Source organism: Herpetosiphon giganteus, assembly GCF_016907925.1.
Taxonomy (GTDB): Bacteria; Chloroflexota; Chloroflexia; order Chloroflexales; family Herpetosiphonaceae; genus Herpetosiphon; species Herpetosiphon giganteus.
This window is the reverse complement of record NZ_JAFBCZ010000041.1, coordinates 1-45,292: the sequence shown is the minus strand read 5'-3', so window position 1 is coordinate 45,292 and position 45,292 is coordinate 1. Positions and strand designations below refer to the sequence as shown.

The following is a 45,292-nucleotide window of genomic DNA, read 5'->3' as shown; positions in this document are numbered from 1 at the left end:
CAAACCGTTGCGTGGCTGCCTAGACCAACACATGTTCGCTTGGTGTGTGCCATCCAAACGACAGACATAGGCATACTATGTCGTTGCTGAGTTTCCAACGGGCCATGCGGCACAACATACACCAAATCAAGCGTGCTCAGCAACGCTTCGTATGGCTCGATCAAGGCCTGCGAAATGGCCTTTAAAATTCGCGGTTGGAGCAAGCGGTGATGCCCACCATGGCCACGAGTGAGGTTCAAAGGATTAAAGCTATGTTGCTGAATAGTCGCATTGGTTGCTGTAATTGCCACGCTATACAAGGCTGGCTCAAGGCTAAAGTGGTGCAAAATTGGCGATTTGCGTTCGGCCAAGGCTGCCAAGAAGCGCAACGATCGACCTAGCACGCCAACCGTAAAGTATTCAACAATCGCTGTGCGTTGATCAAGCTTGGCTTGGATTTCGGCCAAATTGGCACATTGTTGTGAAAGCTCGGCGGCTGAGCTTGCATCGCCTGCTTGCAGCGCATCAAGGAACGCTCGCGAACGAGCACGTTCAATATAATCGACAGCTTGGGCCGCGTCGCCGCGCTCAATGCATAAGACCACCATATGCTCATAGACCTGTTGGGCGGTGCTAATCAGGCCCAATTTGGTATCTTCATCGCGGAACGAAGTGCGCAAATCTTCGATAATCGCAATCGATTCGGCAAAGGCGGCAAAGGCTGCGTCGATCGCGCCGCTGCGTCGTTCTGCATCGCCCCGATGGTTGAGAATTAAGGCTAATTCATGGCGATTATTTTGTTGGCGCGCCAAAGCTTCTGCTTGAGCATAAATTGCCAAGGCTGCTTGATAATCGTGCATGCTACAGTAGAGCAAGCCCAAAAATGCCAACGAATCGCGCAAACTATCGTCATTGGGTACAACACTGGCCCGCGCCGCGTCAATACTAATCTGATAAGCCTGTTCGCTGGCCGCCAAATCGCCTGCCAAATGCTTCAAAAAGCCAATGTGCCAATACAAATTGGCCAAATCGCCAACCGTATCAAGGGTTTCGTAGAGCGCCGCCGAACGGCTGAAATAGCTATCTGCTTCATCCCAACGGCACAAATAGAGCAAATTTGAGCCAACTTCGTAGAGTGCATGGGCTTCGCGGTAGCGATTGCCAGCCCGTTGCAAAGCCTCCAACGCGTGCAAACTTAGTTCAAGCGCCTGTTCTGGGCGTTGCAAATGATTGGCCAAAATGCTCTGATTGAGCAAACTATGGCCTTGATAGAGCCAATTTTGCACCTGCTGGGCGTGTTGCAGCTGCTCAATATAATGTTGAATTGCTTGATCATACGCGCCGCGAAACCATGCCAACGTGCCCAAACTATTGATCACCATCGGCAATAAATCGGCTTCGAGGTGGATGTCGTCGCGCAATTGTTGCAATACACTTTGGGCAAGTGCATACTGGCGTTCAAGCCGCATTTGAATAATGGCCTGGTAGAGCTGCAAAATCTGCTGTTGGCGCGGATTAACTTGCGGAATGCTGGTTGCTTGCTCCAAGACCTTGGCGATGGTTGGCCATTCGCGCCGCGCCGAAAGCAATTCTAAATAGGATTCAAGGTAGTAGAGCCAGCGCTGAAGCTCAAAATTCCATGCCTCTGCGACTAGACGATTGAGTTGTTGCTGGCTATACTCAAAGGCAGCAGCAAAAACTTCGTGCTCGCGGTAGGGAAGGTCATTCAAAGCTGGAGCTTCGTGCAACTCATACCAACCGTGATCATGGTGCTTGAGCATAAATGTGCTTTGGCAAAAACGCTCAATTTGTTCGGATGAATATGGTGTGAGGCTAGCCAACTGAGCAGAATCACACCAACGCAAGAGCCAGATGTAAGATGTAAGTGCCGGTGCAACCGTTGATTCAAAGGCATCATCAAGTAAAACCATACCATCACCCTTGGTGTATGCAACGCCATCTAGCATGCCTAGGTTTGTGAGAGATCAGGCACACCATCTGCGTAATTGAAGCAAAGTTCTAGCGCTACTATACTCGATTTTGATCGGCTTTGCTACCGAAGTAGCCCTTGTTTTGTGACATTGGGGGAATGCGATCATGTCCACACCACACGCCCAAGTTTATTTCAACCGCTACAATCTTTTTAACACAACACCGAACCCAGCCCCAAGCGGCAATACCGATTGGTATACCAATCAGCCAAGTATGCAATTAAGCAATCCCCACTTGGTGCAACGCGTGCCCAGCCAACTTGCCCTGCTTAGCAATTGGGCTTTGCCAACCGCCAATTTGCTGGGCCTGCAAGACCTCAATTGGGCCTTTTGTGTTTATGATCTCCAACAACAGCTCACCGCCAACGCCAACAGCGACGATTTGCCGAATTATCCAACGGCCTATGCCCAAGTTCAAGCAAGCCATAACACAACCCAAACCACGAGCGCAACCAAAGTGTGTTTGTTCAATGTGTTGGTGGCGATCGAATGGGTGCCGAGCGCTGGCGAGCTTAATCAATTGCAATGGGCATTTCGGCGGGCCTCAGATTTCTTGTTTGATGTGAGCAATGGTACGATGGCCTTTGGCCAAGTGGTGTTTGGTGGCGTTGATAAGATGCGCGCCGCCGATATTCAAATTTTGGCTTCCAATCGCTATCATCCCCGCAGTTGGCGCGAAGGGCTGTATACCGATTCCAAGCATATGCCAATTCGTTTAGGCCGTGGTATGTGGGAACGTCAAGGCAGTTTTAGCATTCCTTGGCACGAGCCAGAGGGCTATCGGGTGATTGTGCACGAATGGATGCACTACGCAATTGGCTTGCGCGATCAATATATTAATTCAAATAATGCTGAGCACCCAGATTTGGCTTTGCCCTCGTTCAACCCAACCGCCGAATCGATTATGGCGCACTTGGTTGGGTCGAGCGAAGTGATGCGGATTGACGGTGGCGACGATGTTTGGCAACCATTCCGTGCCCAAACTGGGGCTGGCTTGCCCTACAGCGCCATGGCAACTGCGCCATTTGATCAGCCGCGCATTGGGCCAGAACGCTTGCCCTTGCCCTTGCCCGTGTTTCAGCATGGTTTTGGCAGCAATCCAGTGGCTGAAGTTACCACCCTCACAATTAACGATACGCCAATTGCCAACCTCAATCGTGGCTGGGTCTATTTGTTGCGTGGCAGCCTGAATGCGCCGACCACGCTTATTCCGCAAGGTAGCCTCGATTCGCGGGTGAATTCGCAGGGCTTTAAGTTGCTTGGCGCGAACGCCGATGATTATGTGCTGGTGATTGGCGACCGTGCCAATGGCACAACGGCGGTCTATGTTGCGCAGCTTGAGGGCAATCCGCCTGAACTTAACTGGATTGAATGCACGCCAAGCCAATTTCCTTTGGTGGCGGTAATGCCGTATGGCTCGGTGGTGCAAGGTTCGTATAGTATCAAAGTTGTGACGCAAGCGGGCCTAACGCCGACCGCGATCTACGTGGCGGCGGCTGGCGAGCAAAATGCCTATGCAGTCGATAGCAATGGCGTGGTTAATAATTTGCCGTCGCTTGATGGTACCGCCTTCTTGGTGTTTGAAGGCCAAACTGGCATTCAATTGGCGGTTGTGGCCTATTCCGAGGGTGGCAATCCGCCCAGCCACAATCCAACTGCGCCAATTCCCTTAACTGCTGGCTCCTCGGAAGGCAATTTGATGGTCTTTTTCAACCAAGCTGCCGAAAGTCGGGCCAGCGAACTTAACCATTTGCGGGTGATTACCACGACGATGTATGGCTCGTGTAGCAGCTTTCCCAATACAACGGGCACTGCCCAAAGCCGAGGCTATATTTTTGCCTTGGCCAGCAATGCAGCCTTGCCCAGCGATGTTGGGGCGAGTGTGCCGCTCAAGCCAACCTTGGTGCTCAACTACGATAATGCTGCCTTGCTTAGCCTTGGCACAACCAACGGCATTGCCGGAGTCTTGAAGGTGTATAGCGCCAACGGAACCACACCACAGGCCGAGCTTTCGAAGCATTTTGTTGATCGTGGCTATGTGGCTTTGGCCTTGAATGCCACGAGTGCCAGCGGTTTATTTGCCAGCACGCCAACGCCTGAGTTCTTCCGGCTCTACGGCGAACAATTCTCGATTTAAGCAGGAGCAAGCGCCCATGGTTTTGGCCATGGGCGCTTGGTTATTTGGATGCAGATTGAGCTGAATATTTAGAGTGTGCGGACGCTACGCACTGGCTCATTCGGCCCCAGCAAGCTCATTGGTTGCTGCTGATTATTAGGATTATTGGGCTTGCTGGCGCTGGCCACGGTACGGCGTAAGCGCCATTGCAAGGCCGCAATTTCCTCGGAGATCGCGCGCAAACTCTCAACTTCATCACGTAAATCTTCGACCACTGCCGATGATCCAAACTCAACCCGCTGCGGTTCGCGCAATGGGCGACGAGGCCGCTGGGTCGAAACATCGCCAAGTTGCTCTTGCATCGTGCCCAACAAACTCATCAAATAGGCCCAAGATTCGTTTTCTTGCTGGCTGACTTGCTTCGAATGCTGGCGACGCTCGTTCATCCAGCCATCGAGTTGGCAGTGTAAATTATTCAAGCGATTATCAAGATGCTCGATCAATGGGCGGCTAAAATCGGCGGGCTGGGCTGCCAATTTGGCAACCGTTGCTGGAAACGAAGTGTGCAGCGTTTCGAGCTGGGCTTGTAAATGACCAAGTGACGAGCCAAGTTGGGCTTGGCGACGGGCCACGACCTCTTGCTCACCCAAAACATCGCTCAACAGGGCTTTAAGCTGCTGATTTTCTTGTTTGGCCCGTTGCTCTTGCTGGCCCAACAAATGCGGCACAAACCACAAAAGCAGCACCGCCAAGAGCAAAAGAGCGCCGCTCATCAATAAAAAGACAATCTGCATAACCAACCTCCATTGCAAGTGCGATCAAGCTCCATTATAGAAAAAAGCCCGCTCGCTGAGAGGATGCAGGGGTTACAGCTTGATGACAGCTCACCGAAGGATGAAGAACGAGGGATGAAGGATGAAGCTGAATCTATGCTAAGCAATATTCGATTGGAAATACTGTTTTGCTAGGAATGATCAATTGGTATAGTAAGGCAAGATTGTGCTACGAGGATTGTGTGATGACGCTGCTTGAGCTTGACCGATCGTTAGAACCTGAACCGTTGCTAGAGCCAGAACGGCGCACGTTGGCTCAATTGTTGGCCCAGCATGCGCCGCACGATGGACGGTTTGGCTTTTGTATGCCGCAAATCTATGCTATCCGTGAATCGCAACCGCATCAACGCTCGCTGCCGGCACTCTATCAGCCAAGCGTTTGCCTTGTGGCCCAAGGAGCCAAACAACTGGTGCTTGGCGATCAGACTTACAATTATGATGCAGCGCATCTGTTGGTTGTGGCGGTTGATTTGCCAGTTGCGGCCCAAATTACTCAGGCTAGCGTTGCGCAGCCGTATTTGTGTTTTAAGTTGGAGTTTGATGTGCAGCGGGTGGCCGAATTGGCACTCAAAGTCTATCCCCAAGGGCTGCCAGCGCCAACCGAGCTGCGAGCAATTGCCACCGAGCGCAGCAATCGCCAACTGGTGCAGGCCGCGATTCGCTTGATTGAGCTGATGCAATATCCTGCTGAGGCTGAGCTGTTAGCTCCTTTGGTGATCGACGAGATCATTATTCGTTTGTTGCATAGCTCGTTTGGCAAGCGCTTGGCCCAAATTGGCCAAACCAGCTCGCGAGTTACGCCTGTAGCCCAGGCGATTAGCTGGTTGCGCCACCATTTTGCCCAACCACTGCTGGTTGCGCAGCTGGCCGATTTGGCTAATTTGAGTGTTTCAGCCTTTCATCTGCATTTCAAAGCAGTTACCGCGCTCAGCCCCATTCAGTTTCAAAAAACGTTACGTTTGCACGAAGCGCGGCGCTTGTTGGTTGCAACGACGCTTGAGATTGGCGCAATCGGCCAGCAGGTGGGCTATGCAAGCAGCTCGCAATTTAGCCGTGAATATCGGCGCTATTTTGGTTGTTCGCCAACCGAAGATCTTGCAAGTTTACGGCGAACTTGGCTTGATCAGCCAGATATTGCTCCTCGCTGACGTGTTCTAGCCATTCCACAGCTGCGCCATCAAGCTGCTCTTGGATCGCAATATGGGTCATGGCAGTGGTTGAGCTAGCGCCATGCCAATGTTTCTCACCTGGGGCAAACCAAACTACATCGCCAGACTGAATCACTTCAATCGACCCACCCCAGCGCTGAGCCAAGCCACAACCAGCGGTTACAATTAAAGTTTGACCAAGCGGATGGGTGTGCCATGCGGTGCGCGCGTTTGGCTCGAAAGTGACGCTTGCCCCGCGTACTCGCGCAGGTTCGGGCGCTTGAAACAACGGGTCGATTCGCACCGTGCCGCTAAAATAATCTGCCGAGCCAACCTCCGAGGACTGCGAGCCATTGCGTTTAATTTCCATCAAAAACCTCCATACACAAACCATGTGCTATCAGTATAGCCAATGTTTGCTATGGTTGATTGCCTAGCACAATCCAATGTGGATTAATCAAATTCACTGAGCAATCGAGCGAATGGGGCTAGCGATGGAATAATTGCCTGTTTGAGATAGGCTATAAGTCGCGTTTCGAGCATGTGCAGGGCTGCTACAATTGGTTCAGTTGGCCCAGCATAGGCATTGGTTTCAACGTAATTCCACCCAAGTGGGTTAAGAAAGCGTTGGAGTGTGTCGATTGGAATGATGGGTGACATATCGCGTTTGTTATATTGCAACACCAACGGTAGCTGGCTAAAATTGCGTTGATTTTGCTGCTGCATTCGGGCAACATTTCTGAGTTTGATGATATTTTCTTCCAATTTAACATTCTGTGAATCGGCCACAAACATCACCGCGTCAGCAATGCTAATCAACTCATTGGTGAAAGTATTATCCATGGCTACGCCTTGTTGCCCAAGACAGTGCAGATGTAATTGCCAATTACCAAGCTGCTCTTGGCCAAGCAGACTACAACCAAGAAAATGTGTTGTTTGATCAAAATAGCGTTTAATTAATAGGATGGATCAATCGTTGCTGTTGGGCATAATAACGGGCAATTTGACGAATCGAAGTCGTTTTACCACTCATTGCTGGGCCACAATACATTACATTGCAATGAATTATCTGATTAATTGCATCAAAAAATGCCATTTGCCCTCGTCCAGTTCAAAACTGCCACATTTACGCCTTGTGACAACCATTGTCAACGGGTTGATTATACTTGAGCTATCAACCGCGAGTTTTTAGCCTACAGGAGAATGCTCCCTTGAATAAAGAAACCTATATTAATGAGGCGTTGCAGTTGTCGAGCCAATCGCTGACCTATATGGTGAGTCAGCAATTAGCCGCGCATTACCCGGATCAAGGCATTCTCCAAACTGGAGACTGCGATTTTGATGTGCGTAGCTATGCTGGGGCGGGCTTGTGTGAGGTTCAAACCCATCAACACCCTTACCCACAAATTAACTATACCTGGTTACGGGGTGAGGAAGGTGGTGAGATTGCTCGTTCGTTGGAAAACGCTTGGCAAACCATTAGTTGGCAAGACCAGAGCTTTGATTTGCTGCTGCTTTCGTGGACAGCTTATGGCACAACCTATAGTCTGCAATGGTTGATTGGCGCTTCACAAGCAGCCGTCGAAACGTTTTTCAGTGCAGTCTGCGATTGGAACACCGAAATTCGCGATGAAATTATGGTGTTCGATGAAGGCAGTTGGGAGAAAAGCCAAGAATTATACTATGCGATTAAAAATGCCTCGCTCGATAATTTGATTTTGCCTGGAACGCTCAAACACGATATTTTTCGCGATTTGCAGCGCTTTTTTGAAAGTAAAACCACCTACGAACACTACAATATTGCTTGGAAACGCGGGATCATTTTGGTTGGCCCGCCTGGCAACGGCAAAACCCATATGATCAAAGGGTTGTTGAATGCCTTGGAGTACCCATGTTTGTATGTTAAAAGCTTCGATGCCCAATATTCGACCAATAACGCCAATATTCGGGCGGTGTTTGATCGGGCGCGGCGTAGTGCTCCCTGTATTGTGGTGCTCGAAGATTTAGATTCGTTGATTAACGATACCAATCGAGCCTTCTTTTTGAACGAAGTTGATGGTTTTAATGCAAATCAAGGGGTTGTGTTACTGGCGACGACCAACCATCCTGAGGCGATTGACCCAGCGATTATGAACCGCCCCAGCCGCTTTGATCGTAAATATTACTTTAGTTTGCCTGAATTGGCTGAGCGGATGGCCTACATTCAACAATGGAATACCGCGCTGCATAGCTCAACCCAACTCACTGAGCTAGGAATTCAACAGGCAGCTGAGGCTACCGACGGTTTTTCATTCGCCTATTTGAAGGAATTATTTGTTTCGGCCTTGATGCGTTGGATTGATATCAAAGATCAAACAACGATGGATCTGGTGATTTTGGAGCAAGCCACATTTTTGCGTGAGCAAATGGTGACTGAGCAGCCTGATGAAGAAGAAGACGAAGCCTAATTGTTGCTAGTTATTGGGTCTTTGGCTCAAACAAAGAGCGCATGATCAGGGTTGATCATGCGCTCTTGATTGTCTTGGCTGCTGGAGGTTTTAAGCTTGATTAACTGGTTTTTTGCGAATTAAAAAGCCAATGCTTGCAGCAAAGACTACTAGCGCTGCACCAGCAATCACGGTTGCTGCACTATCAATTTGCACCGATTTGCCTTCGTTGGGCATCAATGCCATTAAACCATTGAAACCAGCAATAATAAAACTCAAGATAACTGCCAACCAGCCCCACACTTTTTTGCCAGTTAATGCCAGAGCGCTCAACAAGAGGCTTAGCCCAACCGAGCCTGCAATGAGCGCATAGAGCACTTTCGCCCCAGATTGCACTAAATCACTCTCTTCTTTGAGCACATCGATGACGCTCACGTTGATGCTGCTGTCGGCGTTGCTCGAAACGTAGGGTAGAAAAAGCCCAACAACCATAATCAAGCTACCAACCAACATCACAATTGCAGCGATTGGCAGGGCTTTGGGTTTGCTAGCGAGGGCTGGGCTTGTTGCGTGTGACATAACGATTGCTCCATCAATAAAACAGTTGATGGAACAATCATAGACCGACCGACTAACATCCGAACCAACATTGGACTAACGTTTAGGCTAACATTTATCTAGTAGTCATAATACACAATTGTTTGGCCATTGGCGATGCAAACGCTACGCTTGCAATTAGCATCGTAGACGTATTGTTCTTGCACATTGTAGCAACTGCAGGTTGATTTGAACTAGTATTTGGGCAGGTGATTGGTTATCGCAATAACTTCTTTGTTGATCGCGAATAAACAGGTTTAGCGTAGGCGTGGCTGCTAACATTTCAGCCAACATCGGCTAACATGATGCCGAACATTTTGCGAGGGTCTCCCCATGGCGAATGCAGGGAAGGTGCATATGGCTGTCGATTCAATCATTACGATAGATGAACTTGAGATTAATTTGACTGAGCAGCGAGTCAAGCGGGCGGGAGTGTATGTGCGGCTTGGGCGCAAAGAGTGGGGTTTGTTGGAGTTGTTGGTGCTCAATCGCAATCATGTGCTGAGCCATCGTCAGCTTTTGCGGCATGTTTGGGGCGATAATTATGAACGTGATAGTAGCTATTTGTTGCATGTAGCGATTGGCCGTTTGCGCGAGAAATTGGGCGATAAACCGCCACGCTATATTCTGGCCGAGGCCGATTTAGGGTATCGTTTTGCGTTGCCAACGCCAAATGTACCAAGTGTGCCAACGCCTGAGCCAACCTCGTTGGTTGTACCACCAATTAGCTATACCAATATTCCTGCGCCGCTGAATGCCTTTATTGGCCGCGAAAACGAGCAACAAACCTTGTGGCAGCTTCTCCGTCAGCCGCATATTCGCTTAATTAGCGTTTTAGGCGTTGGTGGGGTTGGCAAAACCCGTTTAGTGCTCCAAAGTGCCATGCAATGGTTGCCGCTCTTTCATCATGGCGTGCATGTTGTGCATGTAGCTGCTTTGCGCGATCCTGAGCTATTAATACAGACAATTATTCAATCTTTAGCGATTAAAACTAGTAATCAATTACCGTTACTCAAACAGCTCAAAGATTTTCTGTATGATAAACAACTTTTGCTTATTCTCGATAATTTTGAGCAACTACTTGATGCTGCGCCAATTGTGACCGATCTCTTAGCCCATGCACCACAATTAAAGCTAATGACGACCAGCCGCGAAGCGTTGAATGTGTATGCTGAGCAACGTTTTGAATTACTGCCATTTAGCGTTGAACTTTCGCAACAATTCATGTTGAGCCAACAACCAGCAGTTAATCTTTTTCTCGCCCGTGCTCAAGCGCTACAAGCAACGATTGCGTATAACGATGCTGAACTAGCAACGATTGCCCAAATTTGCCAACGGCTTGATGGTTTGGCGTTGGCAATTGAGCTGGCTGCCAGCCGAATCAGCTTGTTTTCATTAACAAATTTACTTGAGCGGTTAAGCCAACGCTTGAGTTTTATCAATAGTGGGCTACGCGATGTACCAGCCCGCCACCAAACCTTGCATGGAGTTATCGAATGGAGCTATGTTTTACTTACACCTCAAGAACAAGCGCTATTTGTCCAATTATCAGTTTTTGTTGGCAGCTTTGATCTGCCAGCAGCTACTGCAATTTGTGCTAGTGCTGAACAATCAGCAATTGAATTATTGTTATTAAGCTTGGTGCAAAAACATCTGCTTCAGCATCAAAAAACTGAACAACGTTTTTATTTCTTGGAAACAATCCGCGAATATGCCCAAGATCAATTAAATCAACGAGCTGATAGCCAACACTACTATACAGCGCATACTGATTATTATCGAATGTTTGTTCAGCATCATGTTCATGAATTAACAGGCTCAGCCCAACAACACTGGATGCAGAAATTTCAAGCTAATTATCCCAATATTCGCGCCGCAATTGGCTATAGCCTTAAATGGGGAACGCTTGCAAGTGCAGCCCATTTAGGCGCTATGCTGTGGAATTTTTGGAATCGAGCGGATATGGCTCAAGAAGGAAGTTATTGGATTCAGCAAATTCTTGCTCACGGAGAAAAGATTACGCCAACCCATCATATTATGATGTTACGTGGGTTAAGCACGTTTATGCGCAATCAAGGCAATTTTCAGCAAGCAGAGCACTATTTAACCCAAGGATTAACAATCGCTCGTCAAGAACAGCATGATGATTTGGCAATGGGTTTATTAAATAGTATTGGTTTGCTGTATAAACGCGAAGGTTTATTTGAACAAGCAGCCCAAGCTTTTACTGAAGCGATTCAGCTGGCTCGCCACTTTGATAAACATCGTGATTTGGCAGCAATATTAAGTAACCTTGGCGAAATCCGCCGTAGCCTTGAGCAATATCAACAATCGCAAAATGATTTAGAAGAATCGTTGGTATTAGCGCGACAAGTAAATGATCATCATATGGCAGCAAATATTCTAAATAGTTTAGGCTTGTTGGCATGTGATACGTGTAACTATCAGCAGGCACACGATTACTATCAACAAGGACTAGATATTCATCAGCAGCTCCAAAATAAACGCGGTATTGCCATGATCTGTACAAATCTTGCAGATAGTTTGACCCAATTAAATCAATGTACTCAAGCAAATGCCTATTATGAGCAAGCCCTAACCAATAGCTATGTTATTGGTGATCCCTATTTTATTTGCCATATTACGATTCAAAAAGCCTGGGCGTTGCGCCAACAAGCAGCATATATCCAGGCCCAATCATTAATTCTTCAAGCAATTAAATTAGCTTTCCAGCACGAATTTATCGCCCATAGCCTGCGTGCTATTTTAGAGTTGACAGAATGTTATCTTGGGCAAAAGCAATGGCAATCGGCAGCATGGCTTGCTGGTTTTATGCAACAAAGAGCAGCAGAAGCTACTAATTTGCTCGATGGTAATGATCGACGGAAACATAAAGCACGTTTAATCGAGTTGCAACAGATCTTAGCTGAATATGATTCTTATTGGCAGCAAGGCTTGCAGAGTAGCCCTGACCAAGTATTGAAGGTGCTTATGATTGAGATTTCGTGATCGCGCACAGAGCCTGCTTCTTACGAAAGCAGAAGTAGGCTCTGTGCTGCTTAATTAAGTGCTCTTTATTTGGTGAGATCGGCGGCAGCTTGGGCCATAATTGGAATAACTGCGCCAAATTGGGCAAAGCGGGCATCCTTGGTTTGGCCGCGTTGATAGCGCGCATAAATTTGGGCCAAAATGACAACCAAACGATATAACCCAAGTACATGATAATAGCGAATATGGCTGACATCGCGGCCTGAGCGCTCAGCATAGCGCGCAATAAGTTCAGCGCGGCTGGCAAAACGCTCGTCGGTTGGCATCATGGCGACTGCTTGCAAGGCTGGCGGATCATCGGGCTGGCTCCAGTAGCAAAGCAACGTGCCCAAATCGGCCAATGGCTCGCCCAACGTACACATATCCCAATCAAAAACAGCAATTAATTGGCTAGGATCGTTTTGGCGAAACATTACATTATCAAGCTTGTAATCGTTGTGAACGAGGGTTGGGCTTGAGGCTGGCGGTTGCTGCTCGCACAGCCAGGCATAAACATTTTCCATTGCTGGCAGATCATCGGACTTGGCGTTGTTCCAACGCTCATACCAACCAACAACTTGACGTAAGATGAAGCCATCGGGCTTGCCGATGTGGCCTAAGCCGATGGCTGCATAATCGACGGCGTGCAAATCGGCCAGCGTATCGACGAGCGCCAAACTGAGCGCCCGTGGAGCCTCGGGCGTATTGAATTGGAGCGGCAATTCGCGCCGCACAACCGTGCCATGGCGACGTTCCATAATAAAAAATGGCGCGCCAATAATTTCAGGTTCGTTGCAGAATAAAAAAGTTTGCGGAGCCTGCGCAAAGGCCGGGTGCAATTGCGATAAGACCCGATATTCGCGGCCCATATCGTGAGCCGACGGGGCAACTGGGCCAAGTGGCGGGCGACGCAGCACATATTCATAATGACCATAATCAAGCAGATAGGTCAAATTCGCAGCGCCGCCACCAAACTGGCGCACGGTTAACGCTTGGCTGGCACCAGGCAACTTATCGTATAAATAATCGGCCAAGGCTGATTCATTGAGCTGTTCATCAGGCCGAACTTGAATCGTATCCATGGGGTTGTACCTCGGAAGACTACAGACTTAGACGTTGCGCTCAGGATAGCCATAGCGTTTTAAGATTTCACGGGCGACAACCATTTTGTGCACTTCATCTGGCCCATCGTAAATGCGCGATGCTCGGCCTTGTCGCCACATAAAGGCCAGCGGCGTATCGTCGGAAACCCCTAAACCGCCATGAACTTGAATCGCCCGATCAAGCACATTCATGAGCATTGCCGCAACGCTAAATTTAATCAGTGAGATGTCAATTCTGGCTGATTTGGCCCCTGCTTGATCAATTTGCCATGCGGCGTGGAGCACACTCAAGCGCGCTGCTTGAATTTCAGCAGCACTTTCGGCAATCCAATGTTGCACTATTTGCTTATCGGCCAACGGCCCGCCAAATGCCACCCGCTTGGTGCTATACTCGCACATCAAATCGAAGGCGCGTTGGGCTTGGCCAAGCCAGCGCATACAATGGTGAATGCGGCCTGGGCCGAGGCGAGTTTGGGCAATTGCAAAGCCCGACCCGCGCTTGCCAAGCAGGTTTTCGGCAGGCACACGCACATTGGTATATTCAATTTCCCAATGGCCGCCGCCAGTCGTATGGCCCATCACCGAGATTGGCCGCACCAAGGTCAAGCCTGGCGTATCGGCAGGCACAATAATTTGGCTATAGCGCAAATGGGTTGGCGCATCGGGATCGGTTTTGGCCATAACGATGCCAAAGCCAGCGCCATTGGCATTGGTGCTATACCATTTGCGCCCGTTGATCACCCAGTGATCATCGATCAGTTCGGCGCTGGTTTCGAGCAAAGTTGGGTCGGCTCCGCTGACCTCAGGCTCGGTCATGCTGAAAAACGAGCGGACTGCTGCTTGCTGCAAGGGCCAGAAAAATTGTTCGTGCTGGGCTGGCGTGCCATAGTGCCAAAGAATTTCGGCATTGCCACTATCGGGGGCGTTCGAGCCAAAAATGCGCGGCGCAAAATACGAGCGCCCGATAATTTCGTTGAGCAGCCCATATTCCATAATCGATAAGCCCATGCCGCCAGCCTCGCGTGGCAGATGGCCCGCCCACAAGCCTAATTCTTTGACCTCTGCTTGCAATTGCCGAATCTCAGGGTGGTCTTCTGAGCAAGCAGGATAGGCTTTTTCGTCGTAATCGAACCATGCTTGCTCGTTGGGATAGACCTTTTCAACCAAAAATTGGCTAATTTGCTCACGCATTGCGGCAATTTGGCTGGGAATCGCAAAATCCATGGGCTTCGTTGCTCCTTGGTGGATGGGCCTTATTTAGCCCATGCCATCCCTGAATCGACATCAAACAGGTCGCGCCGAATATCGACTGGCTGGCCGAGGCTAGGCGTATTGCCTTGAATCGAGAGATCGGCAATCGAAAGGGTTACCTGATCGTTGATCGTGAAAAAGGCCAATTTACTGCCATCAGGCGACCATGTAGCTTGGCGCGAACGGCCAGTGCTGGTGAGTTTAATCGGCGCACTGCTAACTTTGCCAGTCGCATCGGGAGCGGGCACAATAAAAATATCGCTATAGCCATTTTCGCTCTTGGTGAAGGCCAACCATCTGCCATCAGGCGAGAACGCTGGGTCAAGCGCACCTTTAAATGTATCGTCGTTTGGCCCTTGCAGTACGCCGTACTCGTCATTGCCACCTGGGAGATCAAGCACCGCATAGCCAAGTTGAATGTCGGCCACTTCGCAGCCAAAACAACGCTCGGCCTGACTGTAGACAATCATCGAACCATCGGCAGACCAGGTTGGGTGGCTCAAATCGGTATCTGCTTGGACAAAGCGTTGAAAGCTGGCAGTTGGAAAATCGCCACTGCCAATGCGGCGCGTACCATAAATATAGAGCGAAAGCGGATACTCTTGGTACGAATCGCCGCCGACGCTACGTGGAGTTTGGGCCTGCGAGACATAGCTAAGAAACTGGCCATCTGGCGACCAACGCGGGTAGAAGGCCCAGCGAATGCTTTGGACGTGATCCTCGGAACGGGCTGGAATTCCCGCTGGTTCGTTATTGGTTACCTGCTGTTTGTTGGAGCCATTGGCATTCATCACCCAAATATCGGCGAAGCTTTCTTCGCGTTGAATGTAGGCAATTTGGCTGCCATCTGGCGACCAACTTGGCTGATATTTTTTGTGTGATGTGGTGATGCGCCGAGCCTCGGTGCCTTCGTGGACCCAAATATCGCCTGAGCCATTTTCGACCCGCACGAAGAGCAATTTGCCGGGAACATTGCTTTGGTTTTCGACCACAATTTGGGTAGCTTGGGTTTCATCGACTGCTGGTTGAGCTTCAGTGGTGGGGAGGGCCTCCATGGTTGGCAGGGCTGAGCCTGCTTCACTACAGGCGGCCAACAAACAAAGCACGATCAGCAAATAGAACGAACGTCTCACACAGAACCTCATCTACAGGGTTAGTTGATTTCAGTGGTACGCGGTAAAAGCACGCGTAGCGCTTGCGGAACGACCCGAAAGGTCATGGGAGTGGTGCCAATTGCATCACCATCGACTTGAATTGGCAAAGGCTTGGAGCACGCAATCTCGATCTCACGAGCTTGGCGATATTCTAAGCCTTGGATCATCCCATAGCCGCGGAACAAAATTCCCGCAAGCAATTTGGGGGCATCGAGGGCACTATCGCCCATCATCGTACAAACATCAAGCATTCCATCGCGCATGGCTGCCCGATAGGCAATGTTGAGTACGCCGCCATACAGCCGTGAATTGCTAATCAGCACAAACAGCGCATTGCCCTTGAGTGGCTCACCATCAAGGCTGATGCGGGTGCGGGTGCCGCGTAAGCGCCAAAGCACTGGCAAACTTTTGATCACATAGGCCAAGCGGCCTAAGCGTTTTTTATCAGCAGAACGTACTTCGCGGGTAATCGCCGCATCGAGGCCAATCCCAGCCATCAGCAAAAAATAACGCTCATTGGCTTGGCCAACATCAACCAGTTCGACATGGCCATCGGCTAATTGACGGGCTGCATGCAACGGATTGAGCGATTGATGCAATTCGCGCACCCAGACGTTGCCCGTGCCAACTGGCAGCGCTCCCAAAGCGGTATCGGTGCCAACGAGGCCATTCATGACCTCGTTGATCGTTCCATCGCCACCAGCCGCCACAATGAGATCGTTGCGTTTGGCTTCTTCGCGGGCAAATGTGGTTGCATCGCCTGCGCGACGGGTTTCGCGCAGCCGAACTTGCCAACCTTGGTTACTGCGCCATTCGGTGATACCTTTGGCAATTGCACGACGTTGATGGGCATTGCCTGCCATTGGATTAAGAATGACTGTTACTCGTTTCATTCGTCGTCATCATCTGCATTATTAAAATTCAGTGCCTGCGAGCCACGGCGTTCAATGCTTTCCAACAAGGTTGCTGGGGTTTCGATCCAGCCTCGGCGCAGCGCATACAACACCGCTTGCGTTCGATCATTCAACGAAAGCTTGCGCAAAATCGATGAAATATGGTTTTTGACGGTTTGGGTGCTAATTTTGAGCGCATCGGCAATATCTTTGTTGGTTGCGCCGCTGGCAATATGCTCCAAAACCTCAATTTCTCGGTCGCTCAACGGTGAGAATAAGCTAATATCAAGGTCTGGCTCGGCCACAATGCCCGTTTGCAAACCACGGAACTGAGTCAAAATCCGATCAGCAACCCGTGGATCTTCAAACATCACATCGTTAATCACATATTCGCCACGCGCCACTCGTCGCAAGACCGTTGCCAAGGTTTTGGGGCTAATTTCCTTGGAATAATAGGCGGCGGCTCCGGCGCGCAAGGCATTGAAGGCATGCTCATCGCTTTCATAAACGCTCAACATCACCACGCCAATATTCGGGTATTGGCGGCGAATGGTGCGGGTAAATTCCAAGCCATCCATGTTGGGTAAGTTCAAATCGGTTAGCACTACATCTGGCTCATGCTCAGAAATTAAGACCAAGCCTTCTTCGGCACTAGAACCCTCGCCAATGATCTTAATATCGCGTTCGCTTGACAGCGCCCAGCGCACCCCTTGGCGGAACAACGGGTGATCATCGACCATCAGCACTTTGACTGTTGCATACATAGTGGTTCCTTTGCTAATGTAGCACGCCAACGCTGCCATGCTTGCTCAACGCTATAGGGAATTGCAATTCCCGCTTGGCTCAACAAACTGGCGGTCGTTGGAAGCGGTAGCCCAACAACGGTTGTAAAACTGCCTTGAACCTCTTCGACCAGCCGTCCGCCAATGCCTTGGACTCCATAAGCACCAGCTTTATCCATTGGCTCGCCAGTTGCGATGTAGTCCCAAATCTCAGCATCGCTGAGCGGCGCTAAATGTACCTGGGCGACGACCAATTCACATAACGGCTGTTCGGAGGCGGCGGGTAGCACCACAACTCCGGTATAAACAGTATGCCAACGTCCGGCAAGGCGGCGCAGCAATTCATAAGCATGAGCCGGATCACGTGGCTTGCCCAAGATCATCCGATCAATCACCACAATTGTATCAGCTGCAAGAATCACTGCTTGCTGATTCGTTTCGCGGGCGGCTTGGGCTTTACGCCACGCTAACAAGGTTGGGTGACTGGCGAGGCCTAAATCGAAGGCTGGAAGTTGCTCCACAATCGCCGGAGGAACCTGATCTTGGCGCTCTTCCCCATCATTTGCCTCAATTATAAACGACAGGCCCAAACTACTTAACAAATCATGCCGTCGTGGTGAGGCCGAGGCCAGAATTAAGCTATCCACGCTGAATGGTACTCCACAAGCCAAACTCAATTGCTGTTCATCATAACCCAAACAGGTAAAGCTGCAAGTGGCAATTAGGCTTCATCATCATCGTCAAGCGCGCCATCGTCGCTCAATAAGCTTACGCCGTCATTGGCAATCGCCTGTTGGGCAATGTAGCGGTTGGGCGTATTGAGGTTGGTCCAGCCGCCTGCATCGCGTAGAGCTTGCACCGGAATGTTGGTTTGGGCTACGCGGGTCGCCCACGAATGGCGCAAATCATGCGGCGCAAGGTTGTTAATGCCAATTAATTTGCCAAGCTGCACGATGCGTTTGTGAATTGCCCGCTCAGAAATGCCAAACCCAATTTGATTGCCTTTGTGATCAAACGCCGCCAAGAGCGCGGTTTGGGGATTGGCTGGTTGAGCAATTACTTTTTGATATTCGCGCAGGGCTTTGGCGGTATCGCCAATCAGCCGATGTTTTTGCACTTTATCAACTTTTGGTCGATCCACCAGCAAAACTTTGCCTTGGATATGCGCCCACTTGAGCACCACAACTTCACCGCAGCGCATGCCCAAATCGACCAGCAAACAGACGATCAGATAATCGCGCCAGCCAACCTCAGGCGTGCGATTTTGCGGATTGGTGCGGGCAGCCCGTTTGAGTTCGCGAATTTGACTTTGATCTAAGATGTGAGGCGCAGCTTTTTTGGTTGAAAGCCGGGTTGGAGTTTCGGTGGCTTCACGTTGGGCATCGATCCCATCGCCTTCGCGGCGGCGATAACCCTCGACCGTATGGATGCGGCTCCACGCCTCAAGGCTCAAAACCCCAGCTTGATGCGCCAAGCGACAATAGAGCCGCACGGTGCTAAGCCGAATATTAACTGAGCCAAGCGCATAGCCTTCATTCAGCATCCAGGTGCGAAAGGTTGTGACGATGCCAACGCTCATTTCGGCCCAAGCAGCTGGCTCGGTGGCGAGAATTGGCACTTCATGTTCATCAACTGGAATCACAATGCCAATGCTAGCTAGAAAATCGGCAAAAATTTTCAAATCGGTATTGTGGCGGCGAATTGTTTGCGGGCGTTGGCGCAGGCGATATTCGATGAAACTATGCTGCGCCGAAATCTGGTCGGCGACAACACTGCGTTGCTTCATGACGTTGGTGAAATTGGGCGCAAGAGGATTATTGCCCTGCTGTGGAATTAACTCAAATTCATCCATTATCAGCCTCGTTGTAGCGGATGGATGCAGTGTAGCCGATCTCATGACCGCTTGTCAAAGCACGCTTGTTCGTATGTAAACCCTTGGTTTGGCTAGAAAAAACCAAAATCTTCAAGGCTACTGACTTCGCCATCGATAATTTGCAAGAGTTTATCGGTGCGCCAAAACAAATCGCTGGCGGCAACCACAAACAGATAAACATCAAGGATGCTGCTTGGATAGCGGGCTTGATAATCAGGATCAGCAAGCAAAAAAGGTAGTGCATAGCTTAAACTTGCCTCTAGCAAGCTGCGCGTAATTGCGCATTCAAGCGAATTGATGCGGTAGCGGAATGGGAATTGGCTTGGGAAGTGCAGGCCGCGTTAATTCGTTATCCATAATACCTATCTCAGGTGCTTGTTATTTGTTGCCAAGCACAAACACAAATAGCAGCGTTTCATTCTTAGGGTTTGAATAGCGCTCGATGTAGTTGCGAGCTGCCTCCCAACTGTGCTGTGCATCCACGCTGTGGCTTAGGCCAGCATCAATGCTCCAGTTGTCGTAGGTTGGGTCAATCTGGTGGTTGGTTTGACGATAGACATCGCCGCCCAAAATCGGCTTGTGCATTGCCCGAATTAGTTCGATGGCATGCAGCGCATCTGCACGTTGCAGGCCAATCTCATTAATCATCAAAGCAGTTAATGGCGTGCCTTTGGCTTGCAACAAGCTTGCATAAGGATTCAATAATGCAATCGCCAGCCCTGCCAGCAAGAAAAATTGCTGCTTATGGACTTGCCATAACGCATTCCATTCATGCACTTGCTGCTGATCGAGCCAATAACCAGTGATCTGCTGTCCATCAAGGTTTTGCAGCTGGGTGGAAGTTTGGCTAAAGGCCTGCTTGCCTGCTAAAAGTGCCTGAACCAACTCGCCGATCGATGGCGTAGTTTCTGGTTCTTGGGCAACGATTGCGCTGCTGACATGCTTGGCGTAGCTTGCAAATTGTTGGTTTGATTGCGCGGCTGGTGGAATTTGGCTGCCAAGCAACCACAACCATGTCAGTTCGGTGCTGGATATTGGCTCAAGCGTTGCCAAATAATCGTCTGTTTGGCCTAAACTGCGCCATAATTCAGTCCATTGGGCTGCTGCAATGACGATTGGCGGTACTTTTAAATGAACATAATCATTGAGTGTCATGCTTGCCAGCCCAAATTGAGCTTGCCAAGGGCTGCAATCAAGCAGCGGCACTAATATCAGATAGTGATCGAAACGCTTGATCCTATGCGGCATTATGCTCGTTTGCTTGAAATTTAGCTGCAAGCAGGCTGCCGCATCAACCCAAACCACGAGCTGATTGGCCTCACCCTGATACAAAGGGTAAAGCCTTGTTTGATGGTGGTAGAACATGCTGAGGGTTGAATGTTGCTCAGCATGTTCCCCAAAACGCCAGCTTAATTGGGGTGTTTGCATTGATTGCCTCTCGCCTATGCTTCGCATACGTCTGAGCATAGCATAGTTTGGCGCGCGTGCCTCAATCGCTGGTTTGAATTTACTCAAGTGATGCTGTGCGGGAAAGCCAGCCAGAACTATAAGCATCGCGGAAGTCGCTTGTCGCTTCAATCGTTGCTAAGCGTTCAAATAAGGGATAGATTTGATTCTGCTCTCTGCGCACTTTTACCAGATAGCTGATTAGATTTGGTGGAAAATGCATAAAGTCCTTATCGGGGCTGATTACGCCAATCGAGCGGGTGATGCGTGAGCTACGACAAGCCCAAGTCCAAGCATAGGCTTGGCAAAGCTGCTCGGCCCAAAGCCATCCAAGGGCGAGAATTGGTTGGCGATGCGAGATTTTTTGGGTGATTGAGAGGCTTTGACGAAACTGCTCGACACACTCGGCGATTGCTTGCACGATGACAGGACTTGCTGATTGGGGCGTAAATTGCGGATTAAACGCTGTCAGTATCTGCCACGCTTGACTCAGCTTTTTGGCAACTCGCTTGGCTTCTTGGCTGGTTAATGGGCGAATCGTCGACTGCATTAACGCTTGATACTTGATAATTGGGCCTGGGCTTGGCCGTACCATGCCTTCAGGAATGGCTTGCTGGCGCTGCTCAACATAATCTTGAGTAAAATCGTCGCCATCCTCATTGGTGGGATCATAGCCAAAGGCTTGGTTTTGATAAAAGCCATTCAAATAATTTAATTCGATCTGTTTAAGTAAATCGTAGATTGCGGGATTACCTCGGTCGGCGATGAGGGCTTCACGATTAGGATATTGATAATAATAGCCAGCATTTGCCCGCCAAAAAATTAATAAGGCAGTGCCAAAATCGCAATTTGGTTGCTGAATAATCCACCAAATTGGTTCTAAATTACCGTCCCAATTCCATTGCAACATCATTTGATGCCATTGCAGAGGCTTGGTTAATTGGCGGTAATCGGCATCAAATTCTAAGACCTGCAAGACTGCATAAGCTTCTGATTTGGTTAATTGCGGTGCCATATATTCTCTCTTACAGAATGATTGAGCTTATTGTAGCCTACGTGCTTGGTTTTTCAATGGGGTTCAACCTCAATTTGCAACTAGTTTGCTGGCCGCAAAATAAGGCTTGTGCAGGATGTAATTTAGAGCTAGGATTAGACGGGTTGAATGATAAAAGCAAGAGGGGGTTATATGGATTTAGCAACTCTGGTGGCTGAAGCACAAGTTTTAATTCGTCCCTGGATGATGTTAACAACCGAGCCAAGCACCCCCGATCAGCCGATTGCTGGCTATTGGGGCGAATTAAATGCTAAATCAGGCCCAGTGCTGATTGTTGATTGTGCCTATTTGCCAATGTTGACTGAATCAACGTCCTTAATCATTGAATATGCTGCTGAATCGAATCATTCAGTCAAACTTAGCTCGTTATCACTTACTAAAGAACAATTAGCAACAATGCAGGCCTTATATGTGCAGCCAGCAACCAGTTTGCCGCCATTAGATGCAGTTTTGCACTTTGGCTCAGCAACGATTCAACAATGGATTGATTCATTTCGGGATGATCAGAGTTGGATTGGGGCTGATGATGTTGCGGATCGCGAATTAGTTGATGGCTATGAAACGCTGTATCAAGCGCAACACCCCCTGTATCGTGAAGATGCAGTTGCTTCGCTTGGTGGTTGGCATATGGTTTGGCCCGATGGCGACTGGCCCGAATTGTTGCAACAACAACTGGTTCTATGCACCTATGCTGAAGCCGAACCGTGGCTCGAAGTCTGGCGCACCCAAACTGGGCAATTGCATGTTGTGGAGCGTTTCAGCTAAATCAAGCAACTAGCTATGCTGGTGGATAGCAGGCTAAATGGATAGCCATGGAATTTGCTGCTAGCTCTTGACGGGCTAGTTTAATCCTTCTATGATACCTCTGTGTCTGGAGCGTAGAACAAAAGGACGTTGTATGAATAACATTAAACAGTCGCTCGAAGAGGCCATGAACATCGACGGTGCGTTAGGCGTTGCTTTGGTGGATTATACCAGCGGCATGACGCTTGGCACTGCTGGCGGGAATAGCGCTCTAAACTTAGAGTTGGCTGCAGCAGGCAACACTGAAGTAGTACGTTCTAAAATGAAAGTGATGAGTCGGCTTGGATTGAAGGATCAGATTGAAGATATTTTGATCACCTTGGGTTCTCAATATCATCTGATTCGAATTTTGCAAAAGAAACCTAGTATCTTCTTATACTTAGCGCTCAACAAACCGACTGCCAATTTGGCGCTTGCGCGGATTATGCTGAGCGAGATTGAAGAAAAAATCGAATTCTAACCCTGCTGGTTTTTTAAGCTAGCTTACAAGCAATTGCCAAACATGGCAGTTGCTTTTTTATATGCTCCTAAACGAGGTTTATGATCATCCATTTGCATGGAGCAGGATTTATGTTTCGCCACCCTTCCGTCCCGCCGCCGAAGGGAGACGCAGGGGGTTTTCATCCCCCTGTACCCCCAAATATTGGTTCTGTGGACTGTTAGTATGAATCGTGAATGCGCAGCTTTGTGCTCTTTGAGGGCTTCGTGGTTCCACATCCGACTGTTAGTGTATTGACAGTTACAAAACTCAGTGCTATGGTACAGGTAACTAAATACTATGGTCTTCAGGGTTAGGTGAAATTCCTTATCGGCGGTGATGGTGGTTCAGCCACATAAGCCCGCGAGCCGCAAGGTAGGATGCTGGTGTGAATCCAGAGCCGACGGTCAAAGTCCGGATGGAAGAAGATCGATCAACGTATGTGTACCTACAATGCTGTGGGTTATTTGCGTAATTCAAGCGTGCTGTCTCGTTGCAGCGACGTTTGGCTTGTGTATGCATCTACGTGTTGATTGACCCTGAGATGATTGATTCTTTTGGGGTTTTTTGTTTTTAGGTGTCACGTATGTTACAAGATTATGGCCGGATGAAGTATGTCGTAGAAGCTCCCGCTGCTCCGTTGCTCCGCAAGCAACGCCGCACCTGGCTTAGTTCGAGCCGCTTGTGGATTGGGCTTTCGCTGCTTGGGGTGCTGTTGGCATGGCGTGGCTTGGTTGCTTGGCAACAATACCCAGCTTTTGTTCTACCAACGCCTGAGGCGGTTGCTAGCCGCTGGTGGCAGGAATTGACCCAAGGCGCGTTGTTGCAACACACTTTGCGCACCTTGACCGAAGCCTTGGGTGGTTTTGGCTTGGCCTTCGCTGCGAGTTTGGTTTTGGGCTACGTTTTGGCCAATTGGCATTGGCTTGATCGAATTGTCTCGCCACAATTGGCGATTGTGCAGGCGATTCCGATTGTGGCAGTTGCGCCGTTGATTTTGATTTGGGTTGGCGCTGATTTGCGGGCTAAATTGTTGGTCGCTGCCTTGGTAACCTTCTTTCCAATGCTGAGCAGTGTGGTTGTGGCCTTGCGTAGCGTGCCGCGCGATATTCGCGAGATGGCGGCAATTAGCGGCGCAAATCGCTGGCAAAGCTTGTGGCAAATTGAATTGCCCTTGGCCTTACCAGGGATTTTCGGCGGCATCAAAACCGGTTTGGCCTTGGCGACCACTGGCGCAGTGGTCGCTGAGTTTATTGGTGGCCGCGAAGGGCTGGGCGCGTTAATCAACATCGCCCGTGGTTTATTCGATACGCCGCTGATTTTTGCAGCCTTGTTTACGCTTGGTTTGCTGACGTTTGGGTTTTATCAGCTAGCAATGTGGCTAGAACGACGTTTGGTCACGTGGGAATAGATGTGTGTGGAGCTTTCAATGCAATATCGTCGTGTCTTAGCGATTGTTGGGCTACTCTTTTTGACGGCTTGTGGCGGGCAAACTGTGGCAAATACTGCGGTTACTACTGGGGGAAATAATCAAGCCAAGCCGCTAACCAAAGTTACGATTGCCATGCCATATGTGCCAAATATTCAATTTGCACCGTTCTATTTGGCCAAAACCCAAGGCTATTATGAAGCCGAAGGCTTGGATGTAACCTTCGATTATCAATACGAAACTGATTCGGTGCAGCGTGTGGCCAATGGCTCGGTGCATTTTGGCATGGCTGGCGGCGATTCGGTTTTGTTGGCGCGGGCGCAGGGCTTGCCAATTGTCAATGTTGCGACGATCAGCCAACGCACGCCAACGGTTTTTTATAGCAAAGCCGAGCTGAATATCAAAACCCCAGCCGATCTCAAAGGCAAAACTGTGGGCATTCCAGGCCGTTTTGGAGCCTCGTACATTGGCTTGCTAGCCTTGATGTATGCAAATTCGCTGCAAGAAAGCGATTTGCAGATTCAAGAAATTGGCTTTGCTCAAGTGCAGGCGTTGAGCGAAGATAAAGTGCAAGTTGCCAGTGGCTACGGCAATAACGAGCCAATTCAACTGGCCGAGGCCGGAGTTAAATTGAATGTGATTCGGGTTTCGGATTCATTTGCTTTAACTTCTGATGGCATTATTGTGAGCGAAAGCTTGATTAAAGACCAACCAGCCTTGGTGCAAGGTTTCGTCAAAGCAACTGCCTTGGGCATGCGCGATGTTGCGGCTGATCCAGATAAGGCATTTAGCGCCAGCTTGACCGAAATTCCCGAATTGCAAGCTGCTGATGACGCGACCAAAGCCTTGCAACAAAAAGTTTTAGCCGAAACGATTGGCTATTGGCAAAGCGATTTGACCGCCAAATATGGGCTTGGCTATACCGATTTGGCCAGCTGGGAAGCAACCCATAGCTTTTTGCGCAGCCAAGGCGTATTGGCCAAAGATGTTGAATTAAGCAGTTCTTTCAGCAATCAGTTTATTGCTCAACCCTAAACCATTCAGGCGATGTTGACGTGCTCATGGATTGTATGCTTCCATGAGCACGTCATTGTATTTAAGGAGTGTGTGATGAGCGCGAAACCAAAAGCCGAATTGCCAACCCTGAGTTTTGCCGACCAAGCGGAATGGCGGGCTTGGCTCGCAGTTGAACATGCTACCAGCGCCGGAATTTGGCTCAAACTGGCCAAAAAAGCTACCGGCATTGCATCAATTAATTATGCCCAAGCCCTTGATGAAGCCTTGTGTTACGGCTGGATTGATGGCCAAAAAAAGAGCTTTGATGAGCAATATTGGTTGCAAAAGTTCACGCCACGGGGCAAAAAAAGCATTTGGTCGAAAGTCAATCGTGATCATATTGAACGTTTGAGCGCTGCTGGCCTGATGCATGCTGCTGGTGAGGCCGAGGTTGAACGGGCCAAAGCCGATGGCCGTTGGGATGCGGCCTACGATTCGCCCAAAAATGCCACGATTCCTGAGGATTTTCAGGCAGCGCTTGATGCTAGCCCAACGGCTGCTAGCTTCTTTGCCACGCTCAAACAGGCAAACCGCTATTCATTTTTATTTCGCATCCAAACCGCTAAAAAACCAGAAACCCGTGCCAAACGCATTGGCGACTTTATTGCCATGCTCGAACGTGGCGAAACTTTTTAACTTGATTTGATTGCCCAATCCTGATAAATAATGGGAGTGTGGTTGATGCATGTTAAGGAGTATGTGATGAGCGATAAAACGAAGGCCGAATTACCAACCCTGAGTTTTGCCAATCAAGCGGAATGGCGGGCTTGGCTTGAGGCTGAACATGCAGCCAGCACTGGGGTTTGGCTCAAACTGGCCAAAAAAGCGACTGGCATTGCTTCGGTCAATCGCGCCGAGGCTTTGGATGAAGCCTTGTGCTTTGGTTGGATTGATGGCCAAGCCAAACCAATCGATGAGCAGTTTTGGTTGCAAAAATTTAGCCCACGGACGAAAAAAAGCACTTGGTCGAAAGTGAACCGTGATCATATTGAACGCTTGAGCGCTGCTGGCCTAATGCACGCTGCTGGCGAAGCCGAAGTTGAACGGGCCAAAGCCGATGGCCGTTGGGATGCCGCCTATGATTCGCCCAAAAATTCGACTGTGCCTGAGGATTTTCAGGCAGCGCTTGATGCTAGCCCAAGCGCCGCCAACTTCTTTGCTACGCTTAAACAAACGCAACGCTATTCATTTTTGTTTCGCATCCAAACCGCCAAAAAACCAGAAACGCGTGCTAAACGGATTCGCGACTTTGTTGCTACGCTGGAACGCGGCGAAACCCTCTAATGCCAAACGAGGCTAGATTTGCTGCTATACTGCCCGCAGAAATCATTCTGGAATGAGGCAGACCAATGGCAGAGCAACCAGCCCCGATTGATGTTGGCGCGATTTTGGCCGAAATCCGTGATGGAATTCGCCAACGTCGCGCATCTGGTTTAACCGATCAAGCCAATGAGCCACGCCTGAGCGATGTTGATCTCAAGCGCTTGTTGGCCGAGGTTGAGGCGACGCGTGTGGTCAGTGTGCATTGGCCATTGCACGGCGAAACCTTGCCCCAAAAAGTTATTGCTACGCTCAACAAAGTGGTGCGCCGCTATTTGCGCTGGTATATCAACCCGATTGCCGAGCAACAAAATGCTGCCAACGACGCAATTGTGCGTACGTTGCATGGCGTGGTGACGACGATCGACGAGCAACGCGCCGAAATTGCCTTGTTGCGGGCGAGGGTGGTTGAACTTGAGCGCGAGCGGCAAGCATGAGAGCGCAACGCCCTGTAGCCCTTGTGACCCCATGGTTTGGCCCCGAAACCCGTGGCGGAGCAGAAGATCAAGCCCGCGATCTGGCCCATGCCATCCATGCCCAAGGTGCTGATATTGAAGTTTGGACGACGACGGGCCGCGATTCGTTTGGCGAGCGGACTGCTGCGCATTATCCTGCTGGTTTGAGCCATTGGAATGGCTTACCAATTCGGCGTTGGCCTATGGCTGCGCCTGCGATGGGGATTCCGCCAGTGGTACGGCGCTTGGCTGCCCGCTCTGGGCGGCGCTTGCCAGACCATCCAGCCCACGAAATTAACCTCTTGGGAAGTTTGCCCAACAGCGATGGCTTGTATGAACATTTGTTAGCGCATAGTGAGCGGCGCTGCATCTTTATGCCCTATCCAATGGGTTTATCGTATTGGGGCAGCTTTTTGGCCCAAGGCCGCGCCTACCATATTCCCTGCTTGCACGATGAGCCATATGCCTACTATTCGACCTATCGCGAGATGTTGCGGCGCGCGCAAGGGATTATTTTTAATAGCCGCCCTGAGCGCGATTTGGGTTTACGCCTGTATGAGCTTGATCCAGCCAAAACCAGCGTTGCTGGCGAAGGCATTGATTTGGCGCGGGTTGGCGATGCGGCGCGCTTTCGCCAACACTATGGGCTGGGCGATGAGCCAATTCTGCTCTATGTTGGGCGCGCCGATTGGGGCAAACATGTGCCGCAATTGTTGGCCTATTTTCGCGAGTGGAAGGCTGAAACAGGCCGCCCGCTGCGGTTTGTGCGGATTGGCGCTGGCGAGCTGAATGCGCCGAGTATTTTAGACCCGTGGGTATTGGATTTGGGCTTTGTCGAGCCACAAACCAAGTATGATGCTTATGCTGCGGCGAATGTCTTTTGCCAACTTTCGACAATTGAAAGCTTTTCGATTGTGCTGATGGAGAGTTGGCTGCAAGGCCGCCCAGCCTTGGTTAACGCCGATTGTCCGGTGACGACCGATTTTGTGCTGCGCAGCGGCGGCGGCATTCCCTGCCAAGGCTATCGTGAATGGGCGAGCGCGCTGAGCTATTTGCTTGATCGGCCTGAACTCAGTGCTGCGATGGGTGCAGCAGGCCGTGAATTTGTGCTGCGTGAATGTCGTTGGGAAGCAGTGGCCCAACGCACCTTGGCTGCACTCTAGGAGAAGCATGCGATGCCCAATCCCTATGAAATTGTCAGCACATTTTGGCAATTGATGCAAAGCAATGATTTTACGGCGGTTGGCGTGGTGTTGCACGACGACTATACGCTCGATTGGCCGCAATCGAATGAACGGATTCGTGGCAGAGTTGCTTTTGCCCAAATCAATGCTGAATATCCTGCTGCTGGGGCTTGGCACTTTACGATCAATCGCTTGGTTGCCAACGAAACTGAGGCTTGTAGCGATGTTTCGGTCACTGATGGCCAGGTGCAGGCGCGGGCAATCAGCTTTTTTACAATGCAGGATGGGCTGATTATCAAGCAGGTTGAATATTGGCCTGAGCCATACCCTGCGCCTGCGAATCGCCAACATTTGGTTGAACCGATCGCCTAAGCATCATTCGTGGTGCTCATGGGGCCGTGGTATAATGAATCTACTAAACTAGGCTGAAGAGGAATTATGCGCTGCCCGTATTGCCCTGGCGAAAGCGCAGTGATCGATACTCGCGAACTTGATAATGGTGAAACAATCCGCCGTCGTCGTCGCTGCAAACACTGTGATCGCCGTTTTACAACCTATGAACGGGTTGAATCTGTCAATGTCATGGTCGTTAAGAAAACTGGCGACCGTGAGCCATACGACCGCGAGAAATTATTGCGTGGTTTACGGGTTGCGGCCTATAAACGGCCTATCTCAGCCGATGTAATTGAAACGTTGGTAACGGAAGTCGAGGCCGCCCTGATTGCCTACGATGCGCTAGAAGTTCCTAGCTCGGTCATCGGCGAACAGGTGATGGAGCGCTTACGCTCACTCGATGAGGTAGCCTACATCCGTTTTGCCTCGGTTTATCGTTCATTTAGCGATCTTGGCAAGCTGCGCGAAGCTGTCGAAGAACTTATGGAAAAGGAATAGTAGCTGCAATGGCAACTCCTGTATCTCAAGAAACCAAAACTGATCTGAAAGATTCTAAGCCCCAAGCGGCGAAAGTGCCGTTGCTTTGGCGACAACTCTGGATCGCTGGCTTGCTAACTGGGGTGGTTTGGTGTTTGGTCATTTTCGCACCATTCTCCTGGGTTATTTATTTGGCTGGGGTGATTCCGATTGGCGGCGGGATTTATCTTGGCCGTAAGATTCAAGGTCGGGCCTTGGTGCATGGCGTGATTTTCTCGCTGATTGCGAGCGTCACTGCTTTGCTGATTGGCTCGGTGCTTGTTTTTGGCTTTAATGCCAAGCCAGGCTTGAACGACCCGAACCAACCAGTTCCGAGCCAGCAAGGCAACTTCTTGACGGTGGCGATGATGATTGCAATGACGTTGCTGCCCTTCCCTGCTTATGGCACGGTGATGGCGCGACGTGGCCAAGAGCGCACCCAAGCAATGCGCGATGAAATGGCCTCGCGCGGTGGCCAACTCGAACGCCCAGGCCGCGTCGTTAGCATCGAAGATTTGGAATCGTTGACCTTGCCAAAATTTGGCTCATGGGTTGCCCAGCTTTTCCGCTCGAATAACTTCAAGCTCAAAAACTACAAATTCGATAAAGATGTGATTGATCTATATCTTGAGCGCAACGAAAGCACCGAGCTTTGGCTGGTGCGCTGTACGATCAGCGAATCCCTCAAGCCAGGCCAAGTCCAAGAGCTGTATCAAGATTTGCGCGACAACCCAGAATGGCACAAAGGCGTGATTGTTACGCCGCTGAAGGTGCAAGAAGGCGCACGCAAATCGGCAAAAGCCCGCCCGAACGTCGAAGTACTCGATGGCGAAACCTTGCTCGAAATGAATGGCTAAATTGGCCTTGAGGATTATGCATGAACGTGATTGAAGGCAACTTGATCGGCACAGGCTTGCGAATTGCAATCGTGATTGCACGCTGGAACGATTTTATTGGCGGCAATTTGCTTGAAGGCGCGGTCAATACGCTCAAGCGCCATGGCGTTGCCGACGATGATATTAGCGTGGTGTGGTGCCCTGGCTCGTATGAGATTCCGCTGGTGGTGAAGAAAATTGCCGAGCGTGGCCAACACGATGCAATTATCACCCTTGGAGCCGTGATTCGTGGCGCAACCTCGCATTATGAAGTTGTGGTCAATGCGGTTTCGAGCGGCGTAACCAAAGTCATGCACGATACAGGCATTCCGGTGTTGCTGGGCGTGCTGACCACCGACACAATTGAGCAAGCGATTGAACGGGCTGGCACCAAGGCTGGCAACAAAGGCGCTGAGTGCGCGGTTGCGGCGATCGAAATGGCCAATTTACTCAAGCAACTCTAGCCCAAGTTTGTTGTTTTGGATTGCTGCGAGAGGTCAGCCAAGCATGCTTGGTTGGCCTCTCGGTCGGTTTAGGGAGTTGCTGCTATAATGATGCGGCACTTTGCTATGCACTAGGAGGTTTTGCTATGAATCGACGTGTCGTCGTCACAGGATTGGGCACGATTAGCCCATTGGGCCTCGACGTGCCATCTTTGTGGGAGGGCATTGTCCAAGCACGTTCGGCAGTTCGGCGAATTACCCAATTCGACCCAACGAATTTTAGTGCTCAGATTGCCGCAGAAGTCCATGGCTTTGATGCCGCCAACTATATGGATAAAAAAGAGGCACGGCGCAACTCGCGCTTTGTCCATTTTGCAGTGGCAGCAGCCAAAGAAGCCTTGCGCAGCGCCGATCTGACTATTACCGATGAAAATGCCGATGATGTAGGGGTCATCATTGGTTGTGGCGTTGGTGGTCTCGATAACTTTACAACCTATTTGCGCGTGATGGATACCAAAGGTCCCGACCGAATTACGCCATTTTTGATTCCAATGATGATTGTCGATATGGCGGGCGGGGTTGTGGCGATTGAAATTGGGGCACGTGGCCCGAATTTCTGCCCTGTTTCAGCCTGTGCCACCTCGGGCAACGCCATTGGCGAGGCTTGGCACGTGATTCGGCGTGGCGAGGCCAAAGTTATTTTGGCTGGCGGGACCGAAGCCGCAATTACCGAAATTGGGATCGGTGCCTTTGCCAGCGCCCGCGCGCTTTCAACCCGCAACGACGATCCTGCAACCGCCTCACGACCATTCGATAAAGATCGCGATGGCTTTGTGATGGGCGAAGGCTCTGGCGTGCTGGTTTTGGAAGATTATGAGCATGCGGTTAGCCGTGGCGCAACCATTTTGGCCGAATTGGTTGGCTATGGCGTGAGCACCGATGCCTATCACATCACAATGCCCGCCGAAGATGGTTCAGGCGCGGTCAAAGCCATGCGCATGGCTTTGCGTCACGCAGGCTTGGAGCCACACGAATTGGGCTATTTGAACGCGCACGGTACTTCTACTCCCGTCAACGACCGTACCGAAACTTTGGCCATTAAAAAAGTGTTTGGCGATTACACTGCCAAATTGCCGATTAGCTCAAATAAATCGCAAATTGGCCATACCTTGGGCGCTGGCGGCGCAATCGAAGCAGTCATCGGCATTCGCGCCATGCAAGAAGGCCTGATCCCCGCCACGATCAATTATCACACCCCCGACCCAGAGTGTGAGATTGATTGTGTGCCGAACACACCTCGTCAAGCGCAATTCTCCAGCTTTATGAGCAATTCATTTGGCTTTGGCGGCCATAACGTTAGCCTGTTGTTCAAGGCTTTTGAAGCCTAAAAACCCTGCGAGCTAGCTGGATTATTGCAATTCGGCTGGCTCGCGTAGCTTAACATTGCTGCTATGGATTTAAATAAACTACAAACTGAACTTGGCTATACCTTCAACGATGTCGCGTTTTTACGGGCTGCCTTGCTGCATCGCTCGTATGTGCATGAACACCCAGAAGCTGGCTCAGAATCGAACGAACGGCTTGAGTTTCTTGGCGATGCGCTTTTAAATTTTATTTGTGGTTCTTTTTTGTTTCACGAGTTTCCTGAGCTTGGCGAGGGCGATCTCACCAAAATGCGCGCGATGTTGGTGCAAACCCGCACCTTAGCGAGCCTTGCACGGCGCTTTGATCTTGGGAGTTATGTGCAGATTAGTCGTGGCGAGGAACGGGCCAAGGCTCGTGAGCGCGATAATTTGTTGGCCGATGCTTTTGAAGCCTTGTTGGCGGCGATTGCGCTTGATGGTGGCTGGCCTGCCGCCCGTGATTTTGTGCTGCCCTTGCTCAAATCGGTTAAGGCCAGCGGAGTCCAAAATCAAGATTACAAGACCGACTTACAACAGTTTGTCCAAGGCCGGATCAATCTAACGCCCAATTACCGTGAAGTTAATGTGACTGGCCCCGACCACGAACGCACCTGGACAATTGAGGTTTGGGCTGGCGAGACGTTGTTGGGCGTTGGTATCGGTACCTCAAAAACCATGGCTTCGCAGGCGGCAGCCAAAGTAGCGCTCGAAGCGCTTACCTCCGAAACAATTGGATTAACTGCGCCTGAACAACGCTAAATTGAGGCTGGTGTGCGCCAGCCTCAATTTATTTTAGCTTAGTGGCTGATGCGTTTGATCAACCAACCCATACCTACTGCCAAGCCTAGGCCACCTGCGGCAATCCCCATATACCACCAATTGGTATTCGCTGTTTTTGGTGCAGCTGCTTCCTGAACGGTAATGCGATACACCTCGCCTTCGATCGTGCCAAAAGGCAGTGGCTTAATCGAAATTTCCCATTCTCCGGCAGTTGGCAATTGCAATGTAGCTTGAAAATTACCAACAGCACCAACTTGGGTAGCCCAAACTTGCTGAAACTCTCCACTGGTTGCATGCTCTGCGGTTAGCAAGGGCCTTATCGGATCGGTGCCCATGCTACTAATTGGCTTGGTGCCATGTTGCAGCACGCTAAATTCAAGCTGAAAAGTTTGGCCAGCAACAAGCGTATCGGGCAGTTTGGTGATCGGCGTTGTTGCCCAGCCGCCAGCCTTGCTGCTGCTCAGCAGGCCAAATTGCAATCCGACGAGACAAACGAAGATCAATAAACGACGCATAGTTATTCTCCTTGGCGAAACGATTCGGCAATTTGGCGCATGGTGGCCAGATCGCTCATGGTTTCAAGTCGATAAGTCCGCTGATCATCAGTCCAAATGAGGGTTGCGGTAGCGCTCAAGCTTGTGGTTTGGTAGATTTGGGTTGTGCCAGGATCGAAAAATGTCAATTCGCGCTGGCCTTGTAGCCAAACCGCTGGCTGATTGTGAACGTGGGTATGCGTCACGTCATCAAGCGCGAGCACAGTTTTGCCAGCCCATGTCTGCGAATCAAGCAGATCAAGCGTGATGGTTTGGGCTTGGCTGAACCACATCAAGCGCTGCACATGCGGATATGGCTCTAATTGCAATAGTTGATCGGGTGGGCCAAGCAATGAGCTTGTAGGCAGCCAATTGACCTCGCTTGGTTGGCTGGGTTGAATTTGAGTTGGCTTTGGCAGCATAGTTGGTGGCTGATTGCCAATGAAAATGGTGCCAACTTGTAGCCAGCGCCCAACCTGTGCTCGCACTGCTGGCAGCGTAAAACTCAAAAGCAGCACGACTGCGACCGACACACCAAGCCGCAATGGCCAGACCGAGCGGCGAGCGCGCGTGATCTGCAACTGCGGGGTTGGCGGGTAGGGAAAGGCTTGGGCTTGTTTGCGCAGAGTTTCTTCTGGATAGGATTCTGGTGGTTGGTTCATGCGCAACGCTCCGTTCGCAACTCGGGAAATTCGCCATCGACCACGCCGCGCAAGCGCACCAACGCGCGGTGTAAGCGCGATTTGACCGTGCCTTGGGCAATTCCAAGTGCTTGGGCAGTTTCCTGCTCGCTCAATTCCAAAAAATAGCGCAAATACAACACCTCTTGTTCGCGTTGGGCGAGCCGACCAATTGCATGCCAAAGTTGGGTTGCCTCCCAAGCTGGGCCGCTGGTTTCGTGAAATTCGCTGTGTGCTGGTTGTTGCACGGCAAAGCGTTGCAAGGCGCGCAGATACCGGCGCAACGAACGGCGATAATTTCGCGCCAGATTGGCGGTAATTTGCAAAAGCCAAGGCTTCAACGGGCGCTCGCTATCAAACTGATGCTGCATCCGCAAGGCGCGCATAACCGTTTCTTGGGCCAAATCTTCGGCAATCATCGCATCGCCCACCATCAAATAGGCCAAGCGAAAGATCGCCGTTTGATGGGCGAGAATTTGGGTTGCCCAAGTTTGGGCGAGATCAGCGGGCTGCTGGGCTTGATCCACGGCAGATGCTCCTGATTTGGCTGCTTTGTTAAGTTCTACACCGCTCGCGTTGCTTTGGTTCCATGTCACATTTCATAACCTTTAGATCGCAGTATGAACGTGTTGGCAAGCCGTGGCAGTGGTACAATCGGGAGAAGTTGTTTTTTATGGGGATTTTTCGGCATGCTCAATCTCAAGCAGTTAAAGCTCATCTTGCTCGATATGGATGGAGTTTTGCATCGGGGTGGGACGATTTTGCCAGGTGCGGCAGAATTAACCAGTGTGCTTGATCGCTTCGATTTAGGCTATGCCTGTTTAACTAATAATTCATCGCAATTGCCCGCGACCTTTGCCACCCATCTCCAGCAGCTGGGGATTGCAATTTCGGCTGAGCATGTGATTACCTCATCGACAGCGACGGCAACCTTGTTGCGCACCCGCTACCCGCAGGGCACGCGCTTGCTGGCGATTGGCATGGATGGCATTCAATCGTCGTTGTTTGCAGATGGCTATTTTGTGTCCGCCGAGAGCGATGTCGCGGCGGTGGTGGTTGGGGTGGATTTCAACCTGACCTATGCCCGCTTGAAAACCGCAACCTTGGCCTTGCGCGCTGGCGCAGCTTTTATTGCCACCAACAGCGATCGCACCTTTCCCGCGCCAGAGGGCTTGATTCCTGGGGCTGGCGCGATTGTGGCGGCCTTAGCAGCGGCCAGCGATTGTACGCCAGAAGTAATTGGCAAGCCTGAACCTGCCATGTTTGAGGCGGCGTTGCAGCTTTTTGGCGTAACGTCCGAGCAAACCTTGATGGTCGGCGATCGTTTGGATACCGATATTGCAGGCGCGCAGCGGGTTGGCATTGCTACCGCCTTTGTCGGTAGCGGCGTGCATAGCTTGCAACAAGCCCAAGCATGGCAACCAGCGATTGATCTCGTGGCCGATGATTTGGCTGGCATTTTAGCGCAGCTCACCGCAGGTCGGGAGTAGCAGGATGCAGCCAATTCCAGTGATTATTGTTTCGTATAACACCCGCGATTTGTTGCGCGAATGTTTGGCCAGCCTAGCCCTGAGCAGTCTGCCAACCACGCCAATTGTGGTCGATAATGCTTCGCACGATGGCAGCGTTGCCATGGTACAAGCAGAGTTTCCGCAAGCCCAGGTCATCGAAGCGGGGGCAAATTTGGGTTTTGCCAAGGCCAATAATCTGGGTATTCGCCATGCCTTGCTTGCCCAACCAACCTACCTGTTGTTGCTCAACCCCGATGCCCAGCTGACCAGCAGAGCCTTGGAAGAACTTGTGGCCTTTTTGGAGCAGCATTCGCGGGTCGGCATGGTTGCGCCACGCTTACGCTACCCCGATGGCTCGTTTCAAGTTGCTGCCTTTCGCTTTCCAACCTTGTTGATGAGCGTGTTCGATCTCTATCCGCCGCGTGGGCGCGGTTTTGGGCGGCTCTATCACCACCCGCTGAATGGTCGCTACCTGCAAGATGGCGGCAACGAAGCTTTTGCGATCGATCATCCTTTGGGCGCGGCGATGCTGGTGCGGGCCGCAACCTTGGCCGAAGTCGGCATGTTTAACGAAGATTTTTGGCTCTATGCAGAAGAAGTCGAGCTTTGCTGGCGCATTCGGCAAGCTGGCTGGGCAATTTGGCAGGAGCCGCAGGCAACCGTCATTCATCATGGTGGGGCAAGCTCAAGCCAATTTCGGGTACGCTCGTTTTTGGCCTTGCAACAAGCGCGATCCCAATTTTTTCGCTTGGCCTATGGCAAGCGCTTCAATCGTTGGTATCGACGCTTAATGACGTTTGCGGGCCTGCAACGTAGTTTGGCGGCGGTTTGGCAATGGCGGCAACAGCGCATCGATCACAGCGAATTGCGTCGCCGAACCTGGGCTTGGTCCAAAGTTCGCCAAGTCATCCAACCTTCCAATCAAGCAAAGGATTAATCTATGCAGCGATTTATTGGCTTATTTTTAGCATTAAGTGTGCTTTTGGCAAGTTGCGGTGGCGCGGCGATCACCTATGATGCCAGCCAGCCGATCACCAGTTTTAATCAATTGCGCGAGCAATTGGCCAAAACCGACGATCAAGCAGCCCAACTTAAACTGATCAATGATTTTAACGCGCTGTTCCCAGCTAGCCCCTTGACCCAAGGCGATCAAGCCTTGTTTATGGTCGAAAAAGATGCTCCACGGATGGAATTATCAAGCGATCTGACCAATTGGTTTCAGACGATTCCGATGCAACGGCTGGGCACGACCAATTGGTGGGGCGTTGTTCAAACCATCAGCCCAACCGCACGCATCGACTATCGCTTTGGCGTTGGCGGCGGCGGTGGCTTGATCAATGATCCACGCAATTCAACCGTGGTTCCAAGCAGCATGGGCTTGAATTCCGAGTTGCGCATGCCCGAATACGTCACGCCAACCGAAATCATTTCGCGTAGCGATGTGCCAAAAGGCACGCTGGAAGAATTAGGCGATTATTACACCGAAATTAGCAAAACGACCCATCAATTGCATGTTTATTTGCCGCCCAATTATGATCCAGCCAAGCAATATCCTAGCGTTTATTTCCAAGATGGCGATGATTACCAAAACTATGCTTTTACGCCAACGATTTTGGATAACGCGATTGCTGACCAGATTTTGCCGCCTTTGATTGCGGTGTTTGTCAAACCAAGCCGCGAGCAAGGCCGCCAACGTGATTATGATCTCAACGATGCCTATAGCGAATTTTTCGCGACCGAATTAGTGCCGATGATTGATAGCAAATACAGCACGATCAACGATCCTAAGCAACGAGTTGTGGTTGGCGATTCATATGGTGGCTTGATTTCGCTCTATTTGGCCTTACAATATCCTGAGGTATTTGGCGCTGTGGTCAATCAATCAGGCTTTGTTTCACGCCAAAATGGCCGCCTGCTCACCCTGATGTCAATTCAACCGCCAGTTAATGCGCGGATTGTGACCGTGGTGGGAACCTATGAGACATGTATCGGCGGGCCGGTCACTGGCGATGAATGCAATTTCCTAGAGGGCAACCGGACGTTGCGCGATATTCTGGTTGGAGCTGGAGTGGAGCTGAACTACGCAGAATATCCGCAAGGCCATGCCTGGGCTTTTTGGCGCGACCACATCGATCGAGAGGTTGCATGGGCGTTGGATTGGCAAAAACCCTAAGAGTTTGGCTTGGGTTGTTGGTTCTTGTGCCGTTGTTGCTGCCTCAAAGCACAGCGGCACGGATTATTTTAGGCGAAGATCGGGCGTTCGAGCAGCTTTGGCAGGCCACCGATGGCCAACGTGGCGCGGAGCAAGCATGGCTTTGGGGGCCGCAACGCTTATGGCAAACCCAAGAGCGCTATGCAGAAAGCCCGCGCCAATTGCGTTGGGTGCGCTACTACCCCAAAGCGCGCATGGAAATTACTGATCCGAATCTTGCAAGTAAATCGCCGTGGTACATCACCAATGGCTTGTTGGTGCTTGAATTGGTAACTGGTCGCTTGCAAATTGGCAATGCAGAATGGCGCGAGCACTGTGCAAGCGGCGGCTGTGGCTCGGAGCAACCAGTTGCTGGCGATGCGGTAATTGAAAATCGTGCGCCACGCTATCGCGATTGGGCAGAATTTTTGACCTTGCATGACCAAGCTGGAGCCGATTTGCGCGGCCAAGCGGTTACGAATTGGCTGAGCCACGAAGCAACGGGCGTGCAAGTTTGGGCCGACCCAAGTTTGGCCGAGCGCTACCCCGAAACCAGCGGCAGCCATCGCGATGAAGTAACTGGCCAAACCGTGCCAGCGGTGCTGTGGAACTATGTTCAATCGCAGGCCCGCGAAGCCTTGTATGTCTTTGGGCGACCAATTAGCCCAGCATTTTGGACGCAGACCTTGGTTGATGGGGTTGAGCGCGAGGTTTTGGTGCAACTATTTGAGCGCCGCACCTTGACCTACACCCCGAGCAATCCGGTTGGCTGGCAAGTTGAGATGGGCAATGTTGGCCAACATGCTTTGGAATGGCGCTATAGCTTGCGGCCATGGGAATACCAAGCCTTGCATGTGACCATTCTCACCTATCATTATATTTCGCAAAATCCGAATCCTGCTGATCGTTTGCGCGATAGCTTATCGGTGGCTCCAGCTGAATTTAAACGCCAGCTCGAATATCTGCAAAGCCATAATTTTCATGTGGTAAGTTTGGATATGGTGTTGGCAGCGCAACGGGGCGAAATCAGCTTGCCCGAACATCCGGTGGTAATTACGCTTGATGATGGCTACCGCGATTTGTATGAACAGGCGTTTCCGATAGCCCAAAGCTTGAATGTGCCAATTACTGCCTATATTCCGGTGGCTTTGGTTGGCGAGCCAGCCTATGTGAGCTGGCAGCAATTACAGGAGCTGAGTCAATCGCCACTGGTGACAATTGGCTCGCATACGCGAGTTCACCCCGATTTAACCACGCTTGATCGCGAAGCCCAATGGATTGAAATTGCGCATAGTAAACGTGAGTTAGAGGAACGTTTGGGGCTGGAGATTCGCCATTTTTGCTACCCCTATGGCCGCTACAATGCCCTGACCGTTGAGCTAGTGCGCGAGGCTGGCTATGTCAGTGCGACGACAACCCGCCAAACCACTGATACAACCAACGATGATCCGCTGATTTGGAATCGGATTACCGTTTCGGGGAAGAGTTCGTTTGAGGATTTTGTGGCTCAAATTGAGCGCAGCCAAAACTAATTGACATTTGCTTGACGTAACCATTGGCGGGCGGTCTGTTCATCGCTGAAGACCTGCACCGCTTGGCTATTGCCAGTTAAGCCAATAATCAAATTGGCAATCACCCGACTGAGCGTCGAATCGACCAACAGCGCGACAATCGTGGCGCTGTTGCGGGTGGCTGGCTGCATATAAAAGCGCCGCACTTCGCGGGAGATTGGCAAGGCCTCGCGCAAATCGAGCAAGCGTGGGCGACGAATGCCCCCAGCCAACATATCGACTGCTGCTAAATTTTCTTCTGCGTCCTCAACCGTCTCTTGGATGCCTGGCCGAATTTTGATCACAATAATACCATCACCGTCGAGCGTGATAATCGAACTGCGGGTTGTATACGAATGTGGTATCAGCACCATGGCTTTTGCTATCACTGGCATAGGCTAACCTGTTTGGCCTCATCATATGCAAGCATAGCATAGTTCCATGCTCCGCTTGGGGGAATTTTACGGGTGATTTGTTGGCTTAGGCCAGTTAAAAAATAGCCCGATTGAGGGACATAAATCAACCTTGCTAACTTGCGAATGAATCATTACAGTAAAACCTTACTGCATGTTTCGCGGTGATGAGGTTTTGTTATGCCATTATTACCATCACAATTGCCCCAATATGCCACGCGCCTCATTGGTCGCACCCGTGCTCGCACCTTGGTGCTCGACCTTTTGTTGGATGCTCAAGCGCGCTTGGTAACATTATATGGCCAAAGTGGGGCTGGCAAAACCCGTCTCAGTTTAGAGGTTGCTGAGCAAGTCGGCGAGGTTTTTCGCGATGGGCGCTATTTTGTGGCCTTGGCTCCAGTTTCACAAGCTCAATTTGTGTTGCCAACGATTGCAGCGACGCTCGGCGTTGAAGAATCGCACAATGAAGCAATCTTGGATTCGTTGGTTTTGGCTTTAGCCGATAAGCAAATTTTGTTAATTCTGGATAATTTTGAGCAAGTGTCCGCAGCTGCCAGCGAAATTCAAGTTTTGTTGCGGCGCGCACCTGGCCTAACCTGTTTGATTACCAGTCGCCAAGCGCTTGAAGTTGCCGATGAAACCCCAATTATGGTGCCTGCCTTGCAATACCCAGAGATTGGCGAAGACTATAGTCTTGAAGCTTTAGAGCAGTATAGCGCGGTTAATTTGTTTGTTGAACGCATGCGGACGCGCCAGCCGCGCTTTCGTTTGAGTGCCGATAACGCCGCCGCTTTGGTCGATATTTGTCGGTTGGTGCAAGGCTTGCCCTTGGCGATTGAGTTAATTGCCGCCCATAGTGCCTCGCTTACCCCGCAAGATTTATTATTTTTTGTGCGCAATCATCTTTCGATGGCTGCTTTGAACCCCAAGCAATCGGCGCGCCAAGCGATTATTAAGCCAGTGCTGGCATGGAGCGTCAGCATGTTGCCCGCCGATGCCAAAGATATTTTTATCCAGTTGGGTGTTTTTGCTGGCGGGGCAACCAGCGAGACGATTAAACAGGTTGGTTTGGTTGAGGGTTTGCCGTTTGAAACCAGCCTGAATGCGCTGATTGATCGCCATTTGCTGCAAACTGAACAATTGCCTGGCCAACAACCGCGCTTTATTATGATTGATGCAGTGCGTGAATATGCCCTTGAGCAATTGCAAAAAACAGGCCGTTTTTATTATTTGCAAGAGCGTCATGCCTTGCATTACCAAACCTTGAGTGAATCAGTCCATCAGCAGATTCGCGGCGCTGATGGTGCGAAATGGATCGAACAGGCTCGGGGCGAGATTCATAATATTCGCCAAGCGATCAGTTGGTCGCTTGAAAGCAGCGATGGTCTGATTGCCCAGCGCATTGCTGGCAACCTTTATTTTTATTGGTATCGGACAAGCGCGTATCGTGAAGCAGTTGCTTGGCTCGAACAAACCTATCAGCACCCAAATCGCAGTGATTTAAGCGCAATTGCACGCATTGCCACCGGATTAGGTGGTTTGTTAATTAGCTTGAATCGATTTACTGAAGCTGAAGCATATTTAATTGAAGCTCGACGTTTATGGCAGGAACTGAAATTACCGCACGATGAGATCAGCGCAATTGGTAATTTGGCAGTTTTATATGGCACGCTTGGCCGTTTGCACGATTCACAAGTAGCGTTTGAGGCAGCGTTGGCCTTGGCGCGCACGGTTGGCAATCAACAACGCGAAATCTTGATGTTACATAATCTTGGTACTCTAGCCCAAGAACGCAATCAATTAGCCACCGCCCAAGACTATTTTGAGCAAGCACTTGCGCTTAAGCAACAGCTGAATCAAACATGGGATATGTTTCTTAGCCAAATCAATTTAGGTTTAGTGGCGGTTGATTATGGACGCTATGCTGAGGCGAAGCAATGGTTTGATCAAGCGTTTGTTAATGCCTATGCCATTAACGATCACGATAATTTGGCCTATATTCGCTATGCCCGGGGAATTGCGGCAGCTGAACAAGCTGATTATGCCCAAGCTGAGCTGCATTTTGGCGAGGCTGAGCAAGCTTGGCGCGCCGTTGGTAATCAAGAAGCAATGCAACGAAGTTGGATTAAACAAGCAGAAATAACAATTGCAACAGGAAATTATGCTCAAGCTAGCGAATATTTAGCTAAGCTTGAACCAATTGAGGCATTGATTCAAGAATTTCGCTTATATCATGCGATTTTAGCAACGCGCCTAGCACTTGCAACCAATGATCATGCTGCAATGCAACAGCAAGCGCAAGATATGCTTGCAATTGCAGCAACAACAGAGCTACGGCGCTACGATTTGATGATTATGCAGCACTGCGCCGCGCTGGTAGCAGCAACCCACCCAGAATTGGCAGCGCAATTAATGGCAACTGCGCAACAAATTCGCCAAGAACGTGGCTTGTATCAAAGTGTCGCCGAGCAACAATGGCTGGCCCAAACTGGCCTCGATCAGCTTGAGCCAAGCGTGGCCTTGAGTTTCGCCGCTGCCTTACAGGCGACCAAAACTGCTTTAGCGCGCTAAGATCTTCAGCAAGCTTAACGTTGTAGCCCGCCAATCGGCGGGCTTTGCTTTTGTTGGGCACGATAAAATGCTCGTTGCCGTACAATAATCACCGTTTTAATAAATATTTAGATTAATAGGCGATCTAGGATATAAAATTTTAATGAATTTATGCATGAATGAATGAAAAGCGTATGTGCTGAAAGTCCTAGTACCAGACTAAAAAAGATGTTGCGATATTCACACATAATAAAAACAAATCTCCACCTTGCTTTATAGTATGGCTAGATTATGATAGAAAGGTCTTTATTTGTGTAGTACTTTAGCTCTATTATTGAGGGTGCTTTATGAAGCAACGTGTCGTTTGGTTGGCCGTGTTGCTGGTGGCGGTCCTAGGCGTTCCTTTTAGCGTTTGGGCTGCAACTCCACGCCAAACAGTCAAAACACCGCAGGCAGTGCAAGCTACAGTGCGAGTGGTGGAATCGGTCTCTTCACCAGCAGTCGCCGTAGTGTTACCCACTCCAACTCCGGCTATTTGTGATGCAACGAATACTCGTTCATTGACTGGCTGGTTTACCTCCAACACCGCTGGGGCTGTGTACAATAACTCGTACAATTGTGCCTATCAGGTTGGGATTGCCTCCTATCGAATGTTTGATGATCGGATTGGCAACCAACAAGTGTTTGATTACACGCTGTATACTGTTGGGCCACGCCAAACCATCACCATGGATGTTGCAATTCCTGATTGCAAAGCCCAACTCGATATTTTCCGTGGGCCAGTGTTGCAATCACTGGTTGGCCAACGCTATGGCGATCGTTTGCTTTCAACCCGCTTCCCCAACACCAGCTATTGTGCGCCTCCAGTTCAAGAAGTTTGTGCTCAAGGCCAAATTAGCCGCTTGAGCGGGGTGAGCAATAACCAATTGGTCAGTGGCGTTTTGAATATCCAAGCTGAAGTTACTGGTGCTTTGCCCCAAAAAGTTGAGTTTGCTTTGACTGGTGCGCAAACCACCAATTACACCGATGTAAACTCGCCATACTATTTCATGGGCAATAATGGCGCTCAGCCAAATGGTTGGGATTCGAGCACCAAGCCTGAAGGCGATTATCGCTTGAGCGCAACCTATGTTGGTTTGTTTGGTGAATCGTTGGCAATTCGCTGTGAGCCAGTTGCTGTCAATTTCAGCATTCGCCGCAGCACGCCAACCAGCACGCCAACCGCGACCAACACGCCAGTGCCAACCGCGACCAACACGCCAGTGCCAACCGCGACGAGCACACCAACCGCAACTGCGACCAACACGCCGTTGCCAACCGCAACCAACACGCCAGTGCCAACTGCAACGAGCACACCAACCGCAACCACGACCAATACGCCGTTGCCAACCGCGACCAACACGCCAGTGCCAACTGCGACGAGCACACCAACCGCAACCGCGACCAACACGCCGTTGCCAACCGCAACCAATACGCCGTTGCCAACTGCGACCAATACGCCAGTTCCAACCGCAACTAGTACTCCAGTACCAACCAGTACGCCGGTACCAGGTAACCAATGTATCCCACAAGGGTTAGGCACTGCTGGCGATTTCAATGTCTTTACCTTTGGCAATATTACCCAAAGCAACACCGATATTGAAGGTCGGGTTGCAGCTGGTGGCAACATCAACTTCCAAAACTTTGGGGTTGGCGTGCGCTTGACCAACTCGAATGGGACGCGCGACGATTTGATTGCTGGCGGTTCATTGACCTACACCAACGGCTCGGTCTATAACGGTAACGTCGTGTATGGCACGAGCCAATCATTGAATGGCGTAAGCGTTCAAAATGGTACGGTTCGCCAAGGCCAACCAATCAACTTTGCCAACGAACAAAGCTTCTTGCGCGAGCGCTCACAAGCGTGGGGTGCATTGAGCGCCAACGGCACGACTGTCTATGAATATGGTGCAGTCAAGTTGACCGGAACCAATGCCAGCGCCAATATCTTCACGGTTGATGGAACTGAATTGAGCAAAGCCAATGGCTTACACATCAATGTTCCTGCTGGCTCAACCGTGTTGGTCAATATCAGCGGTCTTGATAATAAGATGCAATATTTCGAAACCTTCTTGACCAATGTTGACCAAACCAAGATTGTCTACAACTTCTACCAAGCTACCAGCTTCAAGTTGGATGGGATTGGGATCAAGGGCACGATTTTGGCTCCATTTGCTGATGTCAACTTCAACAATGGCCAAATCAATGGCACCTTGATTGGCAACTCATTGATTGGCTATGGTGAATCACACCACTATCCATTCAACGGCTGTTTGCCAGCCTTTACCCAAAGCAGAACTGTTCGCTAAGAAATTCGAAAAGGCCTTGGGCAATTGCCCAAGGCCTTTTTTGTTTACTCATTTATAAGCACTAAATATCGAGCGTGTCAGCTGTTACGTTGGCGATTGAGCGCAACAGTCGCCAATATTGCTTGATCGCGACCTTGCCATCTGAGGTTAGGCGATAGCTGGTACGTGGGCGGCGGGCGACAAATTCTTTCGTAACTGAGATATAACCTTCGGCTTCGAGCTTACTCATGTGGGAGCCGAGATTGCCTTGGGTCAGCTCAAGTTCATTCATCAGATACAGAAAATCTGCTTCATCGACGGTAGCAAGATAGCTCATCACTTGTAAGCGAACTGGTTCATGTACAAGCCGATTAAGTTGGGCGATGGTTTTGATGTGTTTATCCATCGAATCCTCACTGTTTGCTGTAATTATTAGTTTTACAAGGATATAATTCTGCTACACAGAATTTTGGGCTAGGATAGCACCGCCCTCAGGCTATGTCAAGTCGGGGTTGCGCTTGCCCTACCTACAGGAAAGATTCGTATGCAAAACCCTTGCAGGGATTCGGTATGTATTGAACAGCTTTATCGATGCCGTCCTCGATTCCACTGGTATCGTTTTAAAGCCTAAATCAGAGTGTTGCACAATCCATAGGGGTCTCGACAAGCGCCCGATTCCATGGCATGCTCAGCACAGCATCGCTTGTTCATGGAGCCATCACCATGAC

44 protein-coding genes, 1 pseudogene and 1 riboswitch are annotated in these 45,292 nt (G+C 50.3%); of the genes and pseudogenes, 24 read left to right on the top strand and 21 right to left on the bottom strand.

Going from position 1 to position 45,292, the window contains the following annotated elements:
- On the bottom strand, window positions 1–1,910 hold a 1,910-nt coding region (locus JOD20_RS24255; protein ID WP_204757756.1), incomplete at its 3' end, for a tetratricopeptide repeat protein.
- Window positions 1,911–2,076: 166 nt separating this feature from the next.
- Between JOD20_RS24255 and JOD20_RS24250 the strand changes: the two genes are divergently transcribed.
- The gene (locus JOD20_RS24250) at window positions 2,077–4,107 is read left to right on the top strand and encodes a hypothetical protein (protein ID WP_204757755.1); all 2,031 of its coding nucleotides are present in this window, start codon (window positions 2,077–2,079) and stop codon (window positions 4,105–4,107) included.
- Between the two features lie 68 nt (window positions 4,108–4,175).
- On the opposite strand, the gene JOD20_RS24245 is transcribed toward JOD20_RS24250, so the two are convergent.
- Complete coding sequence (locus tag JOD20_RS24245) at window positions 4,176–4,880, bottom strand: hypothetical protein (protein WP_204757754.1); 705 nt, start codon at window positions 4,878–4,880, stop codon at window positions 4,176–4,178.
- Window positions 4,881–5,104: 224 nt separating this feature from the next.
- On the opposite strand from JOD20_RS24245, the gene JOD20_RS24240 reads away from it, so the two are divergent.
- Complete coding sequence (locus JOD20_RS24240) at window positions 5,105–6,067, top strand: AraC family transcriptional regulator (protein WP_204757753.1); 963 nt, start codon at window positions 5,105–5,107, stop codon at window positions 6,065–6,067.
- On the opposite strand, the pseudogene JOD20_RS24235 reads toward JOD20_RS24240, so the two are convergent.
- From JOD20_RS24235 to JOD20_RS24225, 3 genes and pseudogenes are all read right to left on the bottom strand, one after another.
- Window positions 6,051–6,437 (bottom strand): annotated as a pseudogene (locus JOD20_RS24235) ((R)-mandelonitrile lyase); the annotation flags it as partial. The gene JOD20_RS24240 and the pseudogene JOD20_RS24235 sit on opposite strands and share 17 nt — an antisense overlap.
- A gap of 83 nt (window positions 6,438–6,520) precedes the next feature.
- Complete coding sequence (locus JOD20_RS24230) at window positions 6,521–6,910, bottom strand: GTPase domain-containing protein (protein WP_204757751.1); 390 nt, start codon at window positions 6,908–6,910, stop codon at window positions 6,521–6,523.
- A 109-nt stretch (window positions 6,911–7,019) separates the two neighbouring features.
- Window positions 7,020–7,163 (bottom strand): hypothetical protein, encoded by a 144-nt coding sequence (locus tag JOD20_RS24225; RefSeq protein ID WP_204757750.1) that lies wholly within the window; start codon window positions 7,161–7,163, stop codon window positions 7,020–7,022.
- A 115-nt stretch (window positions 7,164–7,278) separates the two neighbouring features.
- On the opposite strand from JOD20_RS24225, the gene JOD20_RS24220 reads away from it, so the two are divergent.
- Window positions 7,279–8,514 carry an AAA family ATPase gene (locus JOD20_RS24220; protein ID WP_204757749.1) on the top strand — a complete coding sequence of 412 codons (1,236 nt, stop codon included), beginning with the start codon at window positions 7,279–7,281 and terminating at the stop codon, window positions 8,512–8,514.
- A 90-nt stretch (window positions 8,515–8,604) separates the two neighbouring features.
- Here the strand turns inward: JOD20_RS24220 and JOD20_RS24215 are convergent, their stop codons facing one another.
- Window positions 8,605–9,072, bottom strand: a complete 468-nt coding sequence (locus JOD20_RS24215) for a hypothetical protein (protein WP_204757748.1) — start codon at window positions 9,070–9,072, stop codon at window positions 8,605–8,607.
- A gap of 375 nt (window positions 9,073–9,447) precedes the next feature.
- On the opposite strand from JOD20_RS24215, the gene JOD20_RS24210 reads away from it, so the two are divergent.
- Window positions 9,448–12,099 (top strand): ATP-binding protein, encoded by a 2,652-nt coding sequence (locus tag JOD20_RS24210; RefSeq protein ID WP_204757747.1) that lies wholly within the window; start codon window positions 9,448–9,450, stop codon window positions 12,097–12,099.
- 65 nt (window positions 12,100–12,164) lie between these two features.
- On the opposite strand, the gene JOD20_RS24205 is transcribed toward JOD20_RS24210, so the two are convergent.
- The 10 genes from JOD20_RS24205 to JOD20_RS24160 form a co-directional block, all read right to left on the bottom strand.
- A complete protein-coding gene (locus tag JOD20_RS24205; RefSeq protein WP_204757746.1) occupies window positions 12,165–13,199 on the bottom strand; it encodes a phosphotransferase family protein in 1,035 nt (344 codons plus the stop codon).
- A 27-nt stretch (window positions 13,200–13,226) separates the two neighbouring features.
- Complete coding sequence (locus JOD20_RS24200) at window positions 13,227–14,444, bottom strand: acyl-CoA dehydrogenase family protein (RefSeq protein WP_204757745.1); 1,218 nt, start codon at window positions 14,442–14,444, stop codon at window positions 13,227–13,229.
- Between the two features lie 29 nt (window positions 14,445–14,473).
- On the bottom strand, window positions 14,474–15,604 hold the full coding sequence (locus JOD20_RS24195; protein ID WP_204757744.1) for a DPP IV N-terminal domain-containing protein: 1,131 nt from the start codon (window positions 15,602–15,604) through the stop codon (window positions 14,474–14,476).
- A gap of 20 nt (window positions 15,605–15,624) precedes the next feature.
- Complete coding sequence (locus JOD20_RS24190; protein WP_204757743.1) at window positions 15,625–16,518, bottom strand: diacylglycerol/lipid kinase family protein; 894 nt, start codon at window positions 16,516–16,518, stop codon at window positions 15,625–15,627.
- A complete protein-coding gene (locus JOD20_RS24185; protein WP_204757742.1) occupies window positions 16,515–17,282 on the bottom strand; it encodes a response regulator in 768 nt (255 codons plus the stop codon). The genes JOD20_RS24190 and JOD20_RS24185 overlap by 4 nt, the downstream gene beginning before the upstream one ends.
- Window positions 17,258–17,947: a Maf family nucleotide pyrophosphatase gene (locus JOD20_RS24180; protein WP_204757741.1), complete on the bottom strand. Its 690-nt coding sequence runs from the start codon at window positions 17,945–17,947 to the stop codon at window positions 17,258–17,260. Before JOD20_RS24180 ends, JOD20_RS24185 begins: the two co-directional genes overlap by 25 nt.
- A gap of 74 nt (window positions 17,948–18,021) precedes the next feature.
- Window positions 18,022–19,152: a tyrosine-type recombinase/integrase gene (locus JOD20_RS24175; RefSeq protein ID WP_239584051.1), complete on the bottom strand. Its 1,131-nt coding sequence runs from the start codon at window positions 19,150–19,152 to the stop codon at window positions 18,022–18,024.
- Between the two features lie 92 nt (window positions 19,153–19,244).
- Window positions 19,245–19,403 (bottom strand): hypothetical protein, encoded by a 159-nt coding sequence (locus tag JOD20_RS24170; RefSeq protein WP_204757740.1) that lies wholly within the window; start codon window positions 19,401–19,403, stop codon window positions 19,245–19,247.
- A 148-nt stretch (window positions 19,404–19,551) separates the two neighbouring features.
- Entirely contained in the window at window positions 19,552–20,421 is an 870-nt protein-coding gene (imm40, locus tag JOD20_RS24165) for an Imm40 family immunity protein (protein ID WP_204757739.1), read from the bottom strand.
- Between the two features lie 259 nt (window positions 20,422–20,680).
- Window positions 20,681–21,634: a DUF4274 domain-containing protein gene (locus JOD20_RS24160; protein ID WP_204757738.1), complete on the bottom strand. Its 954-nt coding sequence runs from the start codon at window positions 21,632–21,634 to the stop codon at window positions 20,681–20,683.
- Window positions 21,635–21,805: 171 nt separating this feature from the next.
- On the opposite strand from JOD20_RS24160, the gene JOD20_RS24155 reads away from it, so the two are divergent.
- From JOD20_RS24155 to rnc, 14 genes are all read left to right on the top strand, one after another.
- Window positions 21,806–22,438: a hypothetical protein gene (locus JOD20_RS24155; protein WP_204757737.1), complete on the top strand. Its 633-nt coding sequence runs from the start codon at window positions 21,806–21,808 to the stop codon at window positions 22,436–22,438.
- A gap of 133 nt (window positions 22,439–22,571) precedes the next feature.
- Complete coding sequence (locus JOD20_RS24150; RefSeq protein ID WP_054533236.1) at window positions 22,572–22,937, top strand: hypothetical protein; 366 nt, start codon at window positions 22,572–22,574, stop codon at window positions 22,935–22,937.
- A gap of 317 nt (window positions 22,938–23,254) precedes the next feature.
- Window positions 23,255–23,389: riboswitch (FMN riboswitch) on the top strand.
- Window positions 23,390–23,541: 152 nt separating this feature from the next.
- Complete coding sequence (locus JOD20_RS24145) at window positions 23,542–24,366, top strand: ABC transporter permease (protein WP_204757736.1); 825 nt, start codon at window positions 23,542–23,544, stop codon at window positions 24,364–24,366.
- 18 nt (window positions 24,367–24,384) lie between these two features.
- Window positions 24,385–25,419, top strand: a complete 1,035-nt coding sequence (locus JOD20_RS24140) for an ABC transporter substrate-binding protein (RefSeq protein ID WP_204757735.1) — start codon at window positions 24,385–24,387, stop codon at window positions 25,417–25,419.
- A 75-nt stretch (window positions 25,420–25,494) separates the two neighbouring features.
- Window positions 25,495–26,076: a YdeI/OmpD-associated family protein gene (locus JOD20_RS24135; RefSeq protein ID WP_239584050.1), complete on the top strand. Its 582-nt coding sequence runs from the start codon at window positions 25,495–25,497 to the stop codon at window positions 26,074–26,076.
- A 66-nt stretch (window positions 26,077–26,142) separates the two neighbouring features.
- Entirely contained in the window at window positions 26,143–26,724 is a 582-nt protein-coding gene (locus JOD20_RS24130) for a YdeI/OmpD-associated family protein (RefSeq protein ID WP_239584049.1), read from the top strand.
- Window positions 26,725–26,789: 65 nt separating this feature from the next.
- Complete coding sequence (locus JOD20_RS24125; RefSeq protein ID WP_204757732.1) at window positions 26,790–27,197, top strand: hypothetical protein; 408 nt, start codon at window positions 26,790–26,792, stop codon at window positions 27,195–27,197.
- The gene (locus JOD20_RS24120; RefSeq protein ID WP_204757731.1) at window positions 27,194–28,378 is read left to right on the top strand and encodes a glycosyltransferase family 4 protein; all 1,185 of its coding nucleotides are present in this window, start codon (window positions 27,194–27,196) and stop codon (window positions 28,376–28,378) included. The genes JOD20_RS24125 and JOD20_RS24120 overlap by 4 nt, the downstream gene beginning before the upstream one ends.
- A gap of 12 nt (window positions 28,379–28,390) precedes the next feature.
- Window positions 28,391–28,771, top strand: coding sequence for a nuclear transport factor 2 family protein (locus tag JOD20_RS24115; protein ID WP_204757730.1), 381 nt, complete (start codon window positions 28,391–28,393; stop codon window positions 28,769–28,771).
- Between the two features lie 66 nt (window positions 28,772–28,837).
- On the top strand, window positions 28,838–29,290 hold the full coding sequence (gene nrdR / locus JOD20_RS24110) for a transcriptional regulator NrdR (protein ID WP_054533243.1): 453 nt from the start codon (window positions 28,838–28,840) through the stop codon (window positions 29,288–29,290).
- Between the two features lie 8 nt (window positions 29,291–29,298).
- Window positions 29,299–30,165 carry a restriction endonuclease gene (locus JOD20_RS24105; protein ID WP_204757729.1) on the top strand — a complete coding sequence of 289 codons (867 nt, stop codon included), beginning with the start codon at window positions 29,299–29,301 and terminating at the stop codon, window positions 30,163–30,165.
- Between the two features lie 20 nt (window positions 30,166–30,185).
- On the top strand, window positions 30,186–30,647 hold the full coding sequence (gene ribH, locus JOD20_RS24100) for a 6,7-dimethyl-8-ribityllumazine synthase (RefSeq protein ID WP_204757728.1): 462 nt from the start codon (window positions 30,186–30,188) through the stop codon (window positions 30,645–30,647).
- A 125-nt stretch (window positions 30,648–30,772) separates the two neighbouring features.
- The gene (gene fabF, locus JOD20_RS24095; RefSeq protein WP_204757727.1) at window positions 30,773–32,014 is read left to right on the top strand and encodes a beta-ketoacyl-ACP synthase II; all 1,242 of its coding nucleotides are present in this window, start codon (window positions 30,773–30,775) and stop codon (window positions 32,012–32,014) included.
- A gap of 63 nt (window positions 32,015–32,077) precedes the next feature.
- Window positions 32,078–32,788: a ribonuclease III gene (gene rnc / locus JOD20_RS24090; protein WP_204757726.1), complete on the top strand. Its 711-nt coding sequence runs from the start codon at window positions 32,078–32,080 to the stop codon at window positions 32,786–32,788.
- Window positions 32,789–32,826: 38 nt separating this feature from the next.
- Here the strand turns inward: rnc and JOD20_RS24085 are convergent, their stop codons facing one another.
- The 3 genes from JOD20_RS24085 to JOD20_RS24075 are packed head-to-tail and all read right to left on the bottom strand — an operon-like array spanning window position 32,827 to window position 34,549.
- Entirely contained in the window at window positions 32,827–33,324 is a 498-nt protein-coding gene (locus JOD20_RS24085; RefSeq protein ID WP_204757725.1) for a hypothetical protein, read from the bottom strand.
- A gap of 2 nt (window positions 33,325–33,326) precedes the next feature.
- Window positions 33,327–34,004 carry a hypothetical protein gene (locus JOD20_RS24080; RefSeq protein ID WP_204757724.1) on the bottom strand — a complete coding sequence of 226 codons (678 nt, stop codon included), beginning with the start codon at window positions 34,002–34,004 and terminating at the stop codon, window positions 33,327–33,329.
- On the bottom strand, window positions 34,001–34,549 hold the full coding sequence (locus JOD20_RS24075) for a sigma-70 family RNA polymerase sigma factor (RefSeq protein WP_204757723.1): 549 nt from the start codon (window positions 34,547–34,549) through the stop codon (window positions 34,001–34,003). The genes JOD20_RS24080 and JOD20_RS24075 overlap by 4 nt, the downstream gene beginning before the upstream one ends.
- A 162-nt stretch (window positions 34,550–34,711) precedes the next feature.
- Here JOD20_RS24075 and JOD20_RS24070 point away from each other — a divergent pair, with 162 nt between their 5' ends.
- Genes JOD20_RS24070 through JOD20_RS24055 form a run of 4 tightly spaced genes read left to right on the top strand, consistent with a single transcriptional unit; the run spans window position 34,712 to window position 39,256 of the window.
- Window positions 34,712–35,512: an HAD-IIA family hydrolase gene (locus JOD20_RS24070; protein WP_204757722.1), complete on the top strand. Its 801-nt coding sequence runs from the start codon at window positions 34,712–34,714 to the stop codon at window positions 35,510–35,512.
- Window positions 35,513–35,516: 4 nt separating this feature from the next.
- Window positions 35,517–36,470 carry a glycosyltransferase family 2 protein gene (locus tag JOD20_RS24065; RefSeq protein WP_204757721.1) on the top strand — a complete coding sequence of 318 codons (954 nt, stop codon included), beginning with the start codon at window positions 35,517–35,519 and terminating at the stop codon, window positions 36,468–36,470.
- A 3-nt stretch (window positions 36,471–36,473) separates the two neighbouring features.
- Complete coding sequence (locus JOD20_RS24060) at window positions 36,474–37,706, top strand: alpha/beta hydrolase (protein WP_204757720.1); 1,233 nt, start codon at window positions 36,474–36,476, stop codon at window positions 37,704–37,706.
- Window positions 37,679–39,256, top strand: a complete 1,578-nt coding sequence (locus JOD20_RS24055; RefSeq protein WP_204757719.1) for a polysaccharide deacetylase family protein — start codon at window positions 37,679–37,681, stop codon at window positions 39,254–39,256. The genes JOD20_RS24060 and JOD20_RS24055 overlap by 28 nt, the downstream gene beginning before the upstream one ends.
- Here the strand turns inward: JOD20_RS24055 and JOD20_RS24050 are convergent.
- Window positions 39,253–39,669: a SpoIIAA family protein gene (locus JOD20_RS24050; RefSeq protein WP_204757718.1), complete on the bottom strand. Its 417-nt coding sequence runs from the start codon at window positions 39,667–39,669 to the stop codon at window positions 39,253–39,255. The two genes, JOD20_RS24055 and JOD20_RS24050, sit on opposite strands and share 4 nt — an antisense overlap.
- A gap of 198 nt (window positions 39,670–39,867) precedes the next feature.
- On the opposite strand from JOD20_RS24050, the gene JOD20_RS24045 reads away from it, so the two are divergent.
- Together JOD20_RS24045 and JOD20_RS24040 are read left to right on the top strand one after the other, a co-directional pair.
- Window positions 39,868–42,258, top strand: a complete 2,391-nt coding sequence (locus tag JOD20_RS24045; RefSeq protein ID WP_204757717.1) for an ATP-binding protein — start codon at window positions 39,868–39,870, stop codon at window positions 42,256–42,258.
- 326 nt (window positions 42,259–42,584) lie between these two features.
- Complete coding sequence (locus JOD20_RS24040; RefSeq protein ID WP_204757716.1) at window positions 42,585–44,585, top strand: choice-of-anchor A family protein; 2,001 nt, start codon at window positions 42,585–42,587, stop codon at window positions 44,583–44,585.
- A gap of 61 nt (window positions 44,586–44,646) precedes the next feature.
- Here the strand turns inward: JOD20_RS24040 and JOD20_RS24035 are convergent, their stop codons facing one another.
- The gene (locus JOD20_RS24035) at window positions 44,647–44,970 is read right to left on the bottom strand and encodes a winged helix-turn-helix domain-containing protein (RefSeq protein WP_204757715.1); all 324 of its coding nucleotides are present in this window, start codon (window positions 44,968–44,970) and stop codon (window positions 44,647–44,649) included.
- Window positions 44,971–45,292 lie beyond the last annotated feature (322 nt).

What these genes read in the sequence shown, in the direction of transcription:
- JOD20_RS24250 (WP_204757755.1), top strand. Translation starts at nt 2,077, where the DNA reads ATGTCCACACCACACGCCCAAGTTTATTTCAACCGCTACAATCTTTTT.
- JOD20_RS24245 (WP_204757754.1), bottom strand. Translation starts at nt 4,880, where the DNA reads ATGCAGATTGTCTTTTTATTGATGAGCGGCGCTCTTTTGCTCTTGGCG.
- JOD20_RS24240 (WP_204757753.1), top strand. Translation starts at nt 5,105, where the DNA reads ATGACGCTGCTTGAGCTTGACCGATCGTTAGAACCTGAACCGTTGCTA.
- JOD20_RS24230 (WP_204757751.1), bottom strand. Translation starts at nt 6,910, where the DNA reads ATGGATAATACTTTCACCAATGAGTTGATTAGCATTGCTGACGCGGTG.
- JOD20_RS24225 (WP_204757750.1), bottom strand. Translation starts at nt 7,163, where the DNA reads ATGGCATTTTTTGATGCAATTAATCAGATAATTCATTGCAATGTAATG.
- JOD20_RS24215 (WP_204757748.1), bottom strand. Translation starts at nt 9,072, where the DNA reads ATGTCACACGCAACAAGCCCAGCCCTCGCTAGCAAACCCAAAGCCCTG.
- JOD20_RS24210 (WP_204757747.1), top strand. Translation starts at nt 9,448, where the DNA reads ATGGCTGTCGATTCAATCATTACGATAGATGAACTTGAGATTAATTTG.
- JOD20_RS24205 (WP_204757746.1), bottom strand. Translation starts at nt 13,199, where the DNA reads ATGGATACGATTCAAGTTCGGCCTGATGAACAGCTCAATGAATCAGCC.
- JOD20_RS24200 (WP_204757745.1), bottom strand. Translation starts at nt 14,444, where the DNA reads ATGGATTTTGCGATTCCCAGCCAAATTGCCGCAATGCGTGAGCAAATT.
- JOD20_RS24190 (WP_204757743.1), bottom strand. Translation starts at nt 16,518, where the DNA reads ATGAAACGAGTAACAGTCATTCTTAATCCAATGGCAGGCAATGCCCAT.
- JOD20_RS24185 (WP_204757742.1), bottom strand. Translation starts at nt 17,282, where the DNA reads ATGTATGCAACAGTCAAAGTGCTGATGGTCGATGATCACCCGTTGTTC.
- JOD20_RS24175 (WP_239584051.1), bottom strand. Translation starts at nt 19,152, where the DNA reads ATGGATGAATTTGAGTTAATTCCACAGCAGGGCAATAATCCTCTTGCG.
- imm40 (WP_204757739.1), bottom strand. Translation starts at nt 20,421, where the DNA reads ATGCCGCATAGGATCAAGCGTTTCGATCACTATCTGATATTAGTGCCG.
- JOD20_RS24160 (WP_204757738.1), bottom strand. Translation starts at nt 21,634, where the DNA reads ATGGCACCGCAATTAACCAAATCAGAAGCTTATGCAGTCTTGCAGGTC.
- JOD20_RS24155 (WP_204757737.1), top strand. Translation starts at nt 21,806, where the DNA reads ATGGATTTAGCAACTCTGGTGGCTGAAGCACAAGTTTTAATTCGTCCC.
- JOD20_RS24150 (WP_054533236.1), top strand. Translation starts at nt 22,572, where the DNA reads ATGAATAACATTAAACAGTCGCTCGAAGAGGCCATGAACATCGACGGT.
- JOD20_RS24145 (WP_204757736.1), top strand. Translation starts at nt 23,542, where the DNA reads ATGTTACAAGATTATGGCCGGATGAAGTATGTCGTAGAAGCTCCCGCT.
- JOD20_RS24140 (WP_204757735.1), top strand. Translation starts at nt 24,385, where the DNA reads ATGCAATATCGTCGTGTCTTAGCGATTGTTGGGCTACTCTTTTTGACG.
- JOD20_RS24135 (WP_239584050.1), top strand. Translation starts at nt 25,495, where the DNA reads ATGAGCGCGAAACCAAAAGCCGAATTGCCAACCCTGAGTTTTGCCGAC.
- JOD20_RS24130 (WP_239584049.1), top strand. Translation starts at nt 26,143, where the DNA reads ATGAGCGATAAAACGAAGGCCGAATTACCAACCCTGAGTTTTGCCAAT.
- JOD20_RS24125 (WP_204757732.1), top strand. Translation starts at nt 26,790, where the DNA reads ATGGCAGAGCAACCAGCCCCGATTGATGTTGGCGCGATTTTGGCCGAA.
- JOD20_RS24120 (WP_204757731.1), top strand. Translation starts at nt 27,194, where the DNA reads ATGAGAGCGCAACGCCCTGTAGCCCTTGTGACCCCATGGTTTGGCCCC.
- JOD20_RS24115 (WP_204757730.1), top strand. Translation starts at nt 28,391, where the DNA reads ATGCCCAATCCCTATGAAATTGTCAGCACATTTTGGCAATTGATGCAA.
- nrdR (WP_054533243.1), top strand. Translation starts at nt 28,838, where the DNA reads ATGCGCTGCCCGTATTGCCCTGGCGAAAGCGCAGTGATCGATACTCGC.
- JOD20_RS24105 (WP_204757729.1), top strand. Translation starts at nt 29,299, where the DNA reads ATGGCAACTCCTGTATCTCAAGAAACCAAAACTGATCTGAAAGATTCT.
- ribH (WP_204757728.1), top strand. Translation starts at nt 30,186, where the DNA reads ATGAACGTGATTGAAGGCAACTTGATCGGCACAGGCTTGCGAATTGCA.
- fabF (WP_204757727.1), top strand. Translation starts at nt 30,773, where the DNA reads ATGAATCGACGTGTCGTCGTCACAGGATTGGGCACGATTAGCCCATTG.
- rnc (WP_204757726.1), top strand. Translation starts at nt 32,078, where the DNA reads ATGGATTTAAATAAACTACAAACTGAACTTGGCTATACCTTCAACGAT.
- JOD20_RS24085 (WP_204757725.1), bottom strand. Translation starts at nt 33,324, where the DNA reads ATGCGTCGTTTATTGATCTTCGTTTGTCTCGTCGGATTGCAATTTGGC.
- JOD20_RS24080 (WP_204757724.1), bottom strand. Translation starts at nt 34,004, where the DNA reads ATGAACCAACCACCAGAATCCTATCCAGAAGAAACTCTGCGCAAACAA.
- JOD20_RS24070 (WP_204757722.1), top strand. Translation starts at nt 34,712, where the DNA reads ATGCTCAATCTCAAGCAGTTAAAGCTCATCTTGCTCGATATGGATGGA.
- JOD20_RS24065 (WP_204757721.1), top strand. Translation starts at nt 35,517, where the DNA reads ATGCAGCCAATTCCAGTGATTATTGTTTCGTATAACACCCGCGATTTG.
- JOD20_RS24060 (WP_204757720.1), top strand. Translation starts at nt 36,474, where the DNA reads ATGCAGCGATTTATTGGCTTATTTTTAGCATTAAGTGTGCTTTTGGCA.
- JOD20_RS24055 (WP_204757719.1), top strand. Translation starts at nt 37,679, where the DNA reads ATGGGCGTTGGATTGGCAAAAACCCTAAGAGTTTGGCTTGGGTTGTTG.
- JOD20_RS24050 (WP_204757718.1), bottom strand. Translation starts at nt 39,669, where the DNA reads ATGCCAGTGATAGCAAAAGCCATGGTGCTGATACCACATTCGTATACA.
- JOD20_RS24045 (WP_204757717.1), top strand. Translation starts at nt 39,868, where the DNA reads ATGCCATTATTACCATCACAATTGCCCCAATATGCCACGCGCCTCATT.
- JOD20_RS24040 (WP_204757716.1), top strand. Translation starts at nt 42,585, where the DNA reads ATGAAGCAACGTGTCGTTTGGTTGGCCGTGTTGCTGGTGGCGGTCCTA.
- JOD20_RS24035 (WP_204757715.1), bottom strand. Translation starts at nt 44,970, where the DNA reads ATGGATAAACACATCAAAACCATCGCCCAACTTAATCGGCTTGTACAT.